Raw genomic sequence first — 57,671 nt, 5'->3', positions numbered from 1 at the left:
CGGCACCCCGGTCCCGGAACGCGAGCGCATGGTGGACCGCTTCCAGGCCGGCACCACTCCCGTCCTCGTCCTCTCCCTCAAGGCCGCGGGCACCGGCCTGAACCTCACCCGCGCGGGCCATGTCGTGCACTTCGACCGCTGGTGGAACCCCGCGGTGGAGGAACAGGCCACCGACCGCGCGTACCGCATCGGCCAGACCCAGCCCGTCCAGGTGCACCGCCTCATCACCGAGGGCACGGTCGAGGACCGTATCGCCGAGATGCTCGCGTCGAAGCGAGCCCTGGCCGACGCCGTCCTGGGCTCCGGCGAGGCCGCCCTCACCGAACTGACCCACAGTGAACTGACCGACCTGGTGCGGCTGCGGAGGGAGGCGTGATGAGCGAGCGGGAGGAGCCGGTGGAGACGTCCGGGGCGGGCGACACGGCAGCCGAGCGGCCGGCCGACGCGGCACGGCGCGCCCTGCGGGCGGCACGGGAGCGGGGCCGGCGCGAGCCACCGGCGCCGAGCACCGCGGGCCGGCCGCCGGAGGCGCCCGGCCCGGGGGAGCCCCCGCCCGGCCGCGACGACCTGGTGCGCCCCGCGGGGAAGAAGCCCGCACGGGAGCCCGCCCCCACCGAAGCCGACCCACACCCGACAGCTCCCGCCCCGGCCGACGGCCCCTTCCCGGACGGGGGTCCTTTCCCGGACGGGGGTCCTTTCTCAAGCGGCGATGCCTTTTCGGACGGCGGTCCCTTCCAGGGCGGTGGCCAAGGCCCGGTCACGGACTCCGCCGTGGGTGGCTCCGCCTCGGTTGCGGACTCTGTTGTGAGCGGCTCCGGCCCGGCTATGGACTCTGTTGTGCGTGGCTCGGCCCCGGTTGCGGATTCTGTGGTGGGCGGCTCCGGCCCGGCTATGGACTCTGTTGTGCGTGGCTCGGCCCCGGTTGCGGACTCTGTGGTGCGCGGCTCCGGCCCAGCCACGGACTCGGTCGCGCGTGGCTCCGCCCCGGTCACGGACTCCGCCGTGCGTGGCTCGGCCCCGCTCACGGAGTCTGTTGTGGGCGGTTCGGGCCCGGCTACGGATTCCGCCGTGCGTGGTCCCGGCCCGGTTGCGGACTCTGTTGTGGCTGGCTCCGGTCCAGCCACGGGCTCTGCCGTGCGTGGCCCCAGCCCGGTTGCGGACTCCGTCGTGGGCGGCACGGACCCCGTCACCGACTCTGTCGTGGGCGGCACGGACCCCGTCACCGACTCCGCCGTGCGCGGCACCGACCCCGCCACCGACTCCGCCGTGCGCGGCACCGACCCGGGAGACCTTGTCGACCCGGGAGACCTTGTCGACCCGGGCGGTGCCCCCGTCGCGAACTCCCCCAGGCCGGGCGGCCGGCCCGGGGACATCGCGCGGGAGGCGTTGCGGGCCGCCCGGGCGCAGGCGCGGCAGAACGCGGCCGACCCGGGGGAGCCGGAGGCCGGGCGGCCCCGGCCGTCCGCCAGGACCAGGGGTGCCGAACGTGCCGGCGTCCCCGGCACCGCCGACCAGGCCCTGCGACGCCCGGGCCGACCGAGGGACCTCGCCGGCGGTGACCGTAAAGCCCGTGAACGCGCCCGGCTCGTACGGGAGTCACTCGCCGACGCCTTCCGGATGCCCCCCGACGACCCGCCCCCGCCCACCGCACCGACCCCCGCCCCGACACGCACCGACGCGCCCCGCCCCGAGCCCCACCCGACTCCACCTCTACCCGCCCCCACCCCTGTATCCCCTCGTTCCATGGCCGCCCCCTCCCGTGACGGGGACCACCGGCGTACGTTTCCCGCCTTCCCGGCCCTCCCGGGGACCGGGGAGGGGGAGGGATCCCCGTTCGCCGAGACCTGGTGGGGGCATGCCTGGGTGGCCGCCCTGGAGGAAGGCGCGCTGGACGTCAAGCGGCTGGCGCGGGGCCGGGGTTATGCCCGGCAGGGGCATGTGGACGCCATCACCGTCACCCCCGGACTCGTCCTCGCGTACGTGCAGGGCAGCCGGCCCCGCCCGTACCGCGTGCAGGTGCGGCTGCGGACGCTCGGGGAGGAGGACTGGGAGCGATTCCTGGCCACCGCGGTGGACCGCCCCGCGGACATCGCCGCCCTGCTCGACAAGGAGATGCCGGAGTCCCTCGCCGACTGCGGGGTGCCGCTGCTCCCCGGCCCCGGCGACCTCGAACCGCAGTGCAGCTGCCCCGACCGCGCCCACCCCTGCAAGCACGCCGCCGCCCTGTGCTACCAGACCGCCCGGCTGCTCGACGCCGACCCCTTCGTCCTGCTCCTGCTGCGCGGCCGGGGCGAACGCGAACTGCTGGACGCGCTGTCCCGCCGTAACGCCACCCGCGCGGCCCGCGCCGCGCAGGAGCAGGAACCGGCCACGCTGCCGGGCGTCCGCGCCACGGAGGTGCTCGCCCCGGGCCCGGCCCGCCGACTGCCGCCGCTGCCCGCCCCCCTGCCCGTCCCGCCGCACCCGGAGCAGCCCCCGGCCTACCCCTCCGCGCCGGACGGCCCCGACTCCTTCGCCCTGGACCAGCTCGCCACCGACGCCGCCGCCCGCGCCCACGCCCTGCTCACCACCGGCCACGACGAGATCGGTGAACTGACCCTGTGGCAGGACGCCGTACGGCTGGCCGCCGCCCGCCCCGGCTCCGGGCTCACCCTCGCCACCCGCGCGCTGTACGCCTCGCTGGCCTCCGCCGCCGGCCGCACCCCGTCCGAACTGGCGCGCGCGGTCGCCGCCTGGCGGCAGGGCGGGCCGGACGGCCTCACCGTCCTGGAGGAGCCCTGGGACCCGCCGGCGGGCCGTTTCGACCGGGCCCGCCCGCTGCTCCTCGCCGCCGACCTCCCCGCCTTCCGCCCCTGGCGCAATCACCTCACCCACCCCGGCGGCCATGTCCAGCTCCGCTTCGGGCGCGACGGCCTGTGGTACCCGTACGAGTCGGAGCCCGGCCACGACGACTGGTGGCCCCGCGGCACCCCCGACCCCGACCCGGTGGGCGCCCTGACCGGCCTGGGCGGCACCGAGGAGCCGTGACGAGGCCCCGAGTGCCCGGCCGTCTGTACGATGCACGCGCACCGTGCTGCCCGACGTTGCCACAAAGCGGGACGTGCCGCACGGGGTTCCGACCCAGGTGCGTGAGAAGCCGTGAGATGTGGGAGCGTGAGTCGGGTGAGTGAGAGTACGTCCAGCACCCTTCAATACCGCTTTGACGGGCCGGAAGACGCCCCGGTCCTGATCCTGGGGCCCTCCCTGGGCACCACCTGGCACATGTGGGACCGTCAGGTCCCCGAACTGGCCCAGCAGTGGCGGATCTTCCGGTACGACCTGCCCGGTCACGGCGGCGCCCCGGCCTACCCGGCCGGCTCCGTGTCCGATCTCGCCGAGCGGCTGCTCGCCACCCTCGACGGGCTCGGTGTGCAGCGCTTCGGCTACGCGGGCTGCGCCTTCGGCGGCGCGGTCGGTGTGGAACTGGCGCTGCGTCACCCCGAGCGGGTCGCCTCGCTCGGGCTGATCGCCGCCTCGCCGAGGTTCGGCACCGCGGACGAGTTCCGCCAGCGCGGGGTGATCGTCCGGACGAACGGGCTCGACCCCATCGCCCGCACCTCGCCCGACCGCTGGTTCACGGCCGGCTTCGCGGCGGCGCAGCCCGCGATCACCGAGTGGGCCGTGCAGATGGTCCGCACGACCGACCCCGGCTGCTACATCGCGGCCTGCGAGGCGCTCGCCGCGTTCGACGTCCGCGCCGAACTCGGTCTGATCGGCGTCCCCACGCTCGTGCTCGTCGGCTCCGACGACCAGGTGACGGGCCCCGCCGAGGCGCGCACCCTGGTCGCCGGCATCCCCGACGCCCGCCTGGCCGTCGTTCCCGGGGCCTCCCATCTGGTCCCGGTGGAGCAGCCCGCGGCCGTCACCGACCTGTTGGTGCGGCACTTCTCCACGGCCTGGCAGCCCGCGTACGAGTCCACGACCGGGCAGACGGCCGTGCCGGGCATCCCCGTCCGCGCGGTGACGACCCAGACGCAGCTCCAGATGTCGGTCCCGCCGCCGCAGCCGGTGGCCATCGCCGAGATCGCGCCCGCCCCGGTCGAGGAGCCGCCGCAGGTCATGGGCCGCCCGGACCCCTACGACGCCGGGCTGAAGGTGCGCCGCGAGGTCCTCGGGGACGCGCACGTGGACCGGGCGCTGTCCCAGGCCGACGACTTCTCGGGGGACTTCCAGGAGTTCATCACCCGCTACGCCTGGGGCGAGATCTGGGACCGTCCCGGACTCGACCGGCGTTCGCGCTCCTGTGTCACGCTCACCGCGCTGGTCGCCGGCGGGCACCTCGACGAACTCGCGTTCCACACCCGGGCCGCCCTGCGCAACGGCCTCACCCCCGACGAGATCAAGGAGGTGCTGCTGATGGCGGCGGTCTACTGCGGGGTACCGGCGGCCAACAGCGCCTTCCGGGTGGCCCAGCAGATCATCCGGGAGGAGACCACCCCGGTCGACTGAGCCGCGCCGCCCGCACCGCGGGAGGACGGACGGGGGAGGATGGGCCCCATGACGAGCATGACGACCACGAAGCTCACGAAGAAGGCGCACTCCTGCGTCCGGCTGGAGAAGGACGGGCGCACGCTCGTCCTCGACCCGGGCGGGTTCAGCGAGGCGGACGCGGCCGTCGGCGCCGAGGCGATCCTGGTCACGCACGAGCACCCGGACCACTTCAGCGAGGAGCGGCTGCGGGCGGCCCTGGACGCGAACCCGGCCGCCGAGATCTGGACCCTGCGCGCGGTCGCGGAGCGGATCTCGGCGGCCTTCCCCGGCCGCGTCCACACCGTCGGCCACGGCGACACCTTCACCGCGGCCGGCTTCGACGTCGAGGTCCACGGCGAACTGCACGCCGTCATCCACCCGGACATCCCGCGCATCACCAACGTCGGCTACCTGATCGACGACGGCCGCCTCTTCCACCCCGGCGACGCCCTCACCGTCCCGGACCGGGCCGTCGAGACGCTGATGCTCCCGGTCATGGCCCCCTGGAGCAAGATCTCGGAGGTCATCGACTACGTCCGCGAGGTGAGGCCGCAGCGCGCCTACGACATCCACGACGCCCTGCTCACCGACCTCGCGCGCCCGATCTACGACCACCAGATCGGCGCCCTCGGCGGTGCGCCGCACCTGCGGCTGGCGTCCGGGGAGAGCACGGCACTGTGAGTGTCGGTGGTGCCCGGTAGGTTGGGGGACATGCGCATCGCGACCTGGAACGTCAACTCGATCACCGCCCGCTTGCCGAGGCTGCTGGCCTGGCTGGAGAGCAGCGGCACGGACGTGCTGTGCCTCCAGGAGGCCAAGCTGGCCGAGGAGCAGTTTCCCTTCGACCAGCTGCGCGAGCTGGGCTACGAGGCGACGGTCAACGCCACCGGCCGGTGGAACGGCGTGGCGGTGATCTCCCGGGTGGGCATCGAGGACGTCGTCAAGGGCCTGCCCGGCGACCCGGGCTACGAGGGCTCGGTGGAGCCCCGCGCGATCTCCGCGACCTGCGGCCCGGTCCGCGTCTGGTCGGTGTACGTGCCGAACGGCCGCGAGGTGGACCACCCGCACTACGCCTACAAGCTCCAGTGGTTCGAGGCCCTGAAGGCGGCCGTGGCGGGCGACGCGGCGGGCGGCCGCCCGTTCGCCGTCCTCGGCGACTACAACGTGGCGCCGACGGACGACGACGTGTACGACGTGGCCGCGTTCGAGGGCCTCACCCATGTCACCCCGGCCGAGCGCGCCGCCCTCGCCTCCCTGCGCGAGGCCGGTCTGTCCGACGTGGTGCCGAGGCCCCTGAAGTACGACCACCCGTACACGTACTGGGACTACCGCCAGCTCTGCTTCCCCAAGAACCGCGGCATGCGCATCGACCTGGTCTACGGCAACGAACCGTTCGCGAAGGCCGTCAAGGACTCCTACGTCGACCGCGAGGAGCGCAAGGGCAAGGGCGCCTCCGACCACGCGCCGGTCGTCGTCGACCTCGACGTCTAGGGCGCGTGTCCGGCGCTCACAGCAGCCGCAGGTCCACCGCCTCGGCGAGCGCCGCGTACCCCGCGTCCCCGGGATGCAGATGGTCCCCGCTGTCGTACGCGGCGAGCATCCGCTCCGGGGCGGCGGGGTCGCGCAGCGCACGGTCGAAGTCGAGGACGGCGTGGAAGGCGCCGGTGGTCCGGATCCAGGTGTTCAGCGCCGCCCGCTCGGCCTCTACGGCCGCCGTGCAGCCCGCGGAGCCCCCGCAGGGCGGCAGCGTCGCGCCGAGCACCCGCAGCCCGTGCGCCCGCGCCCGCCCGGCGATCTCCCGCAGCCCGGCGGCCACCGCGGCGGCCGGCGTCCCGTCCCGCAGGTCGTTGATGCCCTCGAACACGACCAGCGTGCGGACCGAGGTCTGCGCGAGGACGTCCCGGTCCAGCCGGTGCGGGGCGCTCACCCCGCCGCCGACCGGGGCGATCCCGTCGCCCGGGTAGCGGTCGGCCGCCACCCGGTTCGACGCGATCCCCGCGTTGAGCACGCCGTAGGACGGCACCGCGTCCTGCCGGCGCAGCCGGGCCGCGAGGGCGTCCGGCCAGCGCCGGTCCGCCCCCACCGTGGACCGGTCGCCGTCGGTGATCGAGTCCCCGAGCAGCACCACCGCACCGGGCCCGCCGCCCACGTCCACCCCGGTCAGCAGCGGCCAGGTCCCGATCGTGGCGGGGTACGCCGTCCCGTCCGCGTCCGCCGTGTGGTCGCCGGGTCCGCTCAGGTACGACCGCTGCATCGCGAGACCGTGCCAGGGCACCGAGGTCACCGTGCCGGGCAGATGGAAGCTGACCAGCAGATCCGTGTCCGCGGGCACGGCGAAGGGCAGCGGATCGCTGACCGCCTGCGCCCCCGCGGGCACCTCGGCGCCCGGCGCGCCCCCGAAGGACAACGGCACCGGGGCCGACCGCGGGGCCGCGCCCGCCGAGCGCACCGCCACCGTCGCCGCCCCGATCCGCACCGGCGCGGAGGCGAACGCGTTGTCGAAGCGCAGCCGTACCCGGGGCCCGCCGGCCGAGGTGTGCACCACCAGCCGCAGGGTGCGGTCGGTCCACGGGCCGACCGCCGCGAGCGCGGAGGGCGAGGCCGCCCAGGTGCCGGTCCAGCCCTCCGGTGCGGGGCGCACGGCCAGCGCGAACACATGCAGCCGCGGCGCGAGGGGCAGTCGTACCGAGACCACCTCGCGCCCCCGCTCCAACGGGACCGTCACCACGTACAGCCTGGGCCGCTCGGCGACCGGACCGCCGGGGGTGCCGAGCCGCGGCAGGGCGAAGGCCTTGGTGGCGAGCGGGCCGGTGCGCCAGTCGGGGGCGGTCAGCAGGAAGGGCGAGCGGGTGCCGTCGGCGTAGGTGACGCTGCCGGGGCCGCCCGCCGTGCCGCCGCCGGTGCCCGTGACCAGGAAGGCGAGGGCGTCGCCGCGTCCGCGGGCCCGCACGGTCTGGGCGGCGGCGCGGACGTTGTCGGGGGAGCCCGGTGGGCGGCGGGGCCAGGCCAGCCGGGCGCCCCGCACGGTCGGCGTGCGCCCCGGGAGCCAGCCCGCGGCGGCCAGGGCGGAGGCCGGCAGATGGTTGCCCGCGCCGTCGAGGTCCACGGTGGAGGCGTTGTCGTACCGCTCCTCGAGCGCGGGCGGCAGCGGCGGGGCGGCGGCCCGCGCGGGTGCGAGGAACAGCCCGGACCAGACGAGGGCCAGCGCGACCCCCCACGCACGTCGGCGCACGAACCGATCCCTCCCGCACACCCGTCGGCCGGCAGCGGCTCGCGACGCTAGGCAGCGAGCGGGGCCCGGTCAACGCGCCATGCGGGCCCGGGCCGGGGATTCGACCGTACGTACGTGCCTGCGCGCCTGTGGTGCGTACGTCGGTGCGAATGACAGGCTGGACGCATGTACATCCCTTTCCTGGGCAACAAGCGCAAGAAGCACGGTGAAGCGGTCCTGGCCGCCGACCCCGAGGGGGTGGCGGAGCTCCTCTCCGAATGCGAGCTGCTGCGCTCCCAGGCGGCCCGGGTGGGGATCAGACTCGACGACACCGTCGCCTCGTTGGAGGCGCTCGACCAGATGGTGCCGCGCTGGCGCGACGACGAGGAGACCCTGCCCTGGCTCGGCAACGACGCCGGGCTCTACCTGGGCACGGTCATCGTGCGGACCGTGCCCGGCGCCGTCTGGGAGTTCCGGGCGGACGGGCAGCCCGTCGTACGGCTGTCCTCGGGGCGGGAGTTCGACGTCGTGGACTCCGGGCACGAGTGGGCGGCCAGCGGAGTGCCCGAACTGTCCCAGCTGTACGGCGAGGTGGCCGAGGCCTGAGCCCGCGCCGACGGCGGGCGTCCGACGTAAATACGGCTTATGTCCCCGGGGTGCGTGTCGTGTCCTGGGGTGGTGCCGCGCTGGATAGTTTCCTCCAAGATTCTCAAGCACTGAAGGGGGCGACTAGGATGGGCCGTTCATCCCCCAGAACCGGGGTCGCGACCGCCGCGGCGGCAGAACCGGGGACGCTGCTGCCAGGTGGTGGGGGACTCTCCGCGGCAATCCGGCCGTAGGGGGCGGAAGTCACAGAGCCCTGCCCGGCCGGCGCCGGTCGCAGATCACTGCTCGCGCAGCGGGACCGACACGTACGACGGGTCGGTCGCCGGCGAGGAGAAGGTCAGCCGCGCGCCGGACGGGTTGTGCTCGATGTAGAGCGGGTCGACGGTGTCGACCACCAGGGCCAGCCGATGCCCTGCCGGGACGTCGTAGGCCGTGGAGAACAGCTCCAGGTCGAGACCGAACGGCTTTCCGGGCGTCCGCCCGTGGAAGGTGTACGGCGCGTGCGAGACCAGCTTGCCGAGGCCGAGCGGTCCCACGTCGTACAGGTGGGCGACGAGGGTGCCGCTCTCCTCGGTCGGGGTGAGCGTGGTGTGCAACCGGGCGGTGCCGCGCACCTGTTGTGCCGTGGCGTACTTCTGCGACTGCCACACGGCGGCCCAGTACCGGGGAAGCAGGGGGATCGAGGCGACCGGGGGGACCCGTGCCACCTGGTCGAGGATGCTGGAGAGGAACACGGTCCCGCCGTCGGCGCCCGAGTCGACGTTCGTGTGGATCGTGGTGGTGCCGGCCAGGGCGATCTTCTCGCGGGTGGCGCCCACCGACTTCCAGTCCGGGTACCCCTCGTAGCCGTCCGTGGAGCGGGACGTGAGCTGGACCGGCTGTTCCCGGTCGATGCCGTTGTCGACGCCCTTGAGGTAGTGGTCCATCCAGCGCCGGGTGTCCGTCCACACGTCGTTGGGGACGCCGAACAGGCCGGGGAGTTCGGCGGTCGCGTGGTCGCCGGGGCGCAGTTCCAGCCGCTTGGGTCCGGTCAGCCGCTCGTAGAAGGCGATGGACTGGTTGGGCGGGAAGATGGTGTCGCCCCAGGCGCCGGCCATCAGGACGGCCGTACCGTTCTTGTCGAGCCGGTCCAGGTAGCTCGCGGGGGAACGTTTCCTCCCCCAGGCGACGATCTCCTGCTCCTTCGTCAGGTCGGAGTCGTAGAAGGCGGAGAAGATCTCCCGGGACTCCGCGCTCTGCCGGCCGGTGACCGTGCCCACCGTGTCGAGCACGGCGGCGGCCTGGAGGTGCTGGGTGCGGCCGGAGTAGATCGAGTCGATCAGATCGCCCCAGCCGCTGAGCGAGGCCACGGCCTTGACGCGCGGGTCGTGCGCGGCGGCCAGCAGGCTGATGCCCGCGCCGTAGGAGACGCCCGCCATGCCGATGTGCCGCGCGTCCGCCGGGGTGTGGGCGAGCGCCCAGTCGACGACCCTGGACGCGTCGGCCACATCGCGCGGACCGGCCACGTCGATCTCGCCGCCCGACTGCCAGAAGCCGCGCACGTTGTAACTGAGCACCACGTACCCGTCGTCGGCGAGCTTCTGCGCCTGGGCGAGGTACTGCACCTGCGGGAAGCCCCAGCTGGTGGGGAGCACGATCAGCGGGTAGCGGCGGGTGCCGTCGGCGCCGGCCGGGGTGATCACGTTGGCCTTCAGGACCGTGCCGCCGTCCCCGGCGATGTCGACGTGGCGGATCGCGCCCGTGGCGGCCTGCGCGGCGGGGGCCAGGCCCAGGACGCCGCCGGCGACCAGGGAGGCGGACACGGCGCCGACGGCGGTCGTGCGCAGGGCCCTACGGTGCGGTCGTCGTCCCACGGGTCACTCCTCGGCATGCGTCACTGCAAAAGTGACCCGACGGTAACCGGCAGCCCTACCGGAAGTAACCCGCCAGTAAGTTACGTGGGAGTAACGATTGGTTCGGCGGGCAGCGGCGCCTGGGCCGCCCGGGTCACGTCCTCGACCAGCTCGACCACATCGGGGCCGTACGCCTGCGAGTTGACGACCTTCAGAAGCAGCACGAAGGAGTTGCCGCCGTGCTTGCGGGCCAGCCGCTCGTGGTGCCGGACCAGATACCGGGTGGCGGCCTGGTTGTTGATGGCGCGCTGCCCGCAGAACAGGAACACCGGCCGCGCCTCCCGCCGCTGACCCGCCGTCAGCCGGGCCAGCAGCACGTACTCGGTGATGCCCGCGTCCATCCGGTACTGCTCGCTGCCGATCCGGAACGCGAGGCGGTCCGGCCCCGGCTCCCGGTCGGTGTTGACCCGCACCCCGGGCAGCATCGCCTGGAGATGGGCCGCCATCCGCCGGTTGGACCCCGGGCCGCCCACACAGAACTCCGTCCGCTCCCCGAACCCCTGACGGGCCGCGTCCTGCGTGACGACCTCGGCGCCCGCCCCGCAGTCCTTGATGAGCGCGGCCAGCTCCAGCAGCGCGAACACGTCGTGGCGGTGCACCGCGAGATCCGGGCCGCCCGCGTCACGGTTGACGACGAGCAGGCACTCGGAGTGCTCCGGCAGCCCGAAGAAGGCCTGCTTGCGCCGGAGTTTCCGGCGCCACAGGTAGGTCCGGGCCACCCAGCCGAGCACGGCACTCAGGCCGGTCGCGATGATCCCCAGGACGATGTTGCGCACGTCGTCGTTCATGGGCGCGCATGGTAGCGGGCGGACATGCCGTTGACGTACCCGTGTTCGAGGTGTGGCAGTCGTATGACAGTGCCCGGAAGGTGCCTGTCGAGGCCCCCCGAATCTGGCTACGCTGCGCGGACGGTTCCCGACTGGAGGTACGGATGCGTCGCCCTGTCGCGCGGAAACTGTCGGTCCTGGCGGTCTCGGCCGCCGTGGTCACGGTGGGGGCCGCAGCGCCGCCCGCCGCCGGGAGAACGACCCCTGCGAAGGTCCCCGTCGCCGTCGGCTACGGAGGCGCCGTCGCCAGCGTCGACGCGGACGCCTCCGCCGCCGGCATCGAGGTGCTCAGGAAGGGCGGCAACGCCGTCGACGCGGCCGTCGCCACCGCCGCCGCCCTCGGCGTCACCGAGCCCTACTCCTCCGGCATCGGCGGAGGCGGCTACTTCGTCTACTACGACGCCACGTCCCGTACGGTGCACACCATCGACGGCCGTGAGCGGGCGCCGCTCACCGCCGACGCGAACCTGTTCCTGGAGAACGGCGCCCCGCTCGCCTTCGCCGACGCCGTCAGCAGCGGCCTGAGCGTCGGCACCCCCGGCACCCCCGCCACCTGGGCGACCGCGCTGAAGCAGTGGGGCAGCCGCACGCTCGGCACGGTCCTGAAGCCCGCCGAGCGCATCGCCCGCGAGGGCTTCACCGTCGACGACACCTTCCGCTCCCAGACCGCCGCCAACGAGACCCGCTTCCGCTACTTCCCGGACACCGCGAAGCTGTTCCTGCCCGGTGGCCGACTTCCTTCGGTCGGCTCCACGTTCAAGAACCCGGACCTGGCGCGGACCTACGGGCAACTGGGCCGGCAGGGCGTCTCCGCGCTCTACCGGGGCGACCTCGGCGAGGACATCGTCGACACCGTCAACCACCCGCCCGTCGACCCGGCCTCGGGCTGGAAGGCCCGCCCCGGCGCCCTGACCACGAACGACCTCGCCGCCTACCGCGCCAAGCTCCAGGCGCCCACCAGGACGACGTACCGCGGCCTCGGCGTCTACTCCATCGCCCCCTCCTCCTCCGGCGGCACCACCGTCGGCGAGGCCCTCAACATCCTGGAGAACACGGACCTGTCGAAGGCGAGCGAGGTCCAGTACCTGCACCACTACATCGAGGCCAGCCGGATCTCGTTCGCCGACCGGGGTCGCTGGGTCGGCGACCCCGCCTTCGAGGACGTACCGACGCGGCAGCTGCTGTCGCAGAAGTACGCCGACTCGCGCGCCTGCCTCATCAAGGACGACGCGGTGCTCACCAGCCCCGTCGCCCCCGGCGACCCCCGCCACCCGGCCGCCTGCGGCACCGGGGGCACGGCGGCGCCGACGACGTACGAGGGCGAGAACACCACCCATCTGACGGTGGCCGACAAGTGGGGCAACGTCGTCTCCTACACCCTCACCATCGAGCAGACCGGCGGCAGCGCGATCACCGTCCCCGGCCGCGGCTTCCTCCTCAACAACGAGCTGACGGACTTCTCCTTCACCCCCGCCAACCCGGCCGTGCACGACCCGAACCTGCCGGGCCCGGGCAAGCGGCCGCGCTCCTCCCTCTCGCCGACCATCGTCCTCGACCGGCAGAACAAGCCGGTCGTGGCGCTCGGTTCGCCCGGCGGCGCCACCATCATCACCACCGTGCTCCAGACCCTCACCGAGTTCCTCGACCGGGGCCTGCCGCTCGTCGACGCGATCGCCGCGCCCCGCGTCAGCCAGCGCAACGCGGCCCAGACGGAGATGGAACCCGCCCTCTACAACGACACCGGCCCGGACAGCATCCGGTCACAACTGGAGGCGATCGGGCACTCGTTCAAGCTGAACGCCGAGATCGGCGCGGCGACCGGGGTGCAGCGACTGCCCGGCGGGAAGTGGCTGGCCGCCGCCGAGACCGTACGGCGCGGCGGCGGCTCCGCCCAGGTCGTGCACCCGGCGTCATAGCTCCGGGGCGGGGACGGGCGGCTCGGTGCGGAACGCCAGCTGCCCGTCCTCGACCTCCACCCGGACCTGGTCCCCGTTCGCGATCCGGCCGTCGAGCAGCAGCCGCGACAGCCGGTTGTCCACCTCGCGCTGGATCGTGCGGCGCAACGGCCGTGCCCCGTACTCGGGTTGATAACCCCGCTCGGCCAGCCAGTCCACCGCCCCGGCCGCGAACTCCACACCGATGCCCTGCGCCTGGAGCAGCCGCCGGGTCTTCTGCAGCAACAGCTCGGTGATCTGCCGCAGTTGGTCGCCGGTGAGCTGGTGGAAGACCACGATCTCGTCGATGCGGTTGAGGAACTCCGGCCGGAAGTGGTCCCGCAGCGGCCGCAGGATCTGCTCCCGCCGCGCCTCCTCGTCCGCCTCGGAGCCGCCCGACCCGAAGCCGATGCCGGCGCCGCGCCGGCCGATCGCCTCCGATCCCAGGTTGCTCGTCATCACGATCACCGTGTTGGTGAAGTCGACCGTACGGCCCTGGGAGTCGGTCAGCCGTCCGTCGTCGAGGACCTGGAGCAGGATGTTGAAGACGTCCGGGTGCGCCTTCTCCACCTCGTCGAGCAGCAGCAGCGAGTACGGGTGCCGGCGCACCACCTCGGTGAGCTGACCGGCCTCCTCGTGGCCGACGTACCCGGGCGGGGCGCCCACCAGCCGGCTGACGGTGTGCCGCTCCTGGTACTCGCTCATGTCGAGCCGGACCATCCGCTCCTCGCTGCCGAACAGGGCCTCCGCGAGCGCGCGGGCCAGCTCGGTCTTGCCCACCCCGGTCGGCCCGAGGAAGAGGAAGCTGCCGATCGGCCGTTCCGGGCTGGACAGCCCGGCGCGCGAGCGCAGCACCGCGTCCGAGACGACCCGTACGGCCTCCTCCTGGCCCACCACCCGCTCGTGCAGATGCTCCTCCAGCCCCAGCAGCCGGTCCTTCTCCTCCTGGGTGAGGCTCGCGACCGGGATGCCGGTCTGCCGGGACACCACCTCGGCGACGGCCTCCGCCGTGACCTCCAGGTGCTGGCCCTCGTCGACCTCCTCCTCACCGGAGGTGTCCGCGATGCGCTGCTTCAACTCGGTGATCCGGTCGCGCAGTTGGGTGGCCAGCTCGTACTGCTCGTCCGCGACCGCCTGGTCCTTGTCCCGGGCGAGCTGCTCGGCCTCGCGCTCCATCGCCCGGACGTCCGTGCCCTTGGTCCGGGCGCCGAGGCGCACCCGGGCCCCGGCCTGGTCGATCAGGTCGATCGCCTTGTCCGGCAGCCGGCGGTCGGTGAGATACCGGTCCGACAGCTGTACGGCGGCCACCAGCGCCTCGTCGGTGTAGCGGACCTGGTGGTGGGCCTCGTAGCGGTCGCGCAGCCCGCGCAGGATCTCGATCGTGTCCGGCACGGTCGGCTCGGGCACCAGGATCGGCTGGAAGCGGCGGGCGAGCGCCGCGTCCTTCTCGATCCGCCGGTACTCCTCCAGCGTCGTCGCCCCCACGACGTGCAGCTCGCCGCGGGCGAGCGCCGGCTTGAGGATGTTCCCGGCGTCCATCGAGCCGCCCTCGCCGCCGCCGCCCGCGCCGACCACCGTGTGCAGCTCGTCGATGAAGACGATCAGCTGGTCGGAGTGGGCGCGGATCTCGCCCACGATGCTGTTCAGACGCTCCTCGAAGTCGCCCCGGAAGCGGGTGCCCGCGACCACCCCGGTCAGGTCCAGGGCGATCACCCGGCGGCCGTCCAGCACGTCCGGCACGTCCCCGTCCGCGATGCGCTGGGCGAGCCCCTCCACCACGGCGGTCTTGCCGACGCCCGCGTCCCCGATCAGCACCGGGTTGTTCTTGCCGCGCCGGGACAGCACCTCGATGGTCTGCTCGATCTCGTCGTCCCGGCCGATCACCGGGTCGATCCGGCCCTGGCGGGCCAGCTCGGTGAGGTCCCGGCCGTACTTGTCCAGGGTGGGGGTGCCGGTGGGGCGCTGCCGCTCGGGGTGCGCCTGCGCGGTCTCGGTGGCCTCGGGCGGCAGGGCGGCGGGGGCGAACCGGGCGGCGTTCAGGATGTGCCCGGCCGCCGAGTCCGGGTTCGCGGCGAGGGCGCTCAGCACATGCTCGGGGCCGATGTACCCGGCCCCGCGCGACCGGGCCAGGTCGTGCGCGTCCAGCAGGGCCCGCTTGGCGGCCGGGGTGAGGGAGAGCGAGGTCGGCGGGGGTGCCTCGCCCGGCGGGTGCTGCACCGGCCCCGACCGCTTGTCGATCTCGGTCGCGAGCGAGTCGGGATCCGCGCCGGCCCGGCTGAGCAGGCTCCGGGTCGGCTCCGCGGAGAGGGCCGCGCGCAGCAGGTGCTCGGTGTCCAGGTCACGGCTGCCGTGCTCGGCGGCGTACTGGGCGGCGCCGCGGACCAGTTCCCGGGCGGGCTGGCTCAGGAGCTGGCCGATGTTGATCTGGCGGGGGCCGGGGCGGGGGCCGCCGAAGAAGCGGGCCAGGAATTCACCGAAGGGGTCGCCCTCCGGGCCGATGTAGCCGCTGGTCATGGCGTTCCGTTCGATCGACGTGCGTGGCCGGGCGGACGGGTGCCCTGGCCGTGCCGGGCTACACCACGATTGCACGTTCCGCATGGCGCGGCATGTCCTGCGGGGTGCGGTTGTGGGGCGGGTGCGGGTGGTTCGTGGCCGGTCGCGCAGTTCCCCGCGCCCCTTCAGGGCGGCGGTTCTACCGCCGCTCGGTCAGGACCCTCGGGCCGTCCTCCGTGATCGCCACCGTGTGTTCCGTGTGGGCCGCTCTGGAGCCGTCGTTCGTGCGGAGGGTCCAGCCGTCGGGGGCCGTGTGCCAGTCGTCGCGGCCGCTCGCGATGAGCATCGGTTCGATGGCGATCGCCATCCCGGCGCGCAGGCGCAGGCCCCGGCCGGGGCGGCCCTCGTTGGGGACCCCGGGGTCCTCGTGCATATGGCGGCCGATGCCGTGGCCGCCGAAGCCGTCGGGGATGCCGTAGCCGCCCGTACGGCAGACGGTGCCGATCGCGTGCGCGATGTCGCCGATGCGGTTGCCGGGGACCGCCGCCGCGATGCCGGCCGCCAGGGCCCGCTCCGCCGTCCCGATCAGCCGGACGTCCGCCGGGCGCGCCCGGCCCACGGTGAAGCTGATCGCCGAGTCGCCGACCCAGCCGCCCAGCCGTGCCCCGCAGTCGACGGAGACGAGGTCGCCGTCGCGCAGCCGGTGGGCGGTGGGGATGCCGTGCACGATCGCGTCGTTCACGGAGGCGCAGATCACCGCCGGGAACGGGGTCGGCGCGAAGGACGGGCGGTAGCCGAGGAAGGGTGAGTCCGCGCCCGCCTCCCGCAGGACGTCCCGCGCCACCTCGTCCAGCTCCAGCAGGGAGACGCCCACGCCGGCCGCCTCGCGCACCGCCGTCAGGGTCCGCGCGACGATCTGGCCGGCTTCGTACATGGCGTCGATCGACGCCCGGGTCTTGAGTTCCACCATGCCAATTACTATACCGGTATTAGAATGACGGCATGGTGCGTAACCCGTTGACCCCCGAAGAGCGCGAGCGCGGCGAGCGGCTCGGACGGTTGCTGCGTGAGGCGCGCGGTGGCCGGAGCATGGCCGCGATCGCGGCGAGCGCGGGCATCTCCGCCGAGACCCTCCGCAAGATCGAGACCGGACGGGCGCCGACTCCGGCGTTCTTCACCGTCGCCGCGCTGGCCGTCGCGCTGGGGCTGTCCATGGACGAGCTGGCCGGGCGGTGTGCGATGGCCGGGGTGTGAGAGCGTCGGCAACTCGGTCGGGGCGGGGGCTCTTTCCGGCCAAGGTCGCGTGCGGCGCCCTCCGCGTCCGCTTTGAAAACTCGTCGTAGCCCGGCTGTAACACTGCTGGTGTTTTCTGACGGGCGGAGTGTTCCGGTCGGGCGGGAGCTGTGCGATGGGTGTGGATCAACTCCCGGGCCGGGTGCGGGAGTTCGCGAACTACCTGAACGGGCTGCTGGCGCGCCTCGATCAGGGCGCAGGCTGGTGCGCGGTGTTCTGGCAGCGTGACCCCGACGGTATGCAGGCCTGCCTCGACGGGCGGGAGATGCCGCCCTGGGACGTCGTGGAAGCGGTGCTCCAGGACCTCGCCGCCGAGTACGGCACCCCGGCCGCCGCCCAGGAGGCCGATCGCGCCCGGTCCCTGCACGCCGCGGCGCTCCTCGCGTACGACGCGCGTCCGGGCGGCCGTGAGGCGCTCGGCGACCGGCTCGACGTGATGCTCCGCGAACAGCGCTACGCCGCCGAACGCCAGGCCGAGCTGGGGCGTCTGCTCGGCGCCGCGGCCACCCAGGAGGAGGCCGAGGCCATCCGCCTCGACCTCGCCTGGGCCCACGACGACCACGAACGCGCCGTCGCCCGCTGCGCCGAACTCCGCCACCGGATGACGGAGTGGGAGCGCCGGGCGGGGGAGGCCCGGATCACCGACGCCGACGCGGTACGCCGGCCGTCGAGCACGTACGGGAGTACGCCTTCGTACGGAGGCGGGAGCGGGAACGGGGGCGGGAGTGACGCCCGGGGCGTGAGGGGAGCGCAGGGCGGCCCCGCGGCCCCCGGTCACGGCACACAGGCCGAGACACCCCGCCAGGACCCACGGCGCGTCGGTGAACCGGCGCCCGGCCCCGGCGGCCACCCACGAGAAACCGAGGCCACGCAGGCCTCCGGCGGCCACCTGCGATCCGAGGCTGCGCAGGCCTCCGGCGGTCACGCGCAGTTCGAGGCTGCGCAGGCCTCCGGCGGTCACGCGCAGTTCGAGGCTGCTCAGGATGCCGGCGGGCACCTTTACGCCGAGGCTGCGCAGGCCCCCGGCGGTCACCTTTACGCCGAGGCTGCTCAGAATCCCGGCGGGCACCTGCGGTCCGAGGCTGCCGAGGCTCCCGGCGGTCACCTGCACGCCGAGGCGATGTCGGCCCCCGGTGGGTACCCGCGGGCCGAGGCGGTGCCGGTGCCCGGTACCTCCGGGTACGGCGTCGGTGCGGCGGCCGGTTCCCCGGATCCCGCCCGCGAAGGGGAACCCTCGGCGGGCGGCCGAGGCGCCGCCCGCCCGGCAGCCGGTTCCCCGTCCGCCTTCGCCCCGGCTTTCCCCTCCGCCTTCGATCCGGCCCCCGATTCCGTCTTTGGCCCGGCCCCGGCCGCCCCCTCCGCCCCCACCTCCACCTCCGTCTTCGACTCCGTCTCCGTGTTCGAGCCGGCTCCTCGGCGGGGATCCGCACACCAGGGCACCGGCGACCTCACCCCCGGTGAGGAAGCCGAGCCGGCCCCCGACCGGAGCGTGCAGGCCGTCCCTGAGCCCGAGAAGGGCGCCAAGCAGAAGAAGCGGCGGCGGGGCAGTGCGCGCTTCGCCGGGATGGCTCAGGAGGAGGGCGACGCCGTCGTCGTACCGCCGAGTGCCGCGCCCGTGGCGTCCGAGCCCGCTCCCGCCGCCCGGCGTGCGCTGCGCGGCGCCCGGTTCGCCGGGGCGGCCGCCCGCGCGGAGCGGCGGGAGGAGCCGCAGCGGGAGCCGCTGGACGCCGAGGCGCGGCGGGAGACCGTGCGGGCGGTGGAGCGGCTGGTGGGGCTGCGCGGGGAGGGCCGCAGCGGCGAGGCGCACGCGCTGCTCGTCGAGCTGGCGTACTGGCCGGCCGCCCGGATCCCGCTGCTCGCCGCGGAGCTCCAGCGCGCCGGGCTGAGCGCCGACTGGACCACCCTGCTCTGGGAGGCCGCCTCCCTGCCCGCCGACCGGCTGATCGAGGCCGCGGACGCCCTGGTCGCGGTGGGGCGCGCGGCCGACGGCGAGCAGATCCTGCGGCAGGGCGTCGCCCGCCCGGCCGAGGAGATCGGGGAGGCCGTCCGCGGGCTGCACACGGGCGGCCGCCACCGCGAGGCCCGTGCCCTGCTCGACGCCTACGTCCGCGTCCGCACCCCGGAGGAGGCCGCCCGCAGCGCCGCCCCCGACCCCCGGACCCTCGTCCCGCTGCTCCTGGAGGCCGCCCGGGGCGTCTCGGAACAGCGCCGCTGGGACCTGGTCCACGCCCTGCGGGTGGCCGGCTTCTCCGCCTGACGGGAGGCGCGCGGTACGCCGTACGCCTCCCGGATCACCCACGTGAGTGTGAAACGCGATCGACTCCGCGGGTTAACGACGATGGTCTTGGCAAGCCCCTCCCGGAGGCTTACGTTCGTCCCTCTACGACCTTCGTCTACGGGCGTAGAGGCTCTGACGTCCCGTCGAAGGAGCAGCTCATGACCGACGTCGTACGTGCCGCACTCGTCCAGGCGACCTGGACCGGCGACACCGCGTCCATGGTGGCGAAACACGAGGCGCACGCCCGCGAGGCGGCCCGGCAGGGCGCGAAGGTGATCGGGTTCCAGGAGGTCTTCAACGCCCCCTACTTCTGCCAGGTGCAGGAGCCCGAGCACTACCGCTGGGCCGAGCCGGTGCCGGACGGGCCCACCGTCCGTCGTATGCAGGACCTCGCGCGCGAGACCGGCATGGTGATCGTCGTCCCCGTGTTCGAGGTCGAGCAGAGCGGTTTCTACTACAACACCGCCGCAGTGATCGACGCCGACGGCTCCTACCTCGGCAAGTACCGCAAGCACCACATCCCGCAGGTCAAGGGCTTCTGGGAGAAGTTCTACTTCCGGCCGGGGAACCTCGGCTGGCCCGTCTTCGACACCGCCGTCGGCCGGATCGGCGTCTACATCTGCTACGACCGCCACTTCCCCGAGGGCTGGCGGCAGCTCGGCATCAACGGCGCCCAGCTCGTCTACAACCCCTCCGCCACCCACCGCGGCCTGTCCAGCCACCTGTGGCAGCTGGAGCAGCCCGCCGCGGCCGTCGCCAACGAGTACTTCGTCGCCGCGATCAACCGTGTGGGAGTAGAGGAGTACGGGGACAACGATTTCTACGGGACGTCGTACTTCGTCGACCCGCGAGGGCAGTTCGTGGGCGAGGCCGCGAGTGACAGGAGCGAGGAACTCGTCGTCCGCGACCTGGACTTCGACCTGATCGAACAGGTGCGGCAGCAGTGGGCCTTCTACCGCGACCGCCGCCCCGACGCCTATGAAGGGCTGGTACAGCCGTGAGCGACCTGTACGCGCGTCACCGGAACGTCCTGCCGGACTGGCTGGCGCTCTACTACGAGGAGCCGCTGGAGATCACCCACGGCGAGGGTCGGCACGTCTGGGGCGCCGACGGCACCCGCTACCTGGACTTCTTCGGCGGGATCCTCACGACGATGACCGCCCACGCCCTGCCCGAGGTCACCAAGGCGGTCGGCGAGCAGGCCGGGCGCATCGTCCACTCCTCGACGCTCTACCTCAACCGGCCGATGGTCGAGCTCGCCGAGCGGGTCGCCCAGCTCAGCGGCATCCCCGACGCCCGCGTCTTCTTCACCACCTCCGGCACCGAGGCCAACGACACGGCCCTGCTGCTCGCCACCACCTACCGGCGCAGCAACACGGTCCTGGCCATGCGGAACAGCTACCACGGCCGCTCCTTCAGCGCCGTCGGCATCACCGGCAACCGCGGCTGGTCCCCGACCTCGCTGTCCCCGCTCCAGACGCTGTACGTGCACGGCGGGGTGCGCGGCCGCGGCCCGTTCGCCGGGCTGGACGACCAGGCGTACATCGCCGCCTGCGTCGACGACCTCAAGGACCTGCTGGGACACACCCGCCCGCCCGCCGCCCTCATCGCCGAGCCCATCCAGGGCGTCGGCGGCTTCACCTCGCCCCCCGACGGCCTGTACGCGGCCTTCCGGGACGTGCTGCACGAGCGGGGCGTCCTGTGGATCGCCGACGAGGTCCAGACCGGCTGGGGCCGCACCGGCGACCACTTCTGGGGCTGGCAGGCGCACGGCCAGAGCGGCCCGCCCGACATCGTCACCTTCGCCAAGGGCATCGGCAACGGCTCCTCCATCGGCGGGGTGATCGCCCGTGCCGAGATCATGAACTGCCTGGACGCCAACAGCATCTCCACCTTCGGCGGCACCCAGCTCACCATGGCCGCCGGCCTCGCCAACCTCACCTACCTCCTGGAACACGACCTCCAGGGCAACGCCCGCCGCGTCGGCGGACTGCTCATCGAGCGGCTGCGGTCCGTCGCCGCCCAGGACCCCGGCGTACGGGAGGTGCGCGGCCGCGGCCTGATGATCGGCGTCGAGCTGACGAGACCCGGCACCGACCGGGCCGACCCGGAGCGGGCCTCCGCCGTGCTGGAGGCGGCCCGCGCGGGCGGCCTGCTGCTCGGCAAGGGCGGCGGGCACGACACCAGCGCCCTCAGGATCGCCCCGCCGCTGTCCCTGACCGTCGCGGAGGCCGAGGAGGGCGCCGCGATCCTCGAGAGCGCGCTGAGGAGCACGCAGTAGCAGCGGCATCCGCCGCGCAGTCCCGGCGCCCACCGCGCCGGTCGAGCAAGGGAACACCGCCATGACCACCACCCTGGAGACCTGGGGCCCCGTCGAGCCCCTGGAACCCGCCCTGTCGGTCCGTCAGGTCCTGTCCCTGGAACGCGTCCTGGCCGGCGACCCCGAGGTGGTGGCCGGCGCGGACCGGCTCGACCGTCCGGTGCGCTGGGTGCACGTCGCCGAGGCACCCGACGTCGGCGTGATGCTCACCGGCGGCGAGATGGTCCTCACCACCGGTGTGCTGCTCGCCGGGGACGAGACCGCCCAGGCCGAGTACATCCGGTCCCTGCACCGCGCCGAGGCCGCCGCCGTGGTCCTCGGCCTCGGGCGCGCCTTCCCCGCCCCGCCCGACGCGATGCGGCGCGCCGCCGAGCGCTGCGGGCTGCCCCTGGTCGTGCTGCACCGGCCGTTCCCGTTCGCCGAGCTGACCGAGGAGGTCCAGTCCCGGCTCGTGCGCCGCAAGTTCGCCGCCGTCAGCCTCTCGGAGGCCGTACGGACCGCCCTGACCGGGCTGATGACCGCCGGGGCACCGCTGCAGCGGCTGCTCGACGAGATCGCCCACCACACCGGCTGCCCCGTCGTCGTCACCAACCTCGCCCACCGGGTGCTGGCCACCGGCGGGGAGCGGTCGGCGGTCGACGACGTGCTGCGGGACTGGGAACGCATCGCCCGGCAGGCCGGCGGCAGCGAGGGCGACGGCTGGATCCGTGCCGAACTCGGCGGCCGCGGCGAACGGTGGGGCGAGATCATGCTCTGCGGCTACCGCGGCGACACCGCCGGCGGCCGGCTGCTCGCCGACCGGGCCGCCGAGGCCCTCGTCCTGCACCGCATGCTCGGCGGCGCCTCCGCCCACACCTGGGAGGAGCAGTCCGCGCAGAGCCTGCTCACCGACCTCGCCTCCGGTGTCGTACCGGCCCGGCAGCTGCTGCCCCGGGCCCGCGCGGCCGGACTGCCCGTCAACCGGCGCACCTTCGTCCCCCTGGTCGTCCGGGACGGCGACCCCGCCCAACTCGACCGCATGCTCCGCCTGTTGGGCCTGCCCGGGCTGGTCGCGGAGCTCGCCGACGGGGCCACCGCCGTGCTGCTCAGCCTCGCCCGCGACCAGGACGCCGAGGTTCTCGCCGCGCACTTCGCGGTCCGGCTGCGCACCGAGTCCGGTGAGTCCCGCACGGTCGTCGCCTCGGCCGGGGGGCGCACCCTCTGGGAGGACGTCCCGGCCGGGCTGCGGGAGGCCCAGCACGTCGCCGACGCCGTCGCCGACTCCTCGGCCGCCCTCGACCTGCCGCCCGTCGTCCGGCTCAGGGACGTCCATCTGCGCGGTCTGATCCGGCTGCTGCGGGACGACCCGCACGTCCAGGCCTTCGCCGAACGCGAGCTGGACGGACTGCTCCGCGCGGACGGCGACGACCTCCTCGCCGTCCTGCGCACCTATCTCGCCACCGGCCGCAACAAGTCCCGCACCGCCCAGCTCCACCATGTCTCCCGGCCGGCCCTCTACCGCCGTCTGGAGGCGATACAGGCCCGGCTCGGGGTGGACCTGGACGACTTCGAACAGGCCGCCTCGGTCCATATCGCGCTGCTCGCGCACGACGCCCAGCAAGCCTGACCCACCGGTCCCGGCAGCCCCGGGCAACACCCCAGAAACATGGAACGACCTGCGAAAACGGCGGTGAAACATGGGACTTGGCGGACGTGACACGGTGGCACGCCCAGCTCCCTCAGACGTGACACCGTGCAACTCAAAGCGGGCTCGCGGGCTTTCTAAGGTCCTCTCACACCGAGCGACCGGAGGTCCCGATGAGCAGAGTGATCCGCGCCGCCGTGTTCCAGACGGCCTGGACCGGCGACAAGGAATCGATGATCCAGGTACACGAGCAGGCGGTCCGCGACGCGGCCGCGCAGGGTGCTCAGGTCCTGTGCTTCCAGGAGCTGTTCTACGGGCCCTACTTCTGCCAGGTGCAGGACCCGCAGTTCTACGAGTACGCCGAGCAGGTCCCGGACGGCCCGATCGTCCAGCGCTTCCAGGCGCTCGCCCGGGAGCTGGGCATCGTCCTGGTGCTCCCGATGTACGAGGAGGAGCAGCCGGGCGTCCTCTACAACACCGCCGCGGTGATCGACGCCGACGGCTCCTACCTCGGCAAGTACCGCAAGCACCACATCCCGCAGGTCAAGGGCTTCTGGGAGAAGTTCTACTTCCGCCCCGGGAACGCGGGCTGGCCCGTCTTCGACACGGCCGTCGGCCGGATCGGCGTCTACATCTGCTACGACCGCCACTTCCCCGAGGGCTGGCGGGCCCTCGGCCTCGCGGGCGCCGAGATCGTCTTCAACCCCTCGGCCACCTCGCGCGGTCTGTCCGCCTACCTCTGGCAGCTGGAGCAGCCGGCGGCGGCCGTCGCCAACGAGTACTTCGTCGGCGCGATCAACCGGGTCGGCATCGAGGAACTCGGCGAGAACGACTTCTACGGGACCTCCTACTTCGTGGACCCGGAGGCCCAGTTCGTCGGGGAGGTCGCCAGCGACAAGCAGACCGAACTCGTCGTCCGCGACCTGGACATGGCCAAGCTCCGCGAGGTCCGCGACCGCTGGCAGTTCTACCGCGACCGCCGCCCGGAGGCGTACGGCCCGCTGACGGCACCGTGACGCATGCAGCTCTCCCGCGCCCCTGCTGCTTCTAGGGGCGCGGGGAACTGCGCGATCAACCCCAGACGTCCCGCACCCGACCCCCTACCTCTCCGGAGCCGGAAAAAAATGAGCAGCCGTAAAATCATCCGCGGCGGTCTCGTCATCACCGCGTCCGACGAGATCCACGCAGACGTCCTGATCGAGGACGGCCGTATCGCCGCCCTCGCCGCCTCCGGCACCCCGGCCGCCGAGGCCTGGACCGACGGGCAGGTCATCGACGCCACCGGGAAGTACGTCATCCCGGGCGGGGTCGACGCCCACACCCACATGGAGCTGCCGTTCGGCGGCACCTTCGCCTCCGACACCTTCGAGACCGGCACCCGGGCCGCCGCCTGGGGCGGTACGACCACGATCGTCGACTTCGCGGTGCAGAGCGTCGGCCGCAGTCTGCGCGACGGCCTGGACGCCTGGCACGCCAAGGCCGAGGGCACCTGCGCGATCGACTACGCCTTCCACATGATCGTCTCCGATGTGAACGAGGAGACGCTGAAGGAGATGGACCACCTGGTGGAGGAGGGCGTCACCTCCTTCAAGCAGTTCATGGCGTACCCGGGGGTCTTCTACAGCGACGACGGCCAGATCCTGCGCGCCATGCAGCGCTCCGCCGACAACGGCGGCCTGATCATGATGCACGCCGAGAACGGCATCGCGATCGACGTCCTGGTGGAGCAGGCGCTGGCGCGCGGCGAGCGGGACCCGCGCTACCACGGCGAGGTCCGCAAGGCCCTCCTCGAGGCGGAGGCCACCCATCGCGCCATCCGGCTCGCGCAGGTCGCCGGCGCGCCCCTGTACGTCGTGCACGTCTCGGCCATGGAGGCCGTCGCCGAGCTGGCCCGGGCGCGCGACGAGGGGCTGAACGTCTTCGGCGAGACCTGCCCGCAGTACCTGTTCCTGTCGACGGACAACCTCGCCGAGCCGGACTTCGAGGGTGCGAAGTACGTGTGCAGCACCCCGCTGCGGCCGAAGGAGCACCAGGCCAAGCTGTGGCAGGGCCTGCGCACCAACGACCTCCAGGTGGTCTCCACGGACCACTGCCCGTTCTGCTTCGTGGGCCAGAAGGAGCTGGGGCGCGGGGACTTCTCCAAGATCCCCAACGGTCTGCCGGGCGTCGAGAACCGGATGGACCTGCTCCACCAGGCCGTCGTCGACGGACACCTCACCCGCCGCCGCTGGATCGAGATCGCCTGCGCGACCCCGGCCCGGATGTTCGGCATGTACCCGAAGAAGGGCACCATCGCCCCCGGCGCCGACGCGGACGTCGTGATCTACGACCCGCACACCGAGCAGACGGTCTCCGCCGAGACCCACCACATGAACGTCGACTACTCGGCGTACGAGGGCAGGCGGCTCACCGGCCGGGTCGAGACGGTCCTGTCGCGGGGCGAACTCGTCATCACCGAGCGGGAGTACACCGGACGCGCGGGTCACGGCGTCTACACCCCGCGCTCCACCTGTCAGTACCTCACCTAGGAAGGGTGCCCATGGACTTCGGACTCGTCCTGCAGACCGACCCGCCGGCCTCGAAGGTCGTCGAGCTGATGCAACGCGCGGAGGACAACGGCTTCACCTACGGCTGGACCTTCGACTCCGCCGTGCTCTGGCAGGAACCGTTCGTGATCTACAGCCAGATCCTGGCCGGCACCAGCAGGCTGACCGTCGGACCGATGGTGACCAACCCGGGCACCCGCACCTGGGAGGTCACCGCCTCCACCTTCGCCACCCTCAACGACATGTTCGGCAACCGCACGGTCTGCGGCATCGGCCGCGGCGACTCCGCGATGCGGGTGGCCGGCCGCGCCCCGAACACCCTCGCCCGGATCAGCGAGGCGATGAAGGTCATCCGCGCCCTCGGCTCGGGCCAGGAGGCGGACCTCGGCGGCACGGTGATCCGGTTCCCCTGGATCAAGGAGGGCGCGGAGCTTCCCGTCTGGATGGCCGCGTACGGGCCGAAGGCGCTGAAGATGACCGGCGAGGAGGCCGACGGGTTCATCCTCCAGCTCTCCGACCTGTACCTCACCGAGTACATGGTGAAGGCGGTCAAGGACGCGGCGGTCGCGGCCGGCCGGGACCCCGGTGACGTGAAGATCTGTGTCGCCGCCCCCGCCTACGTCACCGACGACGACTCGCCCGAGGCGCTGGCCCACGCCCGGGACCAGTGCCGCTGGTTCGGCGGCATGGTCGGCAACCACGTCGCCGACCTGGTGTCCAAGTACGGCGCGCACTCCGCCCAGGTCCCCGAGGAACTCACCGACTACATCAAGGCCCGCGAGGGGTACGACTACTCCCACCACGGCCGCAGCGACAACCCCGACACCGCGTTCGTGCCCGACGAGATCGTCGATCGGTTCTGTGTCATCGGCCCCGTCGAGAAGCACATCGAGAAGCTGCACGCCCTGCGCGAGCTGGGCGTCGACCAGTTCGCCGTCTACGACATGCACGACGCGCGCGAGAAGGTCATCGACGCGTACGGCACGACGGTGATCCCCGCCGTCAACGGCTGACCCGCGCCCTCCCCTCCCCAGGAGCAACTCCCCATCCCCCCACTCCAGTTCTCCCCTCCCTCACCGTCCCGGGGGAGGGGGAGGCGGGGCCGGGGAAGGGCAGGCACGCCCCCACGCCGCCCGGCACGCACTCTCGCCGCACCGGACGAAGACCCAAGTAGCTCCGCTACGAGGGCCTCCGTCCGCCACGCCGAGAGCACGCACCGACCGACGCGGGAACGCACCCGCCCTTCCCCGGCCCCGCCGGCCCCGCACGGCCTTTCCGGATCCGCCCCTCGTTTGATTGGCCTGCCCATGACCGACACCGCTCCCACGGCCATATCCGTGTCCGACCAAATGACCCGCCCCGACGGACGCGTGGAGTTCGCCCCGGGATCCCCGCCGCCCAGCGGCCCCTACGCCAACGAGGACCTGCTGCCGGTTCCCGTCGACAAGCGCACCTGGACCACGTACAACTTCTCCGCGCTGTGGGTCGGCATGGCCCACAACACGGCGTCGTGGACGCTCGCCTCCGGTCTGATAGCCGTCGGCATGGACTGGAAGCAGGCGGTGTTCACCATCGCCCTGGCCAATGTGATCGTGCTGGTCCCGATGCTGCTCACCGGGCACGCCGGACCGAAGTACGGCATCCCCTTCCCGGTGTTCGCCCGCGCCTCCTTCGGTATCCGCGGCGCCAACCTCCCCGCCGTCGTACGGGCGTTGGTGGCCTGTGGCTGGTTCGGCATCCAGACCTGGATCGGCGGTGAGGCGATCTACTTCCTCGCCGGGAAGCTGATCGGCAACGGCTGGAGCGACGCCGGGGAGTTCGGCGGCCACCCCTGGACCATGTGGCTGTCGTTCGCGATCTTCTGGGCGATCCAGGTGGCCATCATCTACCGGGGCATGGAGACCATCCGCCGCTTCGAGAACTGGGCCGCGCCCTTCGTCATCGTCGGCGCGCTGGTGATGCTGATCTGGATGAGCAACAAGGCGGGCGGCTTCGGCCCGCTGCTCGACCAGCCCTCCAAGCTCGGCTGGGGCGGCGACTTCTGGAAGCTGTTCTGGCCCTCCCTCATGGGCATGATCGGCTTCTGGTCCACACTGTCGCTGAACATCCCGGACTTCACCCGGTACGGCAAGTCGCAGAAGGCGCAGACCTGGGGCCAGGCACTCGGCCTGCCCACGACGATGACGATGTTCGCGCTGCTGTCGGTGCTGGTCACCTCCGGCTCGCAGGCCGTCTACGGCGAGACGATCTGGGACCCGGTCCAGCTGGCCGCCAAGACCGACAACGTCTTCGGGCTGCTGTTCGCGCTGGTGACCGTGCTGGTGGCGACGCTGTCGGTGAACATCGCGGCCAACCTGGTCTCGCCCGCGTTCGACTTCTCCAACGTGGCGCCGCGCAGGATCAGCTTCCGTACCGGCGCCCTCGCCACCTGTGTCATCGGGGTGCTGATCTTCCCCTGGAAGCTGTACTCCGACCCGCAGGGCTACATCTTCACCTGGCTCGGTCTGGTCGGCGGTCTGCTCGGCACGGTCGCCGGCATCCTCATCGCCGACTACTGGATCCTGCGCCGCGGCCGACTGGACCTGACCGACCTGTACCGCGCGGGCGGCCGCTACTGGTACGACGGCGGCTGGAACTGGCCCGCCGTGGCGGCCTTCCTGACGGGCGGCGTCCTCGCGGTCGGCGGTGCCAGCTTCAAGCCGATCATCGACGGACGGCCCATCCCGGCCCTGGAACCGCTGGCCGACTACGGCTGGGCGGTCGGCCTCGGCACCTCGACCCTGGTGTACCTGATCCTGATGACCGTCACCGGGCGAAGGGAGCGGAGCGCGGCCTGACGTACGGCCACCGGAAAACGGCCGGGGGTCCTCCAGGACCTCCCGGCCGTCGCCGTGTCACGGGCCGCTCAGCCGGCGCTCTTCTGGAGCGCCGCCACGGCCTCCTTCGCCGCCTTGATCGCCCCCTTGTTGATCACATCCGTGCTGGGGGCCTTCTTCGACTCGAAGTCGCTGCCGTTGTACGTGACGACGACCAGCGCGTTGGAGACCCGGGCGATGACGGTGCCCTCCCGGGTCTGCTGCTTGTCCTCGGTGGTCAGGTTCACCACCGAGTACCCGGCGTCGCCGAGGCCCGGCACATCGCCGCCGCCGCTCTTCTCCTTCAGCCGGTCCGTGTACGACGACTGCGCCTCGGCGTCCGAGTCCGTGATCTCGAAGGAGATGTCGAGCCAGCGGTAGTCGAACCCCTTGAGCGCGTTCCAGGAGCAGGTGCGGCGCAGCTTGGTGTCGGTGGAGGGGATCTCCTTGCCGGCCGTCTTGGCGCCCGGCACCAGCGCGGTGATCGTCTTGACGGCCACGCTCGTGCAGGGCGCGAGCGCGGTGTCGTACGTCTTGGACACGGCGGCCTCGGACGAGCCCCCGTCGGAGTCCTTCTTCTCGGACTGGGTCTTCTGCGTGTCCTTGGACGCGCCGTCCTGGGCGTCGGCGTCCGGACCGGACGTCATCGCCCAGCCCGCGCAGGCCAGCACGACCACCGGGGTCAGACGGGCGGTGAGGGCGAGCGGCAGTGGGAGAGAACGCACGGCGCACTTTCGTGGGGGACGGTGCGGACAGCAGTCCGCAGTGCGGACAAGGACGCCAGTGTCACACGACTCCCTGTGGGGCGGAAGGGAAAACTCGCAGTGTGCACGTGCGGTGACGATGGGGCACGACGAGGCACGCCCCTCCTGACATATCGTCGGATTTTTCGGGTGTACGGGGATAAATTGGCACCACGACCAGTCACCTACGGAGAGCCATGCCCGAATCCGCCGCCCCCGAGGCCCGCGCCCGCACCCTGCTGGGCCGCCCCAAACTGTGGCTGCTGCCCACGGTCCTGACCGGACTGCTCGCCCTGCTGCTGTCCCTCCTCTACATGGGCGGCATCGTCAACCCCAACGGCGACCTGCGCGACCTGCCCGTCGCCCTCGTCAACAGCGACAAGGGCGCCCCGCCCGCCGGACAGCGGCAGAACCTGGGCACCCAGGTCGCCGCCGCCATCGCCGCCGACACCGCGGGCGGCTCGGTCGACTGGCGTCTCCTCGGCCGCGCCGAGGCCCAGGACGAACTGGACTCCGGAAAGGTGTACGGCGCGCTCGTCATCCCCGCGGACTTCACCGACTCCCTCACCGCGCTCACCACCACCCACGCCACCGTGCGGCCGACGATCACCACCCTCACCAACCCCGGCAAGGGCAGCCTCGGCTCCTCCCTGGCGAGCCGGATCACCACCGGGGCCGCCCACCAGGTCTCCCTGAGCATCGGCAAGCAGCTCACCGCCGCCGCCCCGGCCGCCGACTCCACGACGGCGCTGCTGCTCGCCGACCCCGTGAACGTCGTCACCCAGGTCGGACACCCCATCGGCACCCACAGCGGTCTCGGTCTGACCGCCTTCTACTACACCCTGCTGCTCGTCCTCGCCGGCTTCATGGGCGGCAACGTCATCAGCAACGGTGTGGACACCGCCCTCGGTTACGCCGACAACGAGATCGGACCCTGGCACACCCGCCGCCCCACGGTGCCGATCGACCGCACCCAGACCCTGCTGCTGAAGATGGTGATGACCGCCGGCATCACCCTCGTCAGCGTCTCGCTGGTGATGCTCGCCTGTGTCGTCGTCCTGGACATGGACGCCTCGCACCTGCCGCTGCTGTGGATCTACTCCTACTGCGCGACCCTCGCGGTCGGCCTCGGCGTCCAGGCCATCAACGCGGCCTTCGGCGGCATCGGCCAGCTGGTGTCCCTGTTCGTCTTCATCGTCCTCGGCCTGCCGTCCTCCGGCGCCACCGTCCCCCTCCAGGCGGTGCCCGACTTCTACCGCTTCCTGTCGAACTTCGAGCCCATGCGGCAGCTCAGCGACGGCGTGCGCGCCATCCTCTTCTTCGACGCGCGCGGCGACGCCGGGCTGACCCGCTCCTGGATCATGATCGCGATCGGCACGGCCCTGGCCCTCGTCTTCGGCTTCGCGATGACCCGCTACTACGACCGCAAGGGCCACAAACGCCTCACCCCGCAGCCCGCGTGACCCCATCTCCGGCCGGATAGCCTTCAGGGATGAGCTTCACCACCCGGCCCACCCTCCAGGGCACCTTCGGCATGGTGTCCTCCACGCACTGGCTGGCCTCCCAGTCCGCGATGGCCGTCCTGGAGGACGGCGGCAACGCCTGTGACGCCGCCGTCGCCGGGGCGTTCGTCCTGCATGTCGTCGAACCGCACCTCAACGGTCCCGCCGGCGAGGTCCCGATCCTGCTCGCCCCGGCCGGCGGCGAGGTCCGCGTGCTGTGCGGGCAGGGCGTCGCACCGGCGGGCGCGACGGTCGCCCGCTACCGGGGCCTCGGCCTGGACCTCGTCCCCGGCACCGGCCCGCTGGCCGCGGCCGTGCCCGGCGCGTTCGACGCCTGGATGGTCCTGCTGCGCGACCACGGCACCAAGGACCTCGCCGACGTCCTGAAGTACGCCGTCGGGTACGCCGAGCACGGGCACGCGCCCGTGGAGAACCTCGGCGCGACCGTCGAGACGGTCCGGGAACTCTTCGAGACCGAGTGGACCTCGTCGGCGGAGGTGTACCTGCCCGGCGGCCGGGCGCCCCGGCCCGGCGCGCTCTTCCGCAACCCCGCCCTCGCAGCCACCTGGCGACGACTCCTCGCCGAGACCGCCGGGGCCGGGGGCCGCGAGGCGCGCATCGAGGCCGCGCGCGAGGTGTGGCGCACCGGCTTCGTCGCCGAGGCGCTGCTGCGCCAGTCCGCCCGGCCCACCCTGGACACCAGCGGCGCGCATCACACCGGCACCCTCACCGCCGCCGACCTCGCCGGCTGGTCCGCGGCCTACGAGACCCCGGCGACGTACGACTGGAACGGCTGGACCCTGTGCAAGGCCGGCCCCTGGAGCCAGGGCCCGGCCTTCCTCCAGCAGCTCGCCCTGCTCCCGCCCGAGCTGCCCGCGTACGGCTCCGCGGAGTACGTCCATCTGCTGGTCGAGGGCTGCAAGCTCGCCATGGCCGACCGCGAGGCCTGGTACGGCGACGCGGCCGAGGTCCCGCTGGCCGACCTGCTCGCGGACGACTACACCGCGGGGCGCCGCACGCTCGTCGGCGACAAGGCGTCGTACGAACTGCGCCCGGGCAGCCCCGGCGGACGCCCGCCCCGGCTCGGCGCGCAGGCGCTCACCGTGCTCTCCGGTGAGCCGGGGTTCAGCCCGATGGGGGCCGGTGAACCGACCGTCGCCACACCGGCCGGCGCCGAGCCGCGGGTCGCCGGAGACGGCCTCACCCGGGGCGACACCTGCCACCTCGACGTCGTCGACCGCTGGGGCACCATGGTCGCGGCCACGCCCAGCGGCGGCTGGCTCCAGTCCAACCCCGTCGTCCCTGAGCTGGGCTTCCCGCTCGGCACCCGGTTGCAGATGACCTGGCTGGAGGAGGGGCTGCCCAATTCCCTCACCCCCGGCCGCCGCCCCCGCACCACCCTCACCCCCTCCCTGGCCCTGCGCGACGGGGTGCCGGTGCTGGCCTTCGGTACCCCCGGCGGCGACCAGCAGGACCAGTGGCAGCTGCACTTCTTCCTCGCCGTCGCCCACAACGCGCGCGTGCGCGGCGGCCTCGACCTCCAGGGCGCGATCGACGCCCCGAACTGGCACACCGACTCCTTCCCCTCCTCCTTCTACCCGCGCGGCATGCGGCCGGGCAGTGTCACCGTCGAGTCCCGGACGCCGGCCGAGGTGGTGGAGGGGCTGCGGCGGCGCGGACACGACGTGACCGTCGGCGCGCCCTGGTCCGAGGGCCGGCTGTGCGCCGTCGCCCGCGACCCGGAGAGCGGGATCCTGTCGGCGGCGGCGAACCCGCGCGGGATGCAGGGGTACGCGGTGGGCCGCTGACGACCGCTGACGACCGCTGACGACCGCTGACGACCGCTGACGACCGCTGACGTCCGTTGACGGCCGGAGGTGTCCGGTACGGGCCGCACCAGTTCTTCATCCCGATTCCGCCCGGAGTGCACCGGCGGGGTGGGGATTGTCAGTGGGGCGTGCTCTCATGGGGACATGATCCAAGACATGGAATCCCTCAACGGCTTGGACGAGTTTCTCGCCCGTCACTCGGCCGACGTGGAGGAAGCGGTCCGCAAGGCCGCCGCGGCCGAGATCATGCCCCGCTTCCGGCAGCTCGCCGACCACGAGGTCGACCAGAAGAGCGGTCCCCACGACCTGGTGACCGACGCCGACCGGGGCGCCGAGCTGTTCCTCACCGGGGCCCTCGGCGCCCTGCTGCCCGGCTCGGTCGTCGTCGGCGAGGAGGCGGTCCACGCCGACCCCGCGACGTACGAGGCGATACGGCGCGACGCGCCGGTGTGGATTGTCGACCCGGTCGACGGCACCCGGCAGTTCGTCCGCGGCGAGGAGGGCTTCTGCACCCTGGTCGCGCTCGCCCACCGCGGTGTCCTCCTCGCCTCCTGGACCTACGCCCCGGCCCGCGACCAGCTCGCCACCGCGGTGCGCGGCGGCGGCGCCTTCCTCGACGGGGAGCGGCTGTTCGCCGGACCGCCCGCGCCCGGCCGCGACCTGGTCGTCGCCACCTCGCACCCGGACTACACCACCGACGAGCAGAAGCGCGCCCTGCTCGCCCTGCGCACGGAGGGCGTCGCGCCCCGCCCCTGCGGATCGGCCGGCCTGGAGTATCTCGCCATAGCCCGGGGCGAGTTGGACGCCACCGCCTTCTCCTGGGAGGCCGCCTGGGACCACGCGGCCGGACTGCTGCTCGTCGAGGAGGCGGGCGGCGCCCATCTGACCCTCACCGGTGAGCCGTTCCGCATCACCGGCGGCAATTCCCTGCCGTTCACCGCCGCCCGCGACGCGGCCACGGCCCGCCGCGTGGCGGACCTGCTGGCGGGTGGTGCGCCGGCGACGGACTGACGTCCACGCCGAGCGGACCGTCCAAGGCGCGCGGACCGTCCACGGCGCGCGGACCGTCCACGGCGCGCGGACCGTCCACGGCGCGCGGACCGTCCACGCCGAGCGGACCGTCCACGGCGCGCGGACCGTCCACGGCGCGCGGACCGTCCACGGCGGGCCGACCCCCGGCGCCCGGTGCGCCCGGCAGCGGGCCGGCGGCCGGGACGGGTGCCCTTCGGCGGGGTGTCGTACCCCCGGCATATCCTGACCCCGGAGGCCGCCGGGCTGCGGGGGCCGCCCGCTGACGAAGGGGTCGAAGTGCCGTCGATGCTCGATGCGGTCGTGGTGGGGGCGGGGCCCAACGGGCTCACCGCCGCAGTGGAGCTGGCCCGACGCGGCTTCTCCGTGGCGCTGTTCGAGGCGCGCGACACCGTGGGCGGGGGATGCCGCACCGAGGAACTCACCCTCCCCGGCTTCCGGCACGACCCCTGCGCCGCCGCCCACCCCCTCGGCATCAACTCACCGGCGTTCCGCGCCCTGCCCCTGGAGCGGTACGGCCTGGAATGGCTGCACGCCGAACTGCCCATGGCGCACCCGTTCCCCGACGGCACCGCCGCCGTGCTGTCCCGCTCGGTCGCCGAGACCGCCGCCTCCTTCGGCCCGCGCGACGCCGGCACCTACCGCCGCCTCGTCGAGCCGTTCCTGCCCCACTGGGACACCCTCGTCCGCGACTTCATGTCGCTGCCGCTCACCGCGCTGCCGCGCGACCCGGTCACCCTCGCCCGGTTCGGCCTGGCCGGACTGCCCCCGTCCACCTGGCTGATGCGCCGCTTCCGCGACGAACCGGCCAGGACCCTCATCGCCGGACTCGTCGCCCACGTCATGGCCCCGCTCGGCGGCCTCGCCACCGGAGCCGTCGGCCTGGTCTTCGCCCTCGCCGCGCACGCCCGCGGCTGGCCGGTGGCCCGCGGCGGCTCCCAGGCGATCTCCGACGCGCTCGCCACCTATCTGAAGGACCTCGGCGGGAGCGTCCACACCGACTACGAGGTCAAGCGCCTCGACGACCTGCCCCCGGCCCGCGCCTACGTCTTCGACACCACCCCCACCGCCCTCGCCCGGATCGCCGGCTTCGGCAGCCACTACGCGCGCTTCCGCTACGGCGCCGCCGCCTTCAAGGTCGACTACGCGCTCGACGGACCGGTCCCCTGGACCGCGCCCGAGGCACGGGTGGCCGGGACCGTGCAGATCGCCGCCGACAGCACCGAGATCCGCACCGCGCTGCGCGCCGCGTCCCAGGAGGGCCGCGCACCCGAGCGCCCCTTCCTGATCACGGTCCAGCCCGGAGTCGTCGACCCCACCCGCGCCCCGGCGGGCAAGCAGGTCTTCTGGGCCTACGGGCATGTGCCCAACGGCTGGACCGGCGACCTCACCGACGCCGTCGAACGCCAACTGGAGCGGTTCGCCCCGGGGTTCCGCGACCGCGTCCTCGCCCGCGCGATCGCCGGCCCGGCCGAACTCGCCGTCCGCAACGCCAACTACGTCGGCGGCGACATCGCCGCCGGCGCCGCCACCGGCCTCCAGCTCCTGCTCCGCCCCAAGCTCTCCCTGCGCCCGTACGCCACCCCGCACCCGGCGGTGTTCCTCTGCTCCTCGTCGACCCCGCCGGGCCCCGGCGTCCACGGCATGTCGGGCCACAACGCGGCGAAGGCCGTATGGCGGAGACTGCGCGCCCAGCCCTGACACCTCGCGAAACGCGCGGGCCGACCGGAGCCGCCGGTTGGTATACACAGCCATGACCACCCTCACGCTCGTCCAGGGCGACATCACCGGCCAGTCCGTGGACGCGATCGTCAACGCGGCCAACTCCTCGCTCCTCGGCGGCGGCGGTGTCGACGGCGCCATCCACCGCCGGGGCGGCCCGGAGATCCTCGCCGACTGCCGCCGTCTGCGCGCCTCGCAGTACGGCAGGGGCCTGCCCACCGGCCAGGCGGTCGCCACCACCGCCGGCGAGCTGGACGCCCGCTGGGTCATCCACACCGTGGGCCCCGTGTACAGCGCGAGCGAGGACCGCTCCGCCCTGCTGGCCTCCTGCTACCGCGAGTCCCTGCGCGTCGCGGACGAACTCGGCGCCCGCACCGTCGCCTTCCCCGCCGTCTCGGCCGGCATCTACGGCTGGCCGCTGGACGACGCCGCCCGCATCGCGGTGGAGACGGCACGCACCACACCGACCCGGGTCGAGGAGATCAGGTTCGTCCTGTTCGACGAGCGGGCGTACAGGGCGTTCGCGCGCCAGGCCGGGTGAGAGGACACGCCGCCGGACGGCCCATGCCACGGCTTCCGGACCATCCGGACATATCTTGTGAAATATGACGAAATGCCATGTGCTGTACCTGGCGTGCACCGCCGCGATCGTCGGGACGGGGCTCGGTGCCGCCCCGGCGGCCGCCGGGCACCCCCACCACGTGACCCATGTGGTCCGGCAGGGACAATCCATCCAGAAGGCGGTCGACGCCGCCGCCCCCGGCGACACCGTGTACGTGACCGCCGGGACCTACCGCGAGAGCGTCACCGTCGCCACCGACGGAGTGACGCTGGCCGGCGGCCCCCGCGCCGTGCTGCGGCCCGCCCCGGTCAAGAAGAAGGCCGTCGGCACCTGCGCCGCCGACGGCAACGGCATCTGTGTGACCGGCACCAAGGCCCACAAGGTCAAGGACGTCACCGTCGCCGGACTGACCGTCACCGGGTTCACCAAGAACGGCGTCTACGCCACCGCCACCGACCGGCTGACCGTACGCAACGTCACGGCCGAGAAGAACGGCGTCTGGGGCATCGCCACCGAGGCCTCCGAGCGCACGCTGCTGCGCGGCAACACCGCCCGCGACAACGGCGACGCCGGACTGTTCCTCGCCAACACCGTCAAGGAGGAGCAGGGTGCCACGGAGACCCGGGGCACCCGCGTCCTGGGCAACAAGCTGGAGGGCAACCGGATCGGCGTCACCGTCCGCCGGCTGCGCGACCTCACCGTCGCCCGCAACGAGATGACCGGCAACTGCGCGGCCGTCTTCGTCGTCGGCGACGAGAACAAGCCCAAGGCCGGCCGCGTCACCGTCCGCGACAACCGCATCGTCGCCAACAACAAGTCCTGCCCGAAGACCGCCCGGCTCGACGCCCTCCAGGGCACCGGCATCGTCCTCACCGGTGCCGAGGACAGCGTGATCACCCGCAACGTGATCCGCGACAACGCCGGCACCTCCTCGCTCTCCGGCGGCATCGTCCTGCTGAAGAGCTTCGTGGGCACCACCAGCGACCGGAACCGGATCAGCGACAACACCCTGTCCGGCAACTCCCCGGCCGACCTCGTCGTCACCGACACCGAGGGCAAGGGCAACACCTTCGAGCACAACTCCTGCAAGGCCTCCCGGCCCGCGGGTCTGTGCTGACCGGACACCCGTCCCCCTGACAGGTCCCTCGAGAAGAAAGGCGGCACATGACGACCGCTCAAAGCGCCCCGCCCCCACCCATGCGGCTGCGGGAGCTCGTGTTCGGGGCGGCATGTGCCGCCGCCCTGCGTGCCTCGGCCCGGCTCGGCGTCGCCGACGCCCTCGGCGAGGCCCCCATGACCGTGGAGGACCTCGCCGCCGCGGTGAAGACCGAGCCGAAGCCGCTGCGCCGGCTGCTGCGCGCCCTGTCCTGCTACGGAGTCTTCGCCGAGCGCCCCGACGGCATGTTCACCCACACCGACATGTCCCGGCTGCTGCGCGAGGACGACCCGCACAGCCTGCGCAACATCACCCTGTGGTGCACCGAACCCTGGACCTGGGACGCCTGGCCCAAACTCGACGAGGCGGTGCGCACCGGCCACAACGTCGTGGAGGACCTCTACGGCAAGGAGTTCTTCACCTACCTCAACGAGGACGCCCCCGAGTCGGCCGAGGTCTTCAACCGGGCCATGACCACCTCCAGCGAGCAGTCCGCACGGGAGGTCGCCGCCCTCCTCGACCTGTCCGGCAGCAAGTCCGTCGCCGACATCGGCGGCGGCCAGGGCCATGTGGTGGCCAGCCTGCTCGACAAGTACCCGGCGATGCGCGGCACCCTGCTCGACCTGCCCCGCGTGGTCGACAACGCCGTGCCCCGGCTGCGCGAGGGCGGCGACCTCGCTGACCGCGCCCGGATCGTCCCCGGCGACGTCCGCAAGGCCGTCCCCGTCCAGGCCGACGTCTACGTCATCAAGAACATCCTGGAGTGGGACGACGAGTCCACCGCCAGGACCCTCGCCAACGTCATCGGGGCGGGCGGCCCCGGCACCCGGGTCGTCGTCATCGAGAACCTCGTCGACGACACCCCCTCCATGCGGTTCAGCACCGCCATGGACCTGCTGCTGCTCCTCAACGTCGGCGGGGCCAAGCACACCACCGAGTCCATGGTGAGCCGGCTCACCGAGGCGGGCCTCGTCATCGACGACATCCGGCCCGTCAACCCCTATCTGCACGCCTTCGACTGCCACGTCCCCGGCTGACCCGCCGGACGTACCGGCCCACAACCACCGGTCGCCGGGTCCGCAGCGTCGCGGACCCGGCGACCGGTGACACCGGCGCGGACTCAGCCGGCCGGTTCGCGCTCCCAGAGGTAGAAGCGCCGCGCCATGGCGTCCTTCGGGGAACGCCAGGTCTCGGGGTCGTACGCGCTGACGTACGCCGTCAGCCGCTCGCTGACGTCCCGGAACTCGGGGTGGTTCGTGACCTTGGCGATGGCCGGGCCGGGGTCGCGCTCCGACTCGATCAGATGCAGGTACACGTCGCCGAACTGGAAGAGGCTGCGCCGGACGACTCCGACGAGGTGCGGCAGCTCTCCCCGGTCCGACTCCTCGAACACCTGGGCGATGCCGGGGGCGGAGCCCGGGGCCATACGGGCGACGATCAGGGCTTGGTGCATGGGGGAGTGTCCTCCGTCCGGCTCAGTCGGTCAGGCCCGGAGTGGTTCCGCGGTCCGCGGCGGCCTTCTCGATGCGGTCCCGGATCAGGGCCAGCTGGACCTTGGAGTTCCGGTTGATGTTGTCGGTCATCCACTCGTCGTCGACCGGCGCGTCCGGCTTCATCGCGAAGTCCTGCGTCCAGATCATCCGCACCCCGGCCGGCACCTCCTCGTACCGCCAGTGGATGTCCATGTGGGCGAACGGTCCCGTCTCCACCCGGCGGGCGCGGACGGTGAGCGTCTCGCGGTTCGGCTCGCGCTCGGAGACCCAGCTCCAGACCTTGCCGTTGTCGTCCGGGTGCATGGTCAGCCGGAACGTGGTCTTCCGTCCCTCACGGGAGAGGATCTCCACGGACGCGTACTCGCTGAACAGCCGCGGCCAGTTCTCCAGGTCGTTGGTCATGTCCCAGACCAGGTCGAGCGGAGCGCCGATGGTGATCTCGTTCTGCGTGTGTCCGGTCATGGCGTCACGCCCCCGCCGGCAGCGCGCTGTTGACCCGGTCGAGGAACTCCCGGGGCGTCCGGCAGGCCTCCATGTCCAGGTCCAGGGGCGTACCGAAGCGGTTCTCCAGCTCGCCCACGATGCCGAGCATGCCGAGCGAGTCGATGCCCAGCTCGCCGAACTCGCCGTCCACGTGCTCCTTGAGCCGCTCCGGCGTCACGGTGATCCCGGCGGCCTTCTTCATCAGACCGGCGAGTTCGTCCAGGGTGATGCGGTCACTCATGCGATACCTCTCCTTCGTGCTGTGCTGTGCTGTGCCGTGCCGTGCGTGCCACGCCTTGCTACGAGGCGTGGGCGGCGCCGTGCCGCAGCACCAGCGCCGAGTTCGACCCCATCAGGCCCCGGCTGAGGACCAGCGCCGTGCGCATCTCCGCGGCACGGGCACGTCCGGTCACCAGATCGAGGTCATGGCAGATGTCGAAGACATGGGGGGTGGGCGGGATCAGACCGTGCTCCATCGCCAGCACCGCGGCCGCCGTGTCCAGCACCGGCGCCCCGCCGAAGGCCCGGCCGATCCCGGTCTTCGGCGCCGTCACCGGCACCCTGCGGCCGTGCGCGCCGAGCGCGTCGGCGATCGCGAGCGCCTCCGCCCGGTCCGCCTCCGGCACCCCGAGGGCGTCGGCGAAGACCACGTCGATCTCCTCCGGCGCACAGCCCGCCTCGTCCAGGGCGCCCCTGATGGCCTGCGCGAGCCCCTCCCGGGACTCCGCCCAGCGGCCGGCGCCGGTGAAGGTCGCCGTGTGCCCGTCCAGGGTGGCCCGCACCCGGGCCCCCCGCTCCAGCGCCGAGGCCTGCGCCTCCACGACGAACATGGCGCCGCCCTCGGCGGGCACGAACCCGCACGCCGCGTCGGTGAACGGACGGTAGGCGCGCTCCGGCTCCGCCACGGTGCTCAGCGCGTCGTAACCGAGCTGGCAGACCATCGAGTACGGGGCGAGCGGGGCCTCGGTCGAGCCGGTCACCAGCACGTCCGTGCCGCGCCGGACCGCCCGTGCCGCGTGCGCGAGGGCGTCCAGGCCGCCCGCCTCGTCCGCGGCGAGGACCGAGCAGGGGCCCTTGAAACCACGGCGGATCGAGATCTGGCCGGTGCTCGCCGCGTAGAACCAGGCGATCGACTGGTAGGGCCCGACGAACCGGCTGCCCTTGCCCCACAGCTGCTGGAGCTCGCGCTGCCCGAACTCGCCGCCGCCGCTGCCGGCCGCGGTGACCACGCCCACCGAGTAGGGATTCTCGTCGGTGTCGGCCTGGCCGAGCCGGGCGTCCTCCAGCGCGAGATCGGCGGCGGCCATCGCGAAGTGCGTGAACCGGTCCGTCTGGACGAGGAAACGCTCCTCCACGGCCGCCGCCGCGTCGAAGTCCCGGACCTCGCCGGCCACCCGCAGCGGCAGGTGCTCGCACCCCTCGCGGGTGATCCGGTCCAGGACGCTGATGCCTTCCTGCGTGGCCTTCCAGAAGGCCTGGGTGCTGGATCCGTTCGGCGCGACGACACCGATTCCGGTGACGACGGCGCGCCGTGGCTGCGGTGCGCTCATCATGTCCTCTCCCTCGGCCGGGTCAGGACCACCGCGGACTGGAACCCGCCGAACCCGCTGCCCACGGAGAGCACGCTGTTCAGCGTCCGTTCGCGCGCGACCCGCGGCACGTAGTCGAGGTCGCACTCGGGGTCGGGGGTCTCGTAGTTCGCGGTGGGCGGTACCACCTGGTGGGCCATGGCCAGGACACAGGCGACGACCTCGATCGCGCCGATCGCGCCGAGCGAGTGACCCACCATGGACTTGATGGAGCTCATCGGGGTGGTGTACGCGTGCTGCCCGAGGGCCCGCTTCACGGCGGCCGTCTCATGACGGTCGTTCTGCAGGGTGCCCGACCCGTGCGCGTTGACGTAGTCGATGGCCGTGGGGTCGAGCCGGGCGTGGTCGAGGGCGAAGTCGATCGCCCGCGCCATCTCCAGGCCCTCCTTGGTGAGCCCGGTCATGTGGTACGCGTTGCCGAAGGTGGCGTAGCCGCCCAGCTCGCAGTACACGCGCGCGCCACGGGCCTTGGCGTGCTCCAGCTCCTCCAGGACGAGGACCGCGCCGCCCTCGCCCATCACGAAGCCGTTGCGGTCGGCGTCGAAGGGGCGGGAGGCGTGGGCGGGGTCGTCGTTGTTCGGCGACGTCGCCTTGATCGCGTCGAAGCAGGCCATGGTGATCGGGGAGATCGGCGAGTCCGACGCGCCGGCTATGCAGACGTCGGCCCGGCCCTCCTCGATCGTGTGGAAGGCGTACCCGACGGCGTCCAGCCCCGAGGTGCAGCCGGTGGAGACCGTCTGCACCGGGCCGCGCGCCTCGAACCGCTCGGCGACCGTGGCCGCGAGCGTGGCGGGCGTGAACGCGCGGTGCAGCTCCGGCTCCGCGCGCTTCTGGTCGACGTCCCAGCGCTGCCCGTGATGGCTGACCAGGACGTAGTCGTGCTCCAGCCGGGTGGTGCCGCCGACCGCGGTGCCCAGCGACACCCCGACCCGCCACGGGTTCTCCCGGGCCAGGTCGAGGCCCGCGTCCCGCACCGCCTCCTCCCCGGCGACCAGCGCGAACTGTATGTACCGGTCGCTGCGGGCGACCTCCTCGGCGGCCAGTCCCGCGGCCACCGGGTCGAAGTCGCACTCGGCGGCGATCCGCGACCTCAGGCCGGCCGGATCGAAGAAGGTGATGCCCCGGGTCGCGGTCCGCCCGTGCGAGAGCAGATCCCAGAACGCCGGTGCGCCGATGCCGCCGGGTGCGACCACGCCTATGCCGGTGACCGCCACCCGCCTGCTCATGAGACGACCTCGGCGGTCTCCTCGGTGTCGACGTGGCCGAGCGGCGGGCTCGGGGCCAGGGGCCCCAGGTGGAAGACGATCCGCGCCTCCACCTTCCCGACATTGCGGAAGCGGTGCTTCATGTGCATGGGGATCAGCAGGCCCTGCTCCGGCTGGAGCGGGACGGGCTCGCCGTCCAGGTCGACCTCCAGCTGTCCGCACAGGACGTACACGAACTCCTCGGAGTACGGGTGGTAGTGCTCGCCGATGCGGTCACCGGGCTGGATGAGCGCCACGCCCATGAAACCGCTGGTGGAGCCGACCGTGGCCGGGGTGAGCATGGCGCGCAGGTCGCCGCCGCGCCGGGTGTTGGGCTCGACCTCGCTGAGATCCACGACTCTGGGACGGGAATTGATCACGACGTTGCTCCGATCGTGTGCTGTGCTGTGCTGGCTGTGCTCTGCCGAGCGGGGCGGGGGCGGGGGCGGGACGGGTCAGGCGCCGGGGGAGCGGCGGTCGGTGACGAGGGCCATCCGGGTGGGCCCGGCGGCGCCCTTGGCGGCGCGGCCGTCCAGCAGCCGCTTCAGCTCGGACGCCTTCGGGGACAGCGCGGGGTCGTCGGCGCGGACGCCGTGCCGTACGTCCACCAGGCGCACCACGACGTCGTCGCGCTGGAAGATCGTGCTGCTCAGCACCGGGCACTTGGGGTCGTCCGCGGCCGCCTCGTCCTGCTCGGCCAGCAGCCGGGCCAGCTCCAGGCCGTGGCCGGTCTTCGCGGGGTAGTACAGGGCGTGCCGCTCGGCCTTCGGGTCCTCCTGGTCCGCCGCCACGTGGTGGACGGCGGGCAGCGCGGCCCGGGTGAAGAAGACCCGTGCGGAGTCCGGGTCGTCGAGGTCCCGGTCCTGCTCCAGATAGGGGTTGATGGCCTCCTCGACGGCCCGCACCTCGGGCTGCCGGGCGACGTGGCGCAGCGCGGCCATCAGGTCGCCGCGCACCTCGACGGCCCGCACCACCCGGTTGCCGTGCATGAACAGCGAGGTGCGGCACAGCCAGGTGGTCTCGTCGACCTTCGGCTCGGGCGAGGCGTAGTCGGCGAGGATCTTCGCCACCGCCTCCTCGCTGCCGGGCTTCACGGTGAAGGTGAGCGCGTGCCGGATGACGCCGTCGCCCATCCGGGGCGCGGTCTGCAGGCTGCGCGCGCTGGCAGACGCCGGCCCACCGGTCTCCCGTACGACGTGGAAGCGCAGGCTGCGGGTGTCGCGGACACAGCTGTGCAGCGGCTTGACCATCTCCACGTGCTCCTCGCTGTTCACCCAGGTGAGGAACGGCGGGGCGCTCTCCCACTCGCTGGTGATCAGCCACTGGGAGGGGTTCTCGATCGACTGGCAGAGCTGGTCGCTGACATGGCCGGGGACGGAGGCGACCTGGTTGCAGAGCTGCTCGTAGGCCTCCAGGAACTGCTGCTGGGCGCCGTCGTGGACGTCCACGAGCAGGACGACCCGCAGTCGCGAGCCGTCGAACACGGACTGGGAGACCCGCTGCGAGACGCGGCGGGTGAGCGGGGCGGAGGCGGGAGCGGACGTGGTGGTCATGCGGGGCACTTCTCCTTCGCGGGAAGGGGCGGTGGACTTCGCCCGCGGTGCCGCGGGGTGAAGTCACCGTCCGCGCGGTGGGCGTGACTCGATCGTGGGCCGCTCCCCGTGGGCGCGCGATTCGGTGGGGACTACGCGGGTGACCGCTCACCCCTGGGGGTGACGGCCGGGTGACGGTTCATCGGAGGTGGGCGAAGACGACCAGGTTGTCCTTGTAGTCCTTGACCGAGTGGTCGTAGTCGCCGGCACAGGTGATCAGCCGGGCCTCGGCCCGCGGGGTGTCGGCGTAGACCCGCTCGCTCGGGAAGTCGTCCTTGGCGTACGTCTCGGTGTCGTCGACCTCGAAGTGCGCGACGCTGCGGTCGGCCCGTACGACGTCGAAGACATCGCCCTTCCTCAGGTACTGCAACCCGGCGAAGACGGCGGCTGAGGTCTTGGTGTCGACATGACCGGCGATGATCGCGGTGCCCGTCTCGCCCGGGGAGGGGCCGGCGGCGTGCCAGCCGACGAGGTTGGTGTCGTTCGGGGGCGGCGCCTCGAGCTGTCCCTTGGTGTTGAGGGAGAGGTCCGTGAAGGGGGCGTCGACCGAGATCCGGGGGATGCGCAGCCGGACCGGCCGGGAGCGGGGCAGATGCCGGCCCACCGGCCGGCCGTCGCCCGCGGCGGGGGCGGACGAGCGCGGCGGCGCCGGGGAGAGGGCGGTTCTGGGGACCTGGGGCGCCTGCCGGGCCTGCGGGGGAAGAGAGGGGGAGCCGGAGGACGACGCGTCGTTGCCGCCGATCAGGCTCACCGCCAGGATCAGCAGCGCCACGGCGCACAGCACGGTCAGCGTGGAGCGGGACTCCTGGCCGCCCGGCTCGTCGGCGGCGGGGGAGGGAGGGGGGACTGCCATCGGGTAACACCTCGGACAGGGCAGGTCTGCGGGGGCGGACGGGCGGGGCCGGGAACCGGCCGGGCGGCCGCCACACGATGCACCGGTGGCGGCCGCGGCTCTATCGCGTCCGGCATGGTCAGGCCAGGCCGTGGGCCGACTTCTTGCGGCGCACGCCGTACAGACCGGCTCCGGCGACCGCGAGGACGGCCAGACCGCCCGCGGTCACGGACGGAGCGGCCAGGGCGCCACCGCCGGTGTGCACACCGCCGTGGGGCTTGTCCTTGCCGCTCCAGGAGTCCTCACTGTCCTCCTTGCTCCAGGACGAGTCGTCCTTGGCGGAGTCGTCCTTGTTCCAGGAGTCCTCCTTGGACGAGTCGTCCTTGCTCCAGGACTCCTCCTTGGAGCCGTCCTCCTTGCTCCACTCCTTGGCGCCCTTCTCGTGGCCGTCGGTCACGAGGGTCAGGGCGCCACCGCCGGTGTGCATGCCGCCGTGGGGCTTGCCGTGCTCCTTGCCCGAGTCCTCCTTGCCGGAGTCCTCCTTGCTCCAGTCGGAGTCGTCCTTGCTGTACCCGGAGTCCTCCTTCGTCGATGACTCGTCCTTCTTGCTGTAGGACGAGTCGCCCTTCTCCCAGTCGCCGTCGGCCGCGTAGGCGCCGGGCGCGGTGAGGGCGAGGACGGCCGAGGCCGCCGCGCTGGCCAGGATGATGCGAGCAGAACGCATGTGCGGGGATCCTTCCGCCACGGCCGGGCAGCTGGTGCTTCGTCAGCTGGGATGACCCGGCCCTGACGTGATCCACCGTCAGTCACGGTGCCGCCCCCCACCACTCGGGGCGGTCACGCGGGTGAACGGGCCCCGCCAAACGAGTCGGCCGGCAGCGCGGGGGCTGCCGGCCGAGGTGGTGCGGGGCGAAGGGTCAGGGCAAGGACAGTACGGTGCCCAGCACCTGACGCAGCGTCGACTGGGGGTCCGGGACCGGGCCGGGGGAGCGCCAGGCGACGAATCCGTCCGGACGGACGAGGACGGCGCCCCCGGGGCCGACCCCGTGCGCGGCGCGCCAGTCGGTGCCGGCGGGCCCTTCCAGCGGGGTCAGGTCGGCGTCGCGTGCGCTGCCCACCCGGTAGGGGGTCAGCGGGATCGCCTCCCGGTCGGCCAGGCGGGCGGCGGCCTCCTGCCAGGCGCCCGGCTCACCGCCCGCGTCCGCGTCGTCGGCGTCGCTGAGCAGCACCAGGGTGCGCTCGTACAGGTCGAGCGTGGAGATCCGCTCGCCCGCGCGCCGCACCCACAGATGGGGTGCCCTGCTGCCGGGCTCCCCGGTCAGGGAGAGTCCGTCGGGGACGACGGGGGTCGACGGATCGGTGCCGGCGACGGCGCCCTGCGGATAGCGGTAGCCGAGGGCCACGTTCAGGATGCCGCGCTGCGGTCCGCCGGCGCCGGCGCCGGCGCCGGGCGGCGGGGCGAAGCCGGGGTGGCTGTGCTCGGCCGAGCGGGCGGCGGCGCGGGCGCTGGTGGCCTCCGCGACCGGCCGGCGCTCCGCGTCGTAGGTGTCGAGGAGCCCGTCGCCCGCCCAGTCGCCGAGCACCGCGGCCAGCTTCCAGGCGAGGTTGTGGGCGTCCTGGATGCCGGTGTTGGAGCCGAAGGCGCCGGTGGGGGACATCTCGTGCGCCGAGTCGCCGGCCAGGAAGACCCGCCCGGACCGGTAGGCGCGGGTCACCCGCTGGGCGGCGTGCCAGGGCGCCTTGCCGGTGATCTCCACGTCCAGGTCGGGGACCCCGACCGCCCGGCGGATGTGCGCGATGCAGCGTTCGTCGGTGAACTCCTCCATCGTCTCGCCGTGTTCGGGGTGCCAGGGGGCGTGGAAGACCCAGTTCTCGCGGTTGTCCACGGGCAGCAGCGCACCGTCGGCGTCCGGCTCGGTCAGGTAGCAGACGATGAAGCGGCGCTCGCCCACCACCTCGGCGAGCCCGCGGGAGCGGAACGTCATGCTGATGTTGTGGAACAGGTCGCCGGGACCGCTCTGCCCGATGCCGAGCGCCTCCCGCACGGGGCTGCGCGGACCGTCGGCGGCGACCAGGTAGTCCGCGCGGATCGTGGTGTGCTCGCCGGTGTCCCGGCTCTTGACCAGCGCGGTGACGCCCTCGTCGTCGGCGTCGAAGGACATCAGCTCGGTGTGGAAGCGCAGATCGCCGCCGAGCGCCGCGGCCTGGTCGAGCAGGACCGGCTCCAGGTCGTTCTGGCTGCACAGGCACCAGCCGCTCGGACTGAACCGGGCCAGTCCGCCGCCCGGGTCGATGTCCTTGAAGAGCCACTCGCCCGCGTCGCCGACCAGGGTGGGCGTCTGCAGGATGCCGTGGTTCTCGGCCAGCGTCGCCGCCGCCTCGTGGATCCCCGGCTCGGCCCCGGCGACGCGGAACAGCTCCATCGTGCGGACGTTGTTGCCCCGGCCGCGCGGGTGGACGGAGGTGCCGGCGTGGCGCTCCACCAGGGTGTGCCGCACCCCCAGCCGGCCCAGGAACAGGGACGTCGACAGGCCCACCAGGGACCCGCCGACGATGAGGACCGGGATCCTGTGGACCCTCTCGCCGGTTTCGCCGGCCGTCTCGTGCGTCATTCCTTCATCACTCGCCTCCAGGCATCATGTCCGCCGGCTCCACCGGAAGGGGGTCCGCGGGTTCATGCATTGCCCCGCACGGCGGACACCGCCTCGGGCCGCAGCCGCTTCACCCGCTTGACCCACCCGATTCACCGTGCTGACGCCCTCACAGGCGAACGGGTGACGCCGCACCGGCGCCACCCGTGACGAACCGCCGCCCGCTCAGCCCTCGATGCGGTGCGTGCTCCAGAACGAGGTGAGGTCCGTGGTCGTGGCGGCCTGGGCGGCCGCCTTGAACTCGGCCGTGGTCGACACGCCGTACCAGTGCGAAGTGGCGTAGCTCTTCAGCAGGTTGGCCATCGCCGTGTCCCCGATGAGCCGCCTGAGGTCGTGCAGGGCGCACTTGCCGTAGGTGTAGACGACCGTGCCGTACCGGGAGGAGTGGGCGTCCCAGTAGGCCATCGAGTTGGTGATCTTCTCGGCGGACGACGCCCACGACACGCTGTTCCAGCAGTTCGTGCCGGTGCTGCCCAGGGCCAGGTCGGTGGCGTAGTCGGTGAACGACTCGTCCAGCCAGGGGCTGTTGTACTCGTCGTCGCCGACGATGCCGTACCACCACTGGTGGCCGATCTCATGGGTGAGCGCGGTGGTGCTGACCAGGTCGAGGACGAATCCGGGGTACTCCATCCCGCCGAACCAGAAGTTGTTGTCGATGACGGCGTCCAGCTCGCCGTACGGGTACGCCCCGAAGCGCGCCGCGTGCGCGTCGACGGCGGTCCTGGCGGTGCTGAGCATGGAGGAGGCGCTTGAGGAGCTGATGCCCGAGACGGAGTAGACGTTGATCGGGGTCCCGGCGGTGGAGGTGCCGGAGATCTTGCTGAAGGGCCCGGCCGCCCAGGCGAAGTCACGGACCTGGGTGGCGGTGGCCGTGGTGACGGTACGTCCGCTGGAGCCGGCCGCGTCGACGGAGGTGCCGGTGGCCGGGACCAGCAGCGTGGTCGGGTGGTCGAGGGTCACCTTGAAGTCGGCGGCCAGGGAGTAGAAGGACTCGCCGTTGTTGGTGTACGGGTCCAGGTGCCAGCCCGCGCCGTCCTTGACCGCGAGCACGGGCAGCGCGTTGCCGATGAAGCTGAAGGAGCCGTCGTAGCCGAACCGGTCCGCGCCGCTGGGCACCGAGATGCCCAGGTCGAAGCCGATGGTGGCGCTCTGGCCCTGGGCGAGCGGCGTGGCCAGGGTGATCGGCAGGGCGGTGCAGGAGACCGCGAGGGCGCCGGCCGTGCCGCCGGTGACGTTGGTGACGGTGATCGGCGGCGCGGAGCAGGTGCCGTGGTAGTTGTCCCACAGCCGCAGGTAGACCTCGCTCAGCGCGGTGGCCGAGGCGTTGGTGAAGGTCGCCGTCTCGTGCCCGGTCCACACCGTGCCGGCGGTGTTGCTGGTGAGGCTGACGGTGTACGCCGGTGCGGCGGGCGTCCGGGTCGCGTCGGCGGGCGGGGTGGTCGCGTCGGAGGTGTCCAGGGCGATGTCGTCGAGGACGAAGCTCGACTGGAGGCTGGAGTCCTCGGTGCCGGTGAAGGACAGGGCGACGGTCTGGCCCGCGAACGCGGACACGTCGAACGACTTCTGGACGTACCCGGTGTTCTTGTCGAGGTTCGAGTACGTCGCGAGGGTCGTCGAGCCGATCTTGGCGGTGAGCTTGTCGTAGGCGGTGGAGGACGTCGTCTCGGCGGTGTCGATGTGCAGCCAGAAGGTGAGGGTGGCCTTCGCGCAGTCGGACGGGACGGTGACGGTCTGCGTGAGCGTGTCGGTGTGCGTGCCGCCGGTGCCGTCCAGCCACGCGTAGTACGTGCCGCCGTGCGCGCTCTGGCCGGTGCGGTTGGTCACGACGGTGGTCGAGGACGGGGTCCAGGAGGTGGCACCGCTCTCGAAGCCGCCGTTGGCGACGGCCTGGGAGGGGGTGCAGGCCGCGGCCGCCGCGGGCGCGGCGCCCGCCGGGGCGGCGGGCAGGACGAGGGCGGCCGTCGCGGCGAGGGCGAGCGCGCTCGCGGCGAGGGCCTTGCGGGGTACGGGTCTCACACGTGGCTCCTTGTGGGGTGTGCGGAGGGTGAGCGGCGGTGTGCGACGGGTGGGGGAAGCCTGACAGAATTGACGGGTCCATGCCACAACGGCAAGGCAAAGGAATCCCGCAGACGCCCGGGAGGCTGACGTATCTCACACCGCGGAAGATCCCGCTCACACCCCGCCCGCCCCCGCTGTGCGGCACGCTTAACCCCCGGCGCCCCATCGGGGAGACACCTGCGTAATGCACACTTCGTACCTTCGACAAGGCCCCCACCAGGGCCGTTCACCAGAACGCGGCAGAACGAGAGGGGCGCCCGTGGCCGTGCCGGACCCGCGGACCGACAGCGCGACCAAGGTGCGCACGGTCTGCTCGTACTGCGGTGTCGGCTGTGGCATGGTCCTCGACATCGGCCTCGGCCCCGACGGACGCCGTACGGTCCTGAAGGCGTCCGGCGACAAGGAGCACCCGGCGAACGCCGGCCGGCTCTGCACCAAGGGCGCCACCACCGCCGACCTGCTCGCCGCCCCCGGCCGCCTCACCGCCGCCCTGGTCCGCGCCGACCGGGGCGAGGAGGCCGGGCCCGCCCCCGTCGCCGAGGCCGTCGCCGAGACCGCGCGCCGGCTGCGGGCCGTCGTCGACACCCACGGCCCCGACGCGGTCGCCCTCTATGTCTCCGGCCAGATGAGCCTGGAGGCCCAGTACCTCGCGAACAAGCTCACCAAGGGCTATCTGCGCACCAACAACATCGAGTCGAACTCCCGGCTGTGCATGGCCAGCGCCGGCACCGGCTACAAGCTGTCCCTCGGCGCAGACGGCCCGCCCGGCTCCTACGAGGACCTCGACCGGGCCGACGTGTTCCTGGTCATCGGCTCCAACATGGCCGACTGCCACCCCATCCTCTTCCTGCGCATGATGGACCGGGTCAAGGCGGGCGCGAAACTCATCGTCGTCGACCCCCGGCGCACCGCCACCGCCGCCAAGGCCGATCTGTTCCTCCAGGTCAGGCCGGGCACCGACCTCGCCCTCCTCAACGGCCTGCTGCACCTCCTGGACGAGAACGGCCACACCGACCCCGCGTTCACCGCCGCGTACACCGAGGGCTGGGAGGCGATGGAGGAGTTCCTCGCCGACTACCCGCCCGCCACCGTCGCGCAGCTCACCGGCATCCCCGAGGCCGACCTGCGCGAGGCCGCCCGGCTGATCGGCGAGGCGGGGGAGTGGACCAGCTGCTGGACCATGGGCCTCAACCAGTCCACGCACGGCACCTGGAACACCAACGCCCTGATCAACCTGCACCTCGCCACCGGGAAGATCTGCCGTCCGGGCAGCGGCCCCTTCTCCCTCACCGGCCAGCCCAACGCCATGGGCGGCCGCGAGATGGGCTACATGGGACCGGGGCTGCCCGGCCAGCGGTCCGTCCTCGTGGACGCCGACCGCGCCCACACCGAGGAGGTGTGGGGCCTCGCCCCCGGCACGATCCGCGCCGACGGCGTCGGCAAGGGCACGGTCGAGATGTTCCGGAAGATGGCCGACGGCGAGATCAAGGCCTGCTGGATCATCTGCACCAACCCGGTCGCCTCCGTGGCCAACCGCAGAACCGTCATCGAGGGACTGGAGGCCGCCGAGTTCGTCGTCGCCCAGGACGTCTTCGCCGACACCGAGACCAACGCGTACGCCGACGTCGTGCTGCCCGCCGCCCTGTGGACCGAGACCGAGGGCGTCCTCATCAACAGCGAGCGCAACCTCACCCTGGCCCGCCCCGCCGCCGACCCGCCCGGCGAGGCCACCCCCGACTGGCGCCTGATCGCCGACGTGGCCCGCGCGATGGGCTACGAGGACGGCTTCTCGTACACGAGCGCGGAGGAGATCTTCGAGGAGATCAAGCGCTTCCACAACCCGCAGACCGGCTACGACCTGCGCGGAGTCACCTACGACCGGCTGCGCGAGACCCCCGTCCAGTGGCCCGCCGCCACCGCCGACGGCCCCGAACGCAACCCCATCCGCTATGTGAACCCCGACGGCACCCTCACCTTCGCCACCCCCTCCGGCCGCGCCGTCTTCCACGCCCGCCCCCATCTCGACCCCGCCGAGATGCCGGACGACGACTACCCGTTCGTCCTGAACACCGGCCGCCTCCAGCACCAGTGGCACACCCTCACCAAGACCGCCCGGGTCGCCAAGCTCAACAAGCTGAACCCCGGACCGTTCGTCGAGGTGCACCCCGAGGACGCGGCCGCGCTCGGTCTCGCCGACGGCGACTCCGTCGAGGTCGCCTCGCGGCGCGGCCGGGCCGTGCTGCCCGCCGTCGTCACCGACCGGGTGCTGCCCGGATCCTGCTTCGCGCCGTTCCACTGGAACGACCTGTTCGGCGAGTACCTCAGCGTCAACGCCGTGACCAGCGACGCCGTCGACCCGCTCTCCTTCCAGCCGGAGCTGAAGGTGTGCGCGGTGTCCCTGACGAAGGTGTCGACCCCGGTGAGCGTGTCCGGGCCGGTGACCGCGCCGGAGCCGCAGGTGCTCGCGCCCGCCGCCGTGCTGCCCGCCGCCTCCGCCGCCGCTGCCTTCGGCCTGGAACCCGCCCCGCCGCCGGTCCTCACCGAACGCGAACGCCGGTACCTGGTCGGCTTCCTCGCCGGCATTCCGGCCGGCGCCCCCGGCGTGCCCGTCCTGCCGCCCGACGCCCCCTTCAGCCCCGACCACGCCCTGTGGGTCAACGGCACCCTCGCCGGCCTGTACTCCCGCACCGCGCCCGCACCGGCGCCCGAGGAGCCCGCCGGGCGCCGGGTGGTGATCCTGTGGGCCTCGCAGACCGGCAACGCCGAGGACTTCGCCGCCGCCACCGCGGACCGGCTCACCGCCGGGGGCCACTCCGCCTCCCTCGTCGCCATGGACGAGGCCGACCCCGCCGCCCTGCCCACGGGCGCCGACCTGCTGCTGATCACCAGCACCTTCGGCGACGGCGACGCCCCCGACAACGGGGCCGGCTTCTGGGACGGCCTCGCCGCGCTCGACACCGGCCGGCTGACCGGCCGCCGCTACGCCGTGCTGGCCTTCGGCGACTCCTCCTACGACGACTTCTGCGGGCACGGCCGGCGCCTGGACGACCGTATGGACGAGCTCGGCGCGGTACGGCTCGCCCCGCGCACCGACTGCGAACCGGACTACGAGCCGCAGGCCGAGGCCTGGCTGGACCAGGTGCTCACGGCCCTGAAGGAGGCCACGGAACACGGCTCCCCGGACACCGGACCCGCACCGGCCGACGGTGCGGTGTCCGTCCTGACCGCTGCCGCCACCCCCGCCACCCCCACCGCCTCCGTCCCGGCCGCCGCCCCGCCCCGCGCGAAGCGCCCCACCCCCGTCACCGCCCGGCTCGCCGGGAACCGGCTGCTCAGCCGGCCCGGTTCCGGCAAGGAGGTGCGCCGCTTCACCTTCGACACCCGGGCCGGCGAGAGCCCCCTGGTGTACGAGGCGGGCGACGCCCTCGGCGTGCGGCCCCTCAACTCCCCGGCGCTGGTCGAGGAGTGGCTGGCCGTCACCGGTCTGGACGCGGACGCGGCCGTCCAGGTGGCCGGGGCCGGCGAGACCGGTCTCGGGGAGGCGCTGCTGCGGCACCTCGACATCACCCGGATCACCCCGGCCCTGCTGCGCTTCACCGCCGACCGCGCCCGCGACCCGCGCGAGCTGCGCAAGCTGCTGCGGCCGGACAACAAGGGCGAGCTGGCGAAGTGGTCCTGGGGCCGGCAGGCCGTCGACGTGGCCGCCGAGTTCGGGATCCGGGCCGGCGCCCAGGAGTGGTCCGAGGCGCTGGGCCGCCTCCAGCCGCGCCTCTACTCGATCTCCAGCAGCCCGCTGACCGACCCCCACCTGGTCTCGCTGACCGTCTCCGTGGTCCGGTACGAGAACCTGGCCGGCCGTCCCCGCCAGGGCGTCTGCTCGCCGTTCCTCGCCGACGCCGCCCCGGACACCGAGGTCCCGGTACACGTACAGCGCTCCCCGCACTTCCGCCCGCCCGCCGACCCCCACACCCCGATGGTGATGGTCGGCCCGGGCACCGGCGTGGCACCCTTCGTCGGCTTCCTCCAGGAGCGCCGGGCCCGTGGCCACCGGGCTCCCAACTGGCTGTTCTTCGGCGAACAGCGCCGGTCCACCGACTTCTACTACGAGGAGGAGCTCACCGCCCTGCTCGCCGACGGCGGACTCGCCCGCCTCGACACCGCCTTCTCCCGCGACCAGCGCGCCAAGGTGTACGTCCAGGACCGGATGCGCGAGCACGGCTCCCACCTGTGGTCCTGGCTCCAGGACGGCGCCCACTTCTACGTCTGCGGCGACGCCTCCCGGATGGCCAAGGACGTCGACCGGGCGCTGCGCGACATCGCCGTCGTGCACGGCGGACTGGGCGAGACGGAGGCCGCGGCGTATGTCAAGCAGCTCGCCTCGGACAAGAGATACGTGCGAGACGTGTACTGAACGGTGAAATCCGGCCAGAACGGCGCGCCCCTGTTCGGTTTATCAACACTATCCGACAAGATCTGACGCACCCTCCGTCCGTGCCGTCGCACGGGTCCCCCAGAGGAAGGTCGTGGTCATGTCGCACCCGCACGCGTCGCCCATGGACCGGCCGGACCGCCCCGAGCGGGTGGCCGTCAGCCGTCGCCGTCTGCTCGAGGGATCGGCCGCCGTCCTCGGCGCCCTCGCCCTGTCCGCCCCGGCCGGCACCCACCGCGCCGTCGCCGCGGGCGCCATCGTGGACAACCCCGAGTGGAACGGCCGCCTCGACGTCTTCCGGCTCGGCACCGAGGCCCCGCACACCACCCTCATGCCGTACGCCGACCTCGCCCAGGCCCTCGCCGCCGACCGCACCCGCTCCCCGTACCGGCTGAGCCTCGACGGCGCCTGGAAGTTCGCCCACGCCGACCGGCCCGACGACCGCGACCCCGACTTCCACCGCACCGACCTCGACGACAGCGGCTGGGCGACCCTCCCGGTCCCCTCCGCCTGGCAGCTGCACGGCTACGACCGCCCCATCTACATCAACATCACCTACCCCTGGTGGGGCCCCAACGGACTCGGCGAGGACGCCCAGCCCCCGACCGCCCCCACCCGCTTCAACCCCGTCGGCCAGTACCGCCGAACCTTCACCGTCCCGCGCGGCTGGGCGGGCCGGCGCACCTTCCTCCACTTCGAGGGCGTCAAGTCCGCGCACTACGTCTGGATCAACGGCGAGCTGGTCGGCTACCACGAGGACTCCTACACCCCCGCCGAGTACGACATCACCCCGTACCTGAGATCCGGCACCAACCAGATCGCCGTGGAGGTCTACCGCTACTCCGACGGCGACTGGCTGGAGGACCAGGACATGATCCGGCTGAGCGGCATCTTCCGCTCGGTCCACCTCTACTCCACCCCCGCCGTGCACCTGCGGGACTTCCGCCTCGACACCCCGCTCGGCGACGGCCACACGACGGCCGCGCTGTCGGTCACCGCGAGCGTGCGCGACTACGGCGGCGGGGGCGCGGGCCGCTACGCCGTCGAGACCCAGCTCTACGACGCCGGCGGGCATCCGGTGTGGTCCCGGCCGCTGCGCCAGGCCGTCGAGCTCGGCTCCGGCGAGGAGCGGACCGTACAGGACGAGAAGGCCGTGCCCGCGCCGCGCCTGTGGTCGGCCGAGCACCCGTACCTCTACACCGCCGTGCTCCGGCTGCGCGACCCGGCCGGCCGGGTGATCGAGACCCTCTCCCACCGCGTCGGCCTGCGCGAGTTCGTCCTGAGGGACGGCCTGATGCGCATCAACGGCAAGCCGGTCTCCCTGCGCGGCACCAACCGGCACGAGATGCACCCGGTGCGCGGCTCCGCCCTCACCCGCGCGGACCTCGTCGAGGACATCCGTCTGATCAAACGCCTCAACATCAACACCGTCCGCACCTCCCACTACCCCAACAACCCGCTCTGGCTGGAGCTCGCCGACGAGTACGGCCTCTACCTCGTCGACGAGACCAACCTCGAGACCCACGGCATCCGCGGCCAGTACCCCGGCGACCACCCCGAGTGGACCGCGGCCTGTGTGGCCCGCGCCCAGAACATGGTCCACCGCGACAAGAACCACGCCTCGGTCGTCATCTGGTCGCTGGGCAACGAGGCGGGCGGCGGCAGCACCTTCACCGCCATGCACGACTGGATCCGCTCCTACGACACCACCCGCGTCATCCAGTACGAGGGCGACGACCGCCCCGGCATCAGCGACATCCGCTCCGAGATGTACGACACCCCCGCCCGCGTCGAGGCCCGCGCGCAGGACACCGCCGACACCCGGCCGTACGTGATGATCGAGTACGCCCACTCGATGGGGAACTCCACCGGCAACCTCACCGAGTACTGGGACCTGATCCGCGGTCACGACGTCCTCCAGGGCGGCTGGATCTGGGACTTCGTCGACCAGGCCCTGAGCTGGCCCACCCCCGCCCGCACCCTGTTCACCGAGTCCGGGCCCGCCGCGCTGACCGGCGAGATCGTCAACCCCAGCGGAGGCTTCAGCCGCGACAAGGGCGTCTCCGGCGCCACGGTCTTCGCCCGCGACCCGCGCCTGGACCTCACCGGCTCCCTCACCCTGGAGGCCTGGGTCACCCCGCACGTGACCGGCTACCACCAGCCGATCCTCGTCAAGGGCGACACCCACTACTCCCTCAAGCAGTCGGGCCGCACCCTGGAGTTCTTCATCCACGGCAGCGGCCAGTGGATCAGCGCGAGCTGGGCGGTCCCCGACGACTGGACCGGCCGCGAACACCATGTCGCGGGTGTCTACGACGCCGACGCCGGCACCCTCACCCTGTACGTCGACGGCACGGTCCGCGCCACCCGCGCCACCACCGTGCGCCCCGCGGTCAACACCGCGCCCCTGTCCCTGGCCGGCGACGTCGACAACGCGACCCGGGAGTTCAGCGGCACGATCCGCGCCGCCCGCGTCCACGCCCGCGCGCTGACCGCCGCCGAACTCGCCTCCGACGACCGCGGCCCCGGTGACGACGGCGTACGGTTCTGGTTCGACGCCGCCACCGTCGAGGTCACCGAGAAGCGGCCCCGGGGGAAGACCTTCATGGCCTACGGCGGCGACTGGGGCGACAACCCCAACGACGGCGCCTTCTCCGGGGACGGCATCGTGCTGGCCGACCGCGGCCTCACCGGAAAGTCCGCCCAGGTCAAACGCGTCTACCAGGCCGTCCACGCCCGCCCCGCGAGTGGCGAGCGGCTGGCCCCCGGCGACCCCGTCACCCTCACCAACGAGTACCTCTTCACCGACCTCCGCGATGTCGACGGCCACTGGGAGCTGCTCGCCGACGGCAGGACGGTGCAGCGCGGCCGACTGAGCCGGGACCGGCTGAGGCTGCCCCCGCTGTCCGCCAAGGACATCACCGTGCCCTTCGCCCCCCCGCGCGACCCCGCGCCCGGCACGGAGTACTTCCTGAACCTGTCCTTCACCACCCGCGAGACCACCCCGTGGGCCGCGGCGGGCTTCGAGGTGGCCCGGCAGCAGATCCCCGTCGACGCCGGCGGCCCCGCCGTCACCCCCGTACCCCTCGCCCACGTCCCCGCCCTCACCCACGAGGACGGCGCGACCTCCGTCACCGTCACCGGCGAGGCCTTCTCCGTCACCGTCGACAAGCGGACCGGCGTCATCACCTCCTACCGCGCCGGCGGCTCCTCCCTGATCGTCTCCGGGCCCGCCCCCAACTTCTGGCGCGCCCCCACCGACAACGACCGCGGCAACGGCCAGCACACCCGCAACCAGACCTGGCGCGACGCCGGCGCCCGCCGCAGGGTCACCGGGACCGCCGTACGGGCGCTGCGCGACCGGGCCGTCGAGATCCGGGTCACCGGCAGCCTGCCCACGACCACCGAGTCGGCGTACACCACCACCTACACCGTCTTCGGCAACGGCGAGATCAAGGTCGACCACACCCTCCACCCGGGCGCCGCCGGCCTGCCGTACCTCCCCGAGGTGGGCACGCTGCTGTTCCTGCCCGCCCGCCTCGAACACCTGCACTACTACGGTCGTGGCCCCGAGGAGAACCACTGGGACCGCAACGACGCCACCGACGTCGGCCTCTACTCCGGCACCGTCACCGGCCAGTGGACCCCCTATCTGCGCCCGCAGGAGAACGGCAACAAGACCGACGTCCGCTGGGTCGCCCTCACCGGGGGCGACGGCCCGGGACTGCTCGTCAGCGGCGAGCCGCTGCTGGAGTTCAACGCCTCGCACTTCACCCCCGAGGACCTCTCCGTCGGAGCCCGCCACGACTACCAGCTCACCCCCCGGAGGGAGGTCGTCCTGCGGGTGAACCACCGTCAGATGGGCATCGGCGGCGACAACAGCTGGGGCGCCCACACCCACGACCGGTACAAACTCCTCGCCGACCGCGACTACGCGTACACCTACCGGCTGCGCCCCCTGACCGACGTGGCCCGGGCGACCCGGGACACGCGCCGGCCGACGGCCACGCAGTAGCGGGCACGGACCTCCCGAGGCCCGTCCGCGGCCCTCCCTGGGTACCGTTTCCCCACGGAACACGAAACGCTACCCAGGGAACAGGAACCTCTCATGACCGAGCAGGACGAGCGATTCGACGTTGTCGTACTCGGCGCCGGACCCGGCGGCTACGTGGCCGCGGTCCGTGCCGCCCAGCTGGGCAAGCGCGTCGCCGTCGTCGAGGAGAAGTACTGGGGCGGGGTCTGCCTGAACGTGGGCTGCATCCCCACCAAGGCCCTCCTGCGCAACGCCGAGCTCGCCCACCTCTTCACCCATGAGGCGAAGACCTTCGGCATCAAGGTCGACGGCACGGTCTCCTTCGACTACGGCGAG

General features: G+C 72.9%; 43 protein-coding genes (2 of these 43 cut by a window edge). 26 read left to right on the top strand and 17 right to left on the bottom strand.

Annotation, left to right across the window (positions count from 1 at the left end):
* From ABZ490_RS15485 to ABZ490_RS15465, 5 genes are all read left to right on the top strand, one after another.
* Positions 1-376, top strand: partial view of a DEAD/DEAH box helicase gene (locus ABZ490_RS15485; RefSeq protein ID WP_358989469.1) — the final stretch only. 2,504 nt of this gene lie to the left of the window's left edge; 376 of the gene's 2,880 nt are visible here — the last part of the coding sequence; its start codon lies beyond the left edge, outside the window; it ends in the stop codon at positions 374-376.
* A 791-nt stretch (positions 377-1,167) separates the two neighbouring features.
* Positions 1,168-3,027: an SWIM zinc finger family protein gene (locus ABZ490_RS15480; protein WP_358989467.1), complete on the top strand. Its 1,860-nt coding sequence runs from the start codon at positions 1,168-1,170 to the stop codon at positions 3,025-3,027.
* A gap of 135 nt (positions 3,028-3,162) precedes the next feature.
* Positions 3,163-4,488 carry a 4-carboxymuconolactone decarboxylase gene (pcaC, locus tag ABZ490_RS15475; protein ID WP_358989465.1) on the top strand — a complete coding sequence of 442 codons (1,326 nt, stop codon included), beginning with the start codon at positions 3,163-3,165 and terminating at the stop codon, positions 4,486-4,488.
* 57 nt (positions 4,489-4,545) lie between these two features.
* On the top strand, positions 4,546-5,190 hold the full coding sequence (locus ABZ490_RS15470) for an MBL fold metallo-hydrolase (RefSeq protein WP_358989566.1): 645 nt from the start codon (positions 4,546-4,548) through the stop codon (positions 5,188-5,190).
* A gap of 30 nt (positions 5,191-5,220) precedes the next feature.
* A complete protein-coding gene (locus tag ABZ490_RS15465; protein WP_358989463.1) occupies positions 5,221-6,000 on the top strand; it encodes an exodeoxyribonuclease III in 780 nt (259 codons plus the stop codon).
* Positions 6,001-6,016: 16 nt separating this feature from the next.
* Here the strand turns inward: ABZ490_RS15465 and ABZ490_RS15460 are convergent, their stop codons facing one another.
* Positions 6,017-7,741: an SGNH/GDSL hydrolase family protein gene (locus ABZ490_RS15460; protein WP_358989461.1), complete on the bottom strand. Its 1,725-nt coding sequence runs from the start codon at positions 7,739-7,741 to the stop codon at positions 6,017-6,019.
* 165 nt (positions 7,742-7,906) lie between these two features.
* Here ABZ490_RS15460 and ABZ490_RS15455 point away from each other — a divergent pair, with 165 nt between their 5' ends.
* Entirely contained in the window at positions 7,907-8,326 is a 420-nt protein-coding gene (locus ABZ490_RS15455) for a DUF6278 family protein (RefSeq protein ID WP_358989459.1), read from the top strand.
* Between the two features lie 278 nt (positions 8,327-8,604).
* Here the strand turns inward: ABZ490_RS15455 and ABZ490_RS15450 are convergent, their stop codons facing one another.
* Positions 8,605-10,179 carry an alpha/beta fold hydrolase gene (locus tag ABZ490_RS15450; protein ID WP_358989458.1) on the bottom strand — a complete coding sequence of 525 codons (1,575 nt, stop codon included), beginning with the start codon at positions 10,177-10,179 and terminating at the stop codon, positions 8,605-8,607.
* An 80-nt stretch (positions 10,180-10,259) separates the two neighbouring features.
* On the bottom strand, positions 10,260-11,006 hold the full coding sequence (locus ABZ490_RS15445) for a hypothetical protein (protein WP_358989456.1): 747 nt from the start codon (positions 11,004-11,006) through the stop codon (positions 10,260-10,262).
* 143 nt (positions 11,007-11,149) lie between these two features.
* Here ABZ490_RS15445 and ggt point away from each other — a divergent pair, with 143 nt between their 5' ends.
* Positions 11,150-12,961, top strand: coding sequence for a gamma-glutamyltransferase (gene ggt, locus ABZ490_RS15440; protein ID WP_358989454.1), 1,812 nt, complete (start codon positions 11,150-11,152; stop codon positions 12,959-12,961).
* On the opposite strand, the gene ABZ490_RS15435 is transcribed toward ggt, so the two are convergent.
* Together ABZ490_RS15435 and map are read right to left on the bottom strand one after the other, a co-directional pair.
* The gene (locus ABZ490_RS15435) at positions 12,956-15,493 is read right to left on the bottom strand and encodes an ATP-dependent Clp protease ATP-binding subunit (protein ID WP_358989452.1); all 2,538 of its coding nucleotides are present in this window, start codon (positions 15,491-15,493) and stop codon (positions 12,956-12,958) included. The genes ggt and ABZ490_RS15435 overlap by 6 nt on opposite strands.
* Positions 15,494-15,671: 178 nt before the next feature.
* Positions 15,672-16,442 (bottom strand): type I methionyl aminopeptidase, encoded by a 771-nt coding sequence (gene map / locus ABZ490_RS15430; RefSeq protein WP_358989450.1) that lies wholly within the window; start codon positions 16,440-16,442, stop codon positions 15,672-15,674.
* Between the two features lie 32 nt (positions 16,443-16,474).
* On the opposite strand from map, the gene ABZ490_RS15425 reads away from it, so the two are divergent.
* The 9 genes from ABZ490_RS15425 (at position 16,475) to ABZ490_RS15385 (ending at position 28,370) form a co-directional block, all read left to right on the top strand.
* Complete coding sequence (locus tag ABZ490_RS15425; protein ID WP_358989448.1) at positions 16,475-16,726, top strand: helix-turn-helix domain-containing protein; 252 nt, start codon at positions 16,475-16,477, stop codon at positions 16,724-16,726.
* Positions 16,727-16,880: 154 nt separating this feature from the next.
* On the top strand, positions 16,881-19,022 hold the full coding sequence (locus ABZ490_RS15420; protein WP_358989446.1) for a hypothetical protein: 2,142 nt from the start codon (positions 16,881-16,883) through the stop codon (positions 19,020-19,022).
* A 179-nt stretch (positions 19,023-19,201) separates the two neighbouring features.
* Positions 19,202-20,044, top strand: coding sequence for a nitrilase-related carbon-nitrogen hydrolase (locus ABZ490_RS15415; protein ID WP_358989444.1), 843 nt, complete (start codon positions 19,202-19,204; stop codon positions 20,042-20,044).
* Positions 20,041-21,324 (top strand): aspartate aminotransferase family protein, encoded by a 1,284-nt coding sequence (locus tag ABZ490_RS15410; protein WP_358989442.1) that lies wholly within the window; start codon positions 20,041-20,043, stop codon positions 21,322-21,324. Before ABZ490_RS15415 ends, ABZ490_RS15410 begins: the two co-directional genes overlap by 4 nt.
* 61 nt (positions 21,325-21,385) lie before the next feature.
* On the top strand, positions 21,386-22,969 hold the full coding sequence (locus ABZ490_RS15405) for a PucR family transcriptional regulator (RefSeq protein ID WP_358989440.1): 1,584 nt from the start codon (positions 21,386-21,388) through the stop codon (positions 22,967-22,969).
* 191 nt (positions 22,970-23,160) lie between these two features.
* A complete protein-coding gene (locus ABZ490_RS15400; protein ID WP_358989438.1) occupies positions 23,161-24,003 on the top strand; it encodes a nitrilase-related carbon-nitrogen hydrolase in 843 nt (280 codons plus the stop codon).
* Between the two features lie 108 nt (positions 24,004-24,111).
* On the top strand, positions 24,112-25,515 hold the full coding sequence (gene hydA, locus ABZ490_RS15395) for a dihydropyrimidinase (RefSeq protein WP_358989436.1): 1,404 nt from the start codon (positions 24,112-24,114) through the stop codon (positions 25,513-25,515).
* Between the two features lie 11 nt (positions 25,516-25,526).
* Positions 25,527-26,546, top strand: coding sequence for a TIGR03842 family LLM class F420-dependent oxidoreductase (locus ABZ490_RS15390; protein ID WP_358989434.1), 1,020 nt, complete (start codon positions 25,527-25,529; stop codon positions 26,544-26,546).
* A gap of 294 nt (positions 26,547-26,840) precedes the next feature.
* Positions 26,841-28,370 carry an NCS1 family nucleobase:cation symporter-1 gene (locus tag ABZ490_RS15385; RefSeq protein WP_358989432.1) on the top strand — a complete coding sequence of 510 codons (1,530 nt, stop codon included), beginning with the start codon at positions 26,841-26,843 and terminating at the stop codon, positions 28,368-28,370.
* Positions 28,371-28,438: 68 nt separating this feature from the next.
* Here ABZ490_RS15385 and ABZ490_RS15380 read toward each other — a convergent pair whose 3' ends face one another.
* Complete coding sequence (locus ABZ490_RS15380) at positions 28,439-29,113, bottom strand: hypothetical protein (RefSeq protein WP_358989430.1); 675 nt, start codon at positions 29,111-29,113, stop codon at positions 28,439-28,441.
* 215 nt (positions 29,114-29,328) lie between these two features.
* On the opposite strand from ABZ490_RS15380, the gene ABZ490_RS15375 reads away from it, so the two are divergent.
* The 7 genes from ABZ490_RS15375 (at position 29,329) to ABZ490_RS15345 (ending at position 37,968) form a co-directional block, all read left to right on the top strand.
* Entirely contained in the window at positions 29,329-30,594 is a 1,266-nt protein-coding gene (locus ABZ490_RS15375; RefSeq protein WP_358989428.1) for a DUF3533 domain-containing protein, read from the top strand.
* A gap of 29 nt (positions 30,595-30,623) precedes the next feature.
* Positions 30,624-32,441, top strand: coding sequence for a gamma-glutamyltransferase (locus ABZ490_RS15370; RefSeq protein WP_358989426.1), 1,818 nt, complete (start codon positions 30,624-30,626; stop codon positions 32,439-32,441).
* Between the two features lie 165 nt (positions 32,442-32,606).
* On the top strand, positions 32,607-33,473 hold the full coding sequence (locus ABZ490_RS15365; RefSeq protein WP_358989424.1) for an inositol monophosphatase family protein: 867 nt from the start codon (positions 32,607-32,609) through the stop codon (positions 33,471-33,473).
* Positions 33,474-33,779: 306 nt separating this feature from the next.
* On the top strand, positions 33,780-35,192 hold the full coding sequence (locus ABZ490_RS15360) for an NAD(P)/FAD-dependent oxidoreductase (RefSeq protein WP_358989422.1): 1,413 nt from the start codon (positions 33,780-33,782) through the stop codon (positions 35,190-35,192).
* Between the two features lie 52 nt (positions 35,193-35,244).
* Positions 35,245-35,754, top strand: coding sequence for an O-acetyl-ADP-ribose deacetylase (locus ABZ490_RS15355; protein ID WP_358989420.1), 510 nt, complete (start codon positions 35,245-35,247; stop codon positions 35,752-35,754).
* A 64-nt stretch (positions 35,755-35,818) separates the two neighbouring features.
* Positions 35,819-36,892 carry a right-handed parallel beta-helix repeat-containing protein gene (locus tag ABZ490_RS15350; RefSeq protein ID WP_358989418.1) on the top strand — a complete coding sequence of 358 codons (1,074 nt, stop codon included), beginning with the start codon at positions 35,819-35,821 and terminating at the stop codon, positions 36,890-36,892.
* 47 nt (positions 36,893-36,939) lie between these two features.
* Complete coding sequence (locus ABZ490_RS15345) at positions 36,940-37,968, top strand: methyltransferase (protein WP_358989416.1); 1,029 nt, start codon at positions 36,940-36,942, stop codon at positions 37,966-37,968.
* A gap of 83 nt (positions 37,969-38,051) precedes the next feature.
* Here the strand turns inward: ABZ490_RS15345 and ABZ490_RS15340 are convergent, their stop codons facing one another.
* The 11 genes from ABZ490_RS15340 to ABZ490_RS15290 all read right to left on the bottom strand — a co-directional run bounded on the left by ABZ490_RS15340 (position 38,052) and on the right by ABZ490_RS15290 (position 48,831).
* A complete protein-coding gene (locus ABZ490_RS15340) occupies positions 38,052-38,384 on the bottom strand; it encodes a TcmI family type II polyketide cyclase (RefSeq protein WP_340374834.1) in 333 nt (110 codons plus the stop codon).
* A gap of 22 nt (positions 38,385-38,406) precedes the next feature.
* Entirely contained in the window at positions 38,407-38,886 is a 480-nt protein-coding gene (locus ABZ490_RS15335; protein WP_358989414.1) for an SRPBCC family protein, read from the bottom strand.
* 4 nt (positions 38,887-38,890) lie between these two features.
* The gene (locus ABZ490_RS15330) at positions 38,891-39,148 is read right to left on the bottom strand and encodes an acyl carrier protein (protein ID WP_358989412.1); all 258 of its coding nucleotides are present in this window, start codon (positions 39,146-39,148) and stop codon (positions 38,891-38,893) included.
* 58 nt (positions 39,149-39,206) lie between these two features.
* The gene (locus ABZ490_RS15325; protein WP_358989564.1) at positions 39,207-40,457 is read right to left on the bottom strand and encodes a ketosynthase chain-length factor; all 1,251 of its coding nucleotides are present in this window, start codon (positions 40,455-40,457) and stop codon (positions 39,207-39,209) included.
* The gene (locus ABZ490_RS15320; protein WP_358989410.1) at positions 40,457-41,722 is read right to left on the bottom strand and encodes a beta-ketoacyl-[acyl-carrier-protein] synthase family protein; all 1,266 of its coding nucleotides are present in this window, start codon (positions 41,720-41,722) and stop codon (positions 40,457-40,459) included. The genes ABZ490_RS15325 and ABZ490_RS15320 overlap by 1 nt, the downstream gene beginning before the upstream one ends.
* Positions 41,719-42,120: a cupin domain-containing protein gene (locus ABZ490_RS15315; protein WP_055637474.1), complete on the bottom strand. Its 402-nt coding sequence runs from the start codon at positions 42,118-42,120 to the stop codon at positions 41,719-41,721. The genes ABZ490_RS15320 and ABZ490_RS15315 overlap by 4 nt, the downstream gene beginning before the upstream one ends.
* Positions 42,121-42,195: 75 nt before the next feature.
* Positions 42,196-43,293 (bottom strand): SchA/CurD-like domain-containing protein, encoded by a 1,098-nt coding sequence (locus tag ABZ490_RS15310; protein WP_358989407.1) that lies wholly within the window; start codon positions 43,291-43,293, stop codon positions 42,196-42,198.
* Between the two features lie 178 nt (positions 43,294-43,471).
* Positions 43,472-44,185: a class F sortase gene (locus ABZ490_RS15305; RefSeq protein WP_358989405.1), complete on the bottom strand. Its 714-nt coding sequence runs from the start codon at positions 44,183-44,185 to the stop codon at positions 43,472-43,474.
* 118 nt (positions 44,186-44,303) lie between these two features.
* Positions 44,304-44,888, bottom strand: coding sequence for a hypothetical protein (locus tag ABZ490_RS15300; RefSeq protein WP_358989403.1), 585 nt, complete (start codon positions 44,886-44,888; stop codon positions 44,304-44,306).
* Between the two features lie 193 nt (positions 44,889-45,081).
* Positions 45,082-46,776: an FAD-dependent monooxygenase gene (locus tag ABZ490_RS15295; protein WP_358989401.1), complete on the bottom strand. Its 1,695-nt coding sequence runs from the start codon at positions 46,774-46,776 to the stop codon at positions 45,082-45,084.
* 204 nt (positions 46,777-46,980) lie between these two features.
* Positions 46,981-48,831 carry a M1 family aminopeptidase gene (locus ABZ490_RS15290; protein WP_358989399.1) on the bottom strand — a complete coding sequence of 617 codons (1,851 nt, stop codon included), beginning with the start codon at positions 48,829-48,831 and terminating at the stop codon, positions 46,981-46,983.
* A gap of 301 nt (positions 48,832-49,132) precedes the next feature.
* Between ABZ490_RS15290 and ABZ490_RS15285 the strand changes: the two genes are divergently transcribed.
* The 3 genes from ABZ490_RS15285 to lpdA all read left to right on the top strand — a co-directional run.
* On the top strand, positions 49,133-53,284 hold the full coding sequence (locus ABZ490_RS15285; protein WP_358989397.1) for a bifunctional nitrate reductase/sulfite reductase flavoprotein subunit alpha: 4,152 nt from the start codon (positions 49,133-49,135) through the stop codon (positions 53,282-53,284).
* 118 nt (positions 53,285-53,402) lie between these two features.
* Positions 53,403-57,317 carry a glycoside hydrolase family 2 TIM barrel-domain containing protein gene (locus ABZ490_RS15280; protein WP_358989395.1) on the top strand — a complete coding sequence of 1,305 codons (3,915 nt, stop codon included), beginning with the start codon at positions 53,403-53,405 and terminating at the stop codon, positions 57,315-57,317.
* Between the two features lie 93 nt (positions 57,318-57,410).
* Positions 57,411-57,671 carry the 5' end (the start) of a dihydrolipoyl dehydrogenase gene (gene lpdA / locus ABZ490_RS15275; protein WP_358989392.1) on the top strand. 1,152 nt of this gene lie beyond the right edge of the window, so only the first 261 of its 1,413 coding nucleotides appear in the window; its start codon is at positions 57,411-57,413; the stop codon falls past the right edge of the window.

This window comes from Streptomyces sp. NPDC005811, from assembly GCF_040630405.1.
Classification (GTDB): Bacteria; Actinomycetota; Actinomycetes; order Streptomycetales; family Streptomycetaceae; genus Streptomyces.
This window is presented reverse-complemented; position numbering and strand designations above follow the sequence as displayed.

Excerpts from the sequence above, each read along its gene's own strand:
- ABZ490_RS15470 (WP_358989566.1), top strand. The coding sequence starts at position 4,546 with ATGACGACCACGAAGCTCACGAAGAAGGCGCACTCCTGCGTCCGGCTG.
- ABZ490_RS15465 (WP_358989463.1), top strand. The coding sequence starts at position 5,221 with ATGCGCATCGCGACCTGGAACGTCAACTCGATCACCGCCCGCTTGCCG.
- ABZ490_RS15455 (WP_358989459.1), top strand. The coding sequence starts at position 7,907 with ATGTACATCCCTTTCCTGGGCAACAAGCGCAAGAAGCACGGTGAAGCG.
- ABZ490_RS15445 (WP_358989456.1), bottom strand. The coding sequence starts at position 11,006 with ATGAACGACGACGTGCGCAACATCGTCCTGGGGATCATCGCGACCGGC.
- ggt (WP_358989454.1), top strand. The coding sequence starts at position 11,150 with ATGCGTCGCCCTGTCGCGCGGAAACTGTCGGTCCTGGCGGTCTCGGCC.
- ABZ490_RS15435 (WP_358989452.1), bottom strand. The coding sequence starts at position 15,493 with ATGACCAGCGGCTACATCGGCCCGGAGGGCGACCCCTTCGGTGAATTC.
- map (WP_358989450.1), bottom strand. The coding sequence starts at position 16,442 with ATGGTGGAACTCAAGACCCGGGCGTCGATCGACGCCATGTACGAAGCC.
- ABZ490_RS15425 (WP_358989448.1), top strand. The coding sequence starts at position 16,475 with ATGGTGCGTAACCCGTTGACCCCCGAAGAGCGCGAGCGCGGCGAGCGG.
- ABZ490_RS15420 (WP_358989446.1), top strand. The coding sequence starts at position 16,881 with ATGGGTGTGGATCAACTCCCGGGCCGGGTGCGGGAGTTCGCGAACTAC.
- ABZ490_RS15415 (WP_358989444.1), top strand. The coding sequence starts at position 19,202 with ATGACCGACGTCGTACGTGCCGCACTCGTCCAGGCGACCTGGACCGGC.
- ABZ490_RS15405 (WP_358989440.1), top strand. The coding sequence starts at position 21,386 with ATGACCACCACCCTGGAGACCTGGGGCCCCGTCGAGCCCCTGGAACCC.
- ABZ490_RS15400 (WP_358989438.1), top strand. The coding sequence starts at position 23,161 with ATGAGCAGAGTGATCCGCGCCGCCGTGTTCCAGACGGCCTGGACCGGC.
- hydA (WP_358989436.1), top strand. The coding sequence starts at position 24,112 with ATGAGCAGCCGTAAAATCATCCGCGGCGGTCTCGTCATCACCGCGTCC.
- ABZ490_RS15390 (WP_358989434.1), top strand. The coding sequence starts at position 25,527 with ATGGACTTCGGACTCGTCCTGCAGACCGACCCGCCGGCCTCGAAGGTC.
- ABZ490_RS15385 (WP_358989432.1), top strand. The coding sequence starts at position 26,841 with ATGACCGACACCGCTCCCACGGCCATATCCGTGTCCGACCAAATGACC.
- ABZ490_RS15375 (WP_358989428.1), top strand. The coding sequence starts at position 29,329 with ATGCCCGAATCCGCCGCCCCCGAGGCCCGCGCCCGCACCCTGCTGGGC.
- ABZ490_RS15370 (WP_358989426.1), top strand. The coding sequence starts at position 30,624 with ATGAGCTTCACCACCCGGCCCACCCTCCAGGGCACCTTCGGCATGGTG.
- ABZ490_RS15365 (WP_358989424.1), top strand. The coding sequence starts at position 32,607 with ATGATCCAAGACATGGAATCCCTCAACGGCTTGGACGAGTTTCTCGCC.
- ABZ490_RS15360 (WP_358989422.1), top strand. The coding sequence starts at position 33,780 with ATGCTCGATGCGGTCGTGGTGGGGGCGGGGCCCAACGGGCTCACCGCC.
- ABZ490_RS15355 (WP_358989420.1), top strand. The coding sequence starts at position 35,245 with ATGACCACCCTCACGCTCGTCCAGGGCGACATCACCGGCCAGTCCGTG.
- ABZ490_RS15350 (WP_358989418.1), top strand. The coding sequence starts at position 35,819 with ATGACGAAATGCCATGTGCTGTACCTGGCGTGCACCGCCGCGATCGTC.
- ABZ490_RS15345 (WP_358989416.1), top strand. The coding sequence starts at position 36,940 with ATGACGACCGCTCAAAGCGCCCCGCCCCCACCCATGCGGCTGCGGGAG.
- ABZ490_RS15340 (WP_340374834.1), bottom strand. The coding sequence starts at position 38,384 with ATGCACCAAGCCCTGATCGTCGCCCGTATGGCCCCGGGCTCCGCCCCC.
- ABZ490_RS15335 (WP_358989414.1), bottom strand. The coding sequence starts at position 38,886 with ATGACCGGACACACGCAGAACGAGATCACCATCGGCGCTCCGCTCGAC.
- ABZ490_RS15330 (WP_358989412.1), bottom strand. The coding sequence starts at position 39,148 with ATGAGTGACCGCATCACCCTGGACGAACTCGCCGGTCTGATGAAGAAG.
- ABZ490_RS15325 (WP_358989564.1), bottom strand. The coding sequence starts at position 40,457 with ATGAGCGCACCGCAGCCACGGCGCGCCGTCGTCACCGGAATCGGTGTC.
- ABZ490_RS15320 (WP_358989410.1), bottom strand. The coding sequence starts at position 41,722 with ATGAGCAGGCGGGTGGCGGTCACCGGCATAGGCGTGGTCGCACCCGGC.
- ABZ490_RS15310 (WP_358989407.1), bottom strand. The coding sequence starts at position 43,293 with ATGACCACCACGTCCGCTCCCGCCTCCGCCCCGCTCACCCGCCGCGTC.
- ABZ490_RS15305 (WP_358989405.1), bottom strand. The coding sequence starts at position 44,185 with ATGGCAGTCCCCCCTCCCTCCCCCGCCGCCGACGAGCCGGGCGGCCAG.
- ABZ490_RS15300 (WP_358989403.1), bottom strand. The coding sequence starts at position 44,888 with ATGCGTTCTGCTCGCATCATCCTGGCCAGCGCGGCGGCCTCGGCCGTC.
- ABZ490_RS15295 (WP_358989401.1), bottom strand. The coding sequence starts at position 46,776 with ATGACGCACGAGACGGCCGGCGAAACCGGCGAGAGGGTCCACAGGATC.
- ABZ490_RS15280 (WP_358989395.1), top strand. The coding sequence starts at position 53,403 with ATGTCGCACCCGCACGCGTCGCCCATGGACCGGCCGGACCGCCCCGAG.